Source organism: Sinosporangium album, from assembly GCF_900100605.1.
Classification (GTDB): domain Bacteria; phylum Actinomycetota; class Actinomycetes; order Streptosporangiales; family Streptosporangiaceae; genus Sinosporangium; species Sinosporangium album.
This window is the reverse complement of the sequence record NZ_FNCN01000001.1, coordinates 1-56,795: the sequence shown is the minus strand read 5'-3', so window position 1 is coordinate 56,795 and position 56,795 is coordinate 1. Positions and strand designations below refer to the sequence as shown.

The 56,795-nt window shown below is 71.0% G+C and carries 52 protein-coding genes and 1 pseudogene (1 of these 53 running past the window's edge); 27 read left to right on the top strand and 26 right to left on the bottom strand.

Annotation, left to right across the window (positions count from 1 at the left end; translation table 11 throughout):
* The 5 genes from BLQ73_RS00260 to BLQ73_RS00240 all read left to right on the top strand — a co-directional run.
* A protein-coding gene (locus tag BLQ73_RS00260; protein ID WP_093167007.1) for a hypothetical protein crosses the window boundary here: on the top strand, nt 1–732 show its 3' portion. 861 nt of this gene lie to the left of the window's left edge; the window shows 732 of its 1,593 coding nt (coding positions 862–1,593); its start codon lies beyond the left edge, outside the window; the stop codon is at nt 730–732.
* Nucleotides 729–2,072: a VWA domain-containing protein gene (locus BLQ73_RS00255; RefSeq protein ID WP_093167005.1), complete on the top strand. Its 1,344-nt coding sequence runs from the start codon at nt 729–731 to the stop codon at nt 2,070–2,072. Before BLQ73_RS00260 ends, BLQ73_RS00255 begins: the two co-directional genes overlap by 4 nt.
* Before the next feature lie 9 nt (nt 2,073–2,081).
* Entirely contained in the window at nt 2,082–3,197 is a 1,116-nt protein-coding gene (locus BLQ73_RS00250; RefSeq protein ID WP_093167003.1) for an ATP-binding protein, read from the top strand.
* A complete protein-coding gene (locus BLQ73_RS00245) occupies nt 3,194–6,034 on the top strand; it encodes a DUF5682 family protein (protein WP_093167001.1) in 2,841 nt (946 codons plus the stop codon). The genes BLQ73_RS00250 and BLQ73_RS00245 overlap by 4 nt, the downstream gene beginning before the upstream one ends.
* Nucleotides 6,035–6,099: 65 nt before the next feature.
* Entirely contained in the window at nt 6,100–6,495 is a 396-nt protein-coding gene (locus BLQ73_RS00240; protein WP_093166999.1) for a GNAT family N-acetyltransferase, read from the top strand.
* Nucleotides 6,496–6,718: 223 nt separating this feature from the next.
* Here the strand turns inward: BLQ73_RS00240 and BLQ73_RS30805 are convergent, their stop codons facing one another.
* The 7 genes from BLQ73_RS30805 to BLQ73_RS00210 all read right to left on the bottom strand — a co-directional run bounded on the left by BLQ73_RS30805 (nt 6,719) and on the right by BLQ73_RS00210 (nt 12,928).
* Nucleotides 6,719–7,177: a hypothetical protein gene (locus tag BLQ73_RS30805; protein ID WP_143020051.1), complete on the bottom strand. Its 459-nt coding sequence runs from the start codon at nt 7,175–7,177 to the stop codon at nt 6,719–6,721.
* Between the two features lie 18 nt (nt 7,178–7,195).
* Nucleotides 7,196–7,759, bottom strand: coding sequence for a class IV adenylate cyclase (gene cyaB, locus BLQ73_RS00235; RefSeq protein WP_176955192.1), 564 nt, complete (start codon nt 7,757–7,759; stop codon nt 7,196–7,198).
* 8 nt (nt 7,760–7,767) lie between these two features.
* Nucleotides 7,768–8,841, bottom strand: a complete 1,074-nt coding sequence (locus BLQ73_RS00230; RefSeq protein ID WP_093166995.1) for an aldo/keto reductase — start codon at nt 8,839–8,841, stop codon at nt 7,768–7,770.
* 18 nt (nt 8,842–8,859) lie between these two features.
* The gene (locus BLQ73_RS00225; RefSeq protein ID WP_218125559.1) at nt 8,860–11,010 is read right to left on the bottom strand and encodes a B12-binding domain-containing radical SAM protein; all 2,151 of its coding nucleotides are present in this window, start codon (nt 11,008–11,010) and stop codon (nt 8,860–8,862) included.
* 82 nt (nt 11,011–11,092) lie between these two features.
* The gene (locus BLQ73_RS00220) at nt 11,093–11,584 is read right to left on the bottom strand and encodes an ATP-binding protein (protein WP_093166993.1); all 492 of its coding nucleotides are present in this window, start codon (nt 11,582–11,584) and stop codon (nt 11,093–11,095) included.
* Nucleotides 11,581–11,985: a hypothetical protein gene (locus BLQ73_RS00215; protein ID WP_093166991.1), complete on the bottom strand. Its 405-nt coding sequence runs from the start codon at nt 11,983–11,985 to the stop codon at nt 11,581–11,583. The genes BLQ73_RS00220 and BLQ73_RS00215 overlap by 4 nt, the downstream gene beginning before the upstream one ends.
* A gap of 55 nt (nt 11,986–12,040) precedes the next feature.
* Entirely contained in the window at nt 12,041–12,928 is an 888-nt protein-coding gene (locus tag BLQ73_RS00210) for a hypothetical protein (RefSeq protein WP_218125558.1), read from the bottom strand.
* Nucleotides 12,929–13,186: 258 nt separating this feature from the next.
* On the opposite strand from BLQ73_RS00210, the gene BLQ73_RS00205 reads away from it, so the two are divergent.
* The gene (locus BLQ73_RS00205; RefSeq protein ID WP_245690635.1) at nt 13,187–13,621 is read left to right on the top strand and encodes a transposase; all 435 of its coding nucleotides are present in this window, start codon (nt 13,187–13,189) and stop codon (nt 13,619–13,621) included.
* Nucleotides 13,614–14,798 (top strand): RNA-guided endonuclease InsQ/TnpB family protein, encoded by a 1,185-nt coding sequence (locus BLQ73_RS00200; protein ID WP_245690633.1) that lies wholly within the window; start codon nt 13,614–13,616, stop codon nt 14,796–14,798. Before BLQ73_RS00205 ends, BLQ73_RS00200 begins: the two co-directional genes overlap by 8 nt.
* A gap of 32 nt (nt 14,799–14,830) precedes the next feature.
* Here BLQ73_RS00200 and BLQ73_RS00195 read toward each other — a convergent pair whose 3' ends face one another.
* Complete coding sequence (locus tag BLQ73_RS00195) at nt 14,831–15,073, bottom strand: helix-turn-helix domain-containing protein (RefSeq protein WP_093166988.1); 243 nt, start codon at nt 15,071–15,073, stop codon at nt 14,831–14,833.
* A gap of 193 nt (nt 15,074–15,266) precedes the next feature.
* On the opposite strand from BLQ73_RS00195, the gene BLQ73_RS31985 reads away from it, so the two are divergent.
* The 3 genes from BLQ73_RS31985 to BLQ73_RS00180 all read left to right on the top strand — a co-directional run bounded on the left by BLQ73_RS31985 (nt 15,267) and on the right by BLQ73_RS00180 (nt 17,442).
* Complete coding sequence (locus tag BLQ73_RS31985) at nt 15,267–15,923, top strand: hypothetical protein (protein ID WP_176955191.1); 657 nt, start codon at nt 15,267–15,269, stop codon at nt 15,921–15,923.
* Nucleotides 15,924–16,240: 317 nt separating this feature from the next.
* Nucleotides 16,241–16,972: an IclR family transcriptional regulator gene (locus BLQ73_RS00185; RefSeq protein WP_093166984.1), complete on the top strand. Its 732-nt coding sequence runs from the start codon at nt 16,241–16,243 to the stop codon at nt 16,970–16,972.
* 11 nt (nt 16,973–16,983) lie between these two features.
* Nucleotides 16,984–17,442, top strand: coding sequence for a nucleoside-diphosphate kinase (locus BLQ73_RS00180; protein ID WP_176955190.1), 459 nt, complete (start codon nt 16,984–16,986; stop codon nt 17,440–17,442).
* Nucleotides 17,443–17,482: 40 nt separating this feature from the next.
* On the opposite strand, the gene BLQ73_RS00175 is transcribed toward BLQ73_RS00180, so the two are convergent.
* The 14 genes from BLQ73_RS00175 to truD all read right to left on the bottom strand — a co-directional run bounded on the left by BLQ73_RS00175 (nt 17,483) and on the right by truD (nt 32,040).
* Complete coding sequence (locus BLQ73_RS00175; protein ID WP_093166980.1) at nt 17,483–18,136, bottom strand: 2OG-Fe(II) oxygenase; 654 nt, start codon at nt 18,134–18,136, stop codon at nt 17,483–17,485.
* Nucleotides 18,133–18,627, bottom strand: a complete 495-nt coding sequence (locus BLQ73_RS00170) for a hypothetical protein (RefSeq protein ID WP_093166978.1) — start codon at nt 18,625–18,627, stop codon at nt 18,133–18,135. The genes BLQ73_RS00175 and BLQ73_RS00170 overlap by 4 nt, the downstream gene beginning before the upstream one ends.
* A complete protein-coding gene (locus BLQ73_RS00165; RefSeq protein WP_093166976.1) occupies nt 18,624–19,697 on the bottom strand; it encodes a GNAT family N-acetyltransferase in 1,074 nt (357 codons plus the stop codon). Before BLQ73_RS00165 ends, BLQ73_RS00170 begins: the two co-directional genes overlap by 4 nt.
* On the bottom strand, nt 19,694–20,629 hold the full coding sequence (locus BLQ73_RS31980; RefSeq protein WP_093166974.1) for a tyrosine-protein phosphatase: 936 nt from the start codon (nt 20,627–20,629) through the stop codon (nt 19,694–19,696). The genes BLQ73_RS00165 and BLQ73_RS31980 overlap by 4 nt, the downstream gene beginning before the upstream one ends.
* Nucleotides 20,626–21,834, bottom strand: a complete 1,209-nt coding sequence (locus BLQ73_RS31975; protein WP_093166972.1) for a phosphoenolpyruvate carboxykinase (ATP) — start codon at nt 21,832–21,834, stop codon at nt 20,626–20,628. The genes BLQ73_RS31980 and BLQ73_RS31975 overlap by 4 nt, the downstream gene beginning before the upstream one ends.
* A 246-nt stretch (nt 21,835–22,080) precedes the next feature.
* Entirely contained in the window at nt 22,081–22,863 is a 783-nt protein-coding gene (locus BLQ73_RS00150) for a hypothetical protein (protein ID WP_093166970.1), read from the bottom strand.
* 91 nt (nt 22,864–22,954) lie between these two features.
* Nucleotides 22,955–24,196, bottom strand: coding sequence for a hypothetical protein (locus BLQ73_RS00145; protein WP_093166968.1), 1,242 nt, complete (start codon nt 24,194–24,196; stop codon nt 22,955–22,957).
* A 161-nt stretch (nt 24,197–24,357) separates the two neighbouring features.
* On the bottom strand, nt 24,358–25,494 hold the full coding sequence (locus BLQ73_RS00140) for a phosphoenolpyruvate carboxykinase (ATP) (protein WP_093166967.1): 1,137 nt from the start codon (nt 25,492–25,494) through the stop codon (nt 24,358–24,360).
* Nucleotide 25,495: 1 nt separating this feature from the next.
* Complete coding sequence (locus BLQ73_RS00135; protein WP_218125557.1) at nt 25,496–26,464, bottom strand: class I SAM-dependent methyltransferase; 969 nt, start codon at nt 26,462–26,464, stop codon at nt 25,496–25,498.
* Nucleotides 26,458–27,123, bottom strand: coding sequence for a 2OG-Fe(II) oxygenase (locus tag BLQ73_RS00130; RefSeq protein ID WP_093166965.1), 666 nt, complete (start codon nt 27,121–27,123; stop codon nt 26,458–26,460). Before BLQ73_RS00130 ends, BLQ73_RS00135 begins: the two co-directional genes overlap by 7 nt.
* On the bottom strand, nt 27,120–28,568 hold the full coding sequence (locus BLQ73_RS00125) for a hypothetical protein (RefSeq protein ID WP_093166963.1): 1,449 nt from the start codon (nt 28,566–28,568) through the stop codon (nt 27,120–27,122). The genes BLQ73_RS00130 and BLQ73_RS00125 overlap by 4 nt, the downstream gene beginning before the upstream one ends.
* Nucleotides 28,569–28,601: 33 nt before the next feature.
* Entirely contained in the window at nt 28,602–29,345 is a 744-nt protein-coding gene (locus BLQ73_RS00120; RefSeq protein ID WP_176955189.1) for a class I SAM-dependent methyltransferase, read from the bottom strand.
* Nucleotides 29,346–29,440: 95 nt separating this feature from the next.
* Nucleotides 29,441–30,766, bottom strand: coding sequence for an aspartate aminotransferase family protein (locus tag BLQ73_RS00115; RefSeq protein WP_093166960.1), 1,326 nt, complete (start codon nt 30,764–30,766; stop codon nt 29,441–29,443).
* The gene (gene truD, locus BLQ73_RS00110; RefSeq protein WP_218125556.1) at nt 30,763–32,040 is read right to left on the bottom strand and encodes a tRNA pseudouridine(13) synthase TruD; all 1,278 of its coding nucleotides are present in this window, start codon (nt 32,038–32,040) and stop codon (nt 30,763–30,765) included. Before truD ends, BLQ73_RS00115 begins: the two co-directional genes overlap by 4 nt.
* 461 nt (nt 32,041–32,501) lie before the next feature.
* On the opposite strand from truD, the gene BLQ73_RS00105 reads away from it, so the two are divergent.
* From BLQ73_RS00105 to BLQ73_RS00050, 12 genes are all read left to right on the top strand, one after another.
* Nucleotides 32,502–33,458 (top strand): hypothetical protein, encoded by a 957-nt coding sequence (locus BLQ73_RS00105; protein ID WP_218125555.1) that lies wholly within the window; start codon nt 32,502–32,504, stop codon nt 33,456–33,458.
* A complete protein-coding gene (locus BLQ73_RS00100; protein ID WP_093166956.1) occupies nt 33,455–33,991 on the top strand; it encodes a hypothetical protein in 537 nt (178 codons plus the stop codon). The genes BLQ73_RS00105 and BLQ73_RS00100 overlap by 4 nt, the downstream gene beginning before the upstream one ends.
* Nucleotides 33,981–35,000, top strand: coding sequence for an ABC transporter ATP-binding protein (locus BLQ73_RS00095; protein ID WP_093166953.1), 1,020 nt, complete (start codon nt 33,981–33,983; stop codon nt 34,998–35,000). Before BLQ73_RS00100 ends, BLQ73_RS00095 begins: the two co-directional genes overlap by 11 nt.
* The gene (locus tag BLQ73_RS00090) at nt 34,993–35,775 is read left to right on the top strand and encodes an ABC transporter permease (protein WP_093166951.1); all 783 of its coding nucleotides are present in this window, start codon (nt 34,993–34,995) and stop codon (nt 35,773–35,775) included. The genes BLQ73_RS00095 and BLQ73_RS00090 overlap by 8 nt, the downstream gene beginning before the upstream one ends.
* A 45-nt stretch (nt 35,776–35,820) precedes the next feature.
* Nucleotides 35,821–36,498 carry an HAD family hydrolase gene (locus BLQ73_RS00085; RefSeq protein WP_218125554.1) on the top strand — a complete coding sequence of 226 codons (678 nt, stop codon included), beginning with the start codon at nt 35,821–35,823 and terminating at the stop codon, nt 36,496–36,498.
* Nucleotides 36,499–36,578: 80 nt separating this feature from the next.
* On the top strand, nt 36,579–37,904 hold the full coding sequence (locus tag BLQ73_RS00080; RefSeq protein ID WP_093166949.1) for a B12-binding domain-containing radical SAM protein: 1,326 nt from the start codon (nt 36,579–36,581) through the stop codon (nt 37,902–37,904).
* The gene (locus BLQ73_RS00075; RefSeq protein WP_093166947.1) at nt 37,901–39,028 is read left to right on the top strand and encodes an aminotransferase class I/II-fold pyridoxal phosphate-dependent enzyme; all 1,128 of its coding nucleotides are present in this window, start codon (nt 37,901–37,903) and stop codon (nt 39,026–39,028) included. Before BLQ73_RS00080 ends, BLQ73_RS00075 begins: the two co-directional genes overlap by 4 nt.
* On the top strand, nt 39,025–39,741 hold the full coding sequence (locus tag BLQ73_RS00070; RefSeq protein WP_093166944.1) for a P-loop NTPase family protein: 717 nt from the start codon (nt 39,025–39,027) through the stop codon (nt 39,739–39,741). The genes BLQ73_RS00075 and BLQ73_RS00070 overlap by 4 nt, the downstream gene beginning before the upstream one ends.
* Entirely contained in the window at nt 39,738–40,895 is a 1,158-nt protein-coding gene (locus BLQ73_RS00065; RefSeq protein WP_093166942.1) for an acyl-CoA dehydrogenase family protein, read from the top strand. Before BLQ73_RS00070 ends, BLQ73_RS00065 begins: the two co-directional genes overlap by 4 nt.
* 36 nt (nt 40,896–40,931) lie before the next feature.
* A complete protein-coding gene (locus BLQ73_RS00060; RefSeq protein ID WP_093166939.1) occupies nt 40,932–41,372 on the top strand; it encodes a type II toxin-antitoxin system RatA family toxin in 441 nt (146 codons plus the stop codon).
* A complete protein-coding gene (locus BLQ73_RS00055; protein ID WP_093166937.1) occupies nt 41,369–42,385 on the top strand; it encodes an NAD-dependent epimerase/dehydratase family protein in 1,017 nt (338 codons plus the stop codon). The genes BLQ73_RS00060 and BLQ73_RS00055 overlap by 4 nt, the downstream gene beginning before the upstream one ends.
* Nucleotides 42,382–43,038: a flavin reductase family protein gene (locus BLQ73_RS00050; RefSeq protein ID WP_218125553.1), complete on the top strand. Its 657-nt coding sequence runs from the start codon at nt 42,382–42,384 to the stop codon at nt 43,036–43,038. Before BLQ73_RS00055 ends, BLQ73_RS00050 begins: the two co-directional genes overlap by 4 nt.
* Before the next feature lie 97 nt (nt 43,039–43,135).
* Here BLQ73_RS00050 and BLQ73_RS00045 read toward each other — a convergent pair whose 3' ends face one another.
* Nucleotides 43,136–43,681 carry a GrpB family protein gene (locus BLQ73_RS00045; protein ID WP_093166933.1) on the bottom strand — a complete coding sequence of 182 codons (546 nt, stop codon included), beginning with the start codon at nt 43,679–43,681 and terminating at the stop codon, nt 43,136–43,138.
* A 391-nt stretch (nt 43,682–44,072) separates the two neighbouring features.
* Here BLQ73_RS00045 and BLQ73_RS00040 point away from each other — a divergent pair, with 391 nt between their 5' ends.
* The 5 genes and pseudogenes from BLQ73_RS00040 (at nt 44,073) to BLQ73_RS00020 (ending at nt 49,956) form a co-directional block, all read left to right on the top strand.
* On the top strand, nt 44,073–45,602 hold the full coding sequence (locus BLQ73_RS00040; protein ID WP_143020047.1) for a hypothetical protein: 1,530 nt from the start codon (nt 44,073–44,075) through the stop codon (nt 45,600–45,602).
* 58 nt (nt 45,603–45,660) lie between these two features.
* Entirely contained in the window at nt 45,661–46,872 is a 1,212-nt protein-coding gene (locus BLQ73_RS00035; RefSeq protein ID WP_093166929.1) for a cysteine desulfurase-like protein, read from the top strand.
* 24 nt (nt 46,873–46,896) lie between these two features.
* A complete protein-coding gene (gene gntD / locus BLQ73_RS00030) occupies nt 46,897–47,937 on the top strand; it encodes a guanitoxin biosynthesis L-enduracididine beta-hydroxylase GntD (RefSeq protein ID WP_218125552.1) in 1,041 nt (346 codons plus the stop codon).
* 48 nt (nt 47,938–47,985) lie between these two features.
* Nucleotides 47,986–49,248, top strand: coding sequence for an IS701 family transposase (locus tag BLQ73_RS00025; protein ID WP_420819983.1), 1,263 nt, complete (start codon nt 47,986–47,988; stop codon nt 49,246–49,248).
* Nucleotides 49,185–49,956: pseudogene (locus BLQ73_RS00020) on the top strand (transposase). Before BLQ73_RS00025 ends, BLQ73_RS00020 begins: the two are co-directional and overlap by 64 nt.
* Nucleotides 49,957–50,142: 186 nt before the next feature.
* On the opposite strand, the gene BLQ73_RS00015 reads toward BLQ73_RS00020, so the two are convergent.
* The 3 genes from BLQ73_RS00015 to BLQ73_RS00005 all read right to left on the bottom strand — a co-directional run.
* Nucleotides 50,143–50,520, bottom strand: coding sequence for a hypothetical protein (locus BLQ73_RS00015; protein ID WP_093166927.1), 378 nt, complete (start codon nt 50,518–50,520; stop codon nt 50,143–50,145).
* Nucleotides 50,521–50,708: 188 nt separating this feature from the next.
* Nucleotides 50,709–56,438: a DNRLRE domain-containing protein gene (locus BLQ73_RS00010; protein WP_143020046.1), complete on the bottom strand. Its 5,730-nt coding sequence runs from the start codon at nt 56,436–56,438 to the stop codon at nt 50,709–50,711.
* A gap of 69 nt (nt 56,439–56,507) precedes the next feature.
* The coding region (locus BLQ73_RS00005) for a transposase (protein WP_176955188.1) at nt 56,508–56,795 on the bottom strand (288 nt) is incomplete at its 5' end.

Below are 56,795 nucleotides of genomic sequence, written 5' to 3'. Positions count from 1 at the left end.
GTGTCCGGTCGGCTGCTGATCCTCGGGGCCGATGTGCACGAGCATGGCACGGCGGTGCGGGTGCAGGTCCACGGCCTCCTCGACACCGGCGACGGCTCGCCGTACCGGCTGGTGCGCACGAGTGTGGCGGCGGCGAAGGTCGACACGATCGTGGGGCCCGCCGTGTGGCGGCTGTTCACCGGCCACCCGGTGCTGATGGGCGCTCTGGCCGAGCACCGCAGCGTGGAGATCGAAAGCATGGTGCTGCTCGGGGGCGGCGATCTGCTCTGGCGCGACGACCACGCCCGTCTGGGCGAGGCGGCCGACCCGTTCACGACGGCTCGCGTGGCGCTGGGCACGGCCGTCGCGCCGCCGGTGCCGCCTCTCGACAGGCATCCGGTGCGCATCGCCGAGCCTGTGCTCGTCGAGGGCTACACGACCGACGGCCACACGTTCGACCTCGGCGGCAACGCGCTCGCCGTGGACCTCGATCGGCTGCCGTCCTGCGGCCCGCTCACCCCGGAGCTGGTGGCCGCCTCCTCCGCCTGCCTCGGCCTGCTGCGGTGGGACGGCGGGCGCTGGCTGCTCCAGCCGATGGCGGTCCAGGCGACCGTGAAGCGCAAGCCGGTCGCGCTGCACACGGGCGACTGGGCGATGGGCCCCACCGACCCCAAGGTGGTGAAGGCCGAGGCCAAGGCCGGTGACGTTGTCGCCGTGCTACGAGAGCGAGCGGGACGGTTGTTGAGGCAATGAGCGGATCTCCGATCGAGGACGTCACGGCTCGGCCCTCCGAGGGTGACGCCCAGACGACATCAGACGCCAATCGGCGGCAGGTGCTTTACTGGCGGCTGCTGTCGCGGTTGTTCGGCGCGGACGAGCAGCCGGCGTTGGAGGCCGCGAGTGTGGCCGTGGTGGGCGACCTCGGGCTGCCGGAGGCGCTGCTGGATCCCGGGGTGTCGGTGGACACGCTGGTGCAGCGCTTCCCCGCGCTGGCCGACGAGCTGCAGGGTCTGCTGGCGGAGCGGGAGCACGCGCAGGGCGATGAGGTGCGGCGGGCGGCCCTGGTCTCGAAGCTGCTGCTCAATGTGTTCGCCACGGGCACGGGCGGCGTCACCGCGGGAGATCTGGCGCGGTGGAGGCAGGACGCCGGCTGGTTCGAGCGCGCGATGGGGTGTGAGCCGGGAGGGCTGCGCTCCAGCCCCGGCGGCGAGGAGACGGCGGGGGTGCTGGCCAACCTGGAGGCCGACCTCGTCAAGCGGATGCGCCTGCGTGAGGTGTTGGCCGACCCGGCACTGGCCAGGCAGTTGACGCCGAGCATGTCGCTCATCGAGCAGCTCCTGCGCGACAAGTCGAACCTGTCGGGGGTGGCGCTGGCCAATGCGAAGGCGCTGATCCGCAGGTTCGTCGACGAGGTCGCCGAGGTGCTGCGCACGCAGGTCGAGCGGACCAGTGTGGGGGTGATCGACAGGTCGGTGCCGCCCAAGCGTGTGTTCCGCAACCTCGACCTGGAACGGACGATCTGGAAGAACCTCACCAACTGGAGCCCCAGCGATCAGCGGCTCTATGTGGACCGGCTCTACTATCGCCAGACCGCCCGCCGCACGACACCCGCCAGGCTGATCGTGGTCGTGGACCAGTCGGGCTCCATGGTGGACGCGATGGTCAACTGCACCATCCTGGCGTCGATCTTCGCGGGCCTCCCCAAGGTGGACGTGCACCTGGTCGCCTACGACACCCGTGCGCTGGATCTGACCCCGTGGGTGCACGATCCGTTCGAGGTGCTGCTGCGTACAACTCTCGGAGGCGGCACGGACGGCACCGTGGCGATGGCCCTCGCGCGGCCGAAGATCGCCGACCCGCGCAACACGGTGATGGTGTGGATCTCCGACTTCTACGACAATCGCGCGCTGATCACGGACTTCGAGGCCGTGCACCGCTCGGGGGTGAAGTTCATCCCCGTCGGTTCGGTGAGCAGCTCCGGGCACCAGAGCGTCGACCCGTGGTTCCGCCAGAAACTCAAGGACCTGGGCACCCCGGTGATCTCAGGCCGCATTCAAAAGCTCGTGTTCGAACTGAAGAACTTTCTTACCTAGGAGATTTTGATGACTCAGGACATGCTGCGCGCGCCCGCCGAGGTGAAGTACGCCGAGGAGCTCGACTGGCTGGAGTCGATCGACGACGGCCCGAAGCCCTTCTCGTGGCGGCTGAGCCCCCGCATGGTGCGGCTGTTCGTGCTCGGCTCGGAACGGGCCGACGGGCTTGACCGAGAGATCCCGCAGAAGTGGTTCGGCGACCGCAGTTTCGTCGAACGCGCCATCGTGACCCTCGCCTCCGACCGGGGACTGCTGCTGATCGGAGATCCGGGCACGGGCAAGAGCTGGCTCGCCGAACTGCTCGCCGCCGCGATCTGCCGCAACTCGACCCTCGTCGTGCAGGGGACGGCGGGCACCACCGAGGACCACATCAAATATTCGTGGAACGTGTCCATGGTGATCGCCAAGGGGCAGTCGCGTGAGTCGATGATCCCCTCGCCCATCATGACGGCGATGGAGCAGGGCGTGATCGGCCGCTTCGAGGAATTGACCCGTTCGACCAGCGACGTGCAGGACGCCCTGATCTCCATTCTCTCGGAGAAATACGTGTCCATTCCTGAGCTCGACGAGGACAACATCGTGTTCGGGCGGCCCGGATTCTCCATCATCGCCACGGCCAACAGCCGCGACCGGGGCGTGAACGACCTGTCGTCCGCGCTGAAACGCCGGTTCAACTTCGTGCGGATCCCGGTGGTGACGAACAAGAAGAGCGAGGCGGAGATCGTCCGCTTCCGCACCGAGGAGCTGCTGCGCCGCCACAACATCGAGGTGGACCTGCCGCCCACGCTGCTGGACATCCTCCTGCAGAGCTTCGCCGACCTCCGCACCGCCGCCGCGTCGGCCGCGAGCGACGACGAGAGGCTCGAATCCGCGCTGTCCACGGCCGAGCAGATCGGCGTGCTCGAGGACGCCATCCTGCACAGCAACTTCTTCGGCGACCGCACCTTGCGCGCCGAGACGCTGGCGGGGTCGCTCGTCGGTTCGCTCGCCCGCCGCAGCCCCGAGGACCTCGCCATCTTGAACAAGTACTGGCACGGCGTGGTCGAGCCGCGCAGCAAGAAGGACGGCGGGGCCTGGAACGACTTCCTGGAGGGCGGTCGCCAGGCGATCGCCACGCTCTCATGAGCCCGTTCGGCGCCCTGCGCGAGCAGTTGCTCGACGCGGCCACCGCGTTCTCCGACGCGCCCGACACGCTGACGGACATCCTGTCGGGCCTGGTGGACGACGTCGACCGGGCGCTGGGCGAGCGGTTGGAGATCTTCCCGGTGTGCCACCACTCGCCGGCGTCGGCGGCGGCCATGGTGCGGCGGCTGCGCGAAAAGCAGCCCAAGGTCATCTACCTGGAGCTCTGCGAAGACCTGCGGCCGCTGCTGGGCGAGCTGCGCAACTGCCGGCTGCCCGTGGCGCTTCAAGCCTTCGCGACCGACCTTGACGGGTTTCCGCCGGGGGCGGGCCCCCTCAGCGTGGTCGCCCCCATCACGGAGGCGTCGGCCGAATACCAGGCCATCGCCTACGCGTTGGAGACGCCCGGTGTCGAGCTGGTGCTGGTCGACCGCTCCACGGACCACGTCTTCCAGTGGGAGCCCGACGGGACGTGCGAGGCTGAGGGCCGCCAGGAGGGCGGCGAGCACGGGGAGGAGACCGGTCTCCACGGCGACGCCGTAGGCATCGAGATCGGCGACCTGCGCCCCCGGTTCGCCGAGCTGGAGGAGCATCTGCTCCACCACGGCAAGGTGCGGCACTGGTCGGAGTGGTGGGACCAATACGTCGAGCAGCCGCTCATCGGCGCCGACTACGACACCTACCGCCAGGTCATGGTGCTGATCGGCAGCCTGTTCCGGCGCCTCACCCGGGCCGGACGCAGGCTGGCGGTGGACGAGGAGCGCGAGCGTTACATGTGGACCAGGATGCGCGAGCACCTGGCCGATTCGGGCGCCGATCCGGCCGACTGCCTCTACGTGTGCGGCGCGTTCCACGCCGCCAGCCGCGTCGAGCAGTTCGGGCTGGACTCCGAGGCGACCTACGACATCGCCCCGCGCACCGCCACACGCTGGCTCTACGGCCTCATCCCGTCCAGCCACTCGGCCATCGAGGCGCAGTTCGGGCTGGCCGCCGGTTCGGTGTCGGTCGCGGCGGCCACCTGGTCGAAGGCCGTCACGCGCGGCGGCCTCACCACGTTCACACTGGCGGGGCAGAAAGGCGCCAAGGCAGCCCCCAAGCGCCGTGCGGGGGCCGCGTCCACACCCCGGGCTTCCCAACCGCCGCCGTCCAAACCGCCCGCGTCTGCCGACGCGGCGGGCGCCACGGGCGGCGAGGCCGTGAACGACCGGTTGTCGGGGTTTCTCGCGACCCCTCCCGCGCTGGACGAGCTCGACGAGGCGGAGCTGCGCGGCTGGTGCGTCGACATCGTACGGCTGGCGCGCCGCAACGGTTACCTCGCCAGCACCGCGGACGCCATCGCCGTGTTCGAGACCTCGATCCTGCTCGCGGGCATGCGGGGCAGGGCGAGGCCCACGCCGTACGACTTCCAGGACGCGGCCGTCACCTGCATCGAGAAGGACACGGTCCCGGGGCGGCGCGACGTGCGCCGGCTGTGCGAGATCCTGCTCGGCGGCGACCGCGTCGGCGAAGTCGGCTACGAGGCGCTGCCGCCGCTCGCCCGCGATGCGTTCGACCGGCTTGAACCGCTGGGGCTGGACCTGTCGAAACGCACTGTGCAGCGCGCGCTGCTCGACCTCAACGCCGACCCCGGCCTTGTGCCCTGCTCCGACCTGCTGTGGAAGCTGCGCTATCTCCTCCCCGAGGACGCGGCGAGGCCGATCATGGGCGAGCGCGGGCTGGGGGAGCGGTCGAGGCAGGAGAGCTGGGATCTGGCCTTCGGCCGCTACCAGCGCGCCATCATCGAGCTCGGCTACGAAGGCGTCACCGTCGAGCAGGTGCTGGAGCAGCGGCTTCGCCGTACGGTCTGGAAGCCCGACGCCACCGCCGCGGTCGCCCTCGCGGCCGTCGAGGACGCCGTCGTCTTCCTCGGCGGCAGGCGTTTCGCCGACGAGCTCGGGGCGCGGGCCGTGGAGCTGCTGGCGGCCGAGCGCACCGTCGACGACGCGCCGGAGGTGCTGCGGCGGATCCGGCGGCTGCTGGCGCACTACCGCGCGGCCGAGCCGGAGCTTCCCGCCTGGTGCGGGTCGTTCGTGACGACCGGCTACGCCCACTACTGCACGCTGCTGCCGATCGCCTTCGCCAGCGACGACACGGGCGTGCGGCACGTGGCCGCCATGCTGGGGTTCCTGTTCGGCATGGAGAGCCTCGCCCTCTCCCTCGGGTGCGACCGGTTGCAGCTCGAACTCGCCGTCCGGCAGTCCGCCCCCGAGGCGCCCGCCAAGCTGGCCCTGCTGTGGGCTGCGCAGACGCAGCTCGGCCTGCTGCCCCTGGCCGAGCTGCGGGCGCGGTGCGACGGGCTGCTGGCCAACCCCCTGGTCGTGCCCTCGTTCCCCCTCTACATCGCCGGTTTCGTGCAGGCCATGGAGGCGGCTCCGGCCCTTTCCGGCTTCGTCGTCGAGGTCATCTCCAAAGCTTTCGGCAGCCTGCCCGACACCGTCCTGCTGCCGTGGCTGCCCAAGCTCATCACCACCCTTCGCCATCAGGCCGGCGACCTGATGCCGATGCTCGTCCGCGAGGCGGGCCGCCTGTTCCCCGGCAGCCTGCCGCAGCTCGACACCTGGGTGCCGCCCTGGTCGGACCAGCGCGCCCCCGCGTCACCGCATGCGGCTCCCGCCCCCGCGGGCCCGGTCACCGCGCTGCTGGCCGCGCATCCCTCGGCCTGCGACGCGGTCGCCGAGCTGCTCGGGTGTGAGGGGGAGTGGCGGGCACCCGTCGCCGGCGGACTCGCCCACCGTGAGGTGGCCGAGCTCCTGGCCCGGCATCCCGAAGCGCCCTTGGCCTTGGCGGGCCTCCTCACCTGACCCGCGACCCAGCCGGTGTCATCCGCCCGGATCGGGGGTCGCTCCGGGCGGCCTATAATCACGGCATGATGATCACGTACGAGTGGCGAGGCGATTTCGAGAACACAGCGGTCAACGCGCTGCACGCGGAGGGTTTCGACCACCGGGTCCTGGACATCGACTGGTCGGCGCAGGTCCAGCGGCACAGCCTCGGCTGGGTCTGCGCCCGGCGCGGCAGCGACCTCGTCGGCTTCGTCAACGTCGCCTGGGACGGTGGAGTCCACGCGTTCATCCTGGACACCGTGGTCAGGGGGGACCTCCGCCGCTCCGGGATCGGCGCCAGCCTGGTCGCCGCGGCCGTCCAAGGCGCCCGGGCGGCGCAATGCGAATGGCTGCACGTCGACTTCGACGATCACCTGCCGGCGTTCTACTTCGACGCCTGCGGCTTCAAGCCGACGAACGCAGGCCTCATCGCGCTCTGACCGGGCGCGGAGACGGCGGCGGGGACCCGCATGGCGGCCCCGGTTCAAAACAGCGCAGCCCCTGCGGCACAGGCCCTGGTCTGAGCCGCCCGCGCACTCACCGTGCCTCAACCGACACGCCGCGACGGCTATCCGAGACCTGGCCGAGCCCGGGGATTCTCGCGCGGCGTGCTCGACGCGGCGCTCGCGCACGCGGGCGACCCGTCCCGGGCCTGGCGTGGTTTCAGCCGTCGTTTCTTCGACTACTACAACCACGAACTGCTCCATGCAGGGCCGTCAGCTGCGTGCCTACAACGCTGACACCGAGCTGGCGCGCGACCTCGCTACCGGGCCCGCCCCTGTCGACCTCCGGCACGCCCGCGACATCACCCACGCGCCCGACGTCGGCACCCTGGAGGACGCCGCCTCGGCCGTCCTGGTCGTGGACGACAACGAGTTCCAGCAGACCTACACCAACCCTTCGGCCGTAGCGCCATGGGGACGGTGGGAGCAGTACGTGGGCCAAGGCGGTGTGTCCGACCCCGGCACGGCGGCGCTGCTCGCCGACGCGGCGCTCAAGCGCGCCGAGCGCGAGCGGGTGCAGCGAACCCGACAGATCAGTCTGGCGGCGGCACGCTGGATCCCAGTCCTGGACTACCGGGCTGGTGGTCGGATGCTCGCGCCCGGCGAGGGCGGCCTGCACGTGGTGCAGAGCGGCAGTTCAGACCGCCGGGTGGAGCCCCAGCGTCATGTGCGGGTATCCCGCGTTGATCCGCTCCCCGAGCTCGACGTCGAGGCTCTCGATGAACGCGGTGATGGCAGCGGTGGCCTGCTCAACACTGTCGGCTTCGCCCTTGAACTCGAACTCGACGAAGTTGCCGAGGTCGGCCACGGTATCGAAGGCCAGGGCGATGCTGTCGAGGTGCCACTCTTCGCGGGACTTATCCACGACGGTCAGCTCGGCGAAGTCCATGGCCGCGAGGGTGCGCCGGACGGCCTCGGCGTCGGAGATGGCGCTCTCGTACTCGTCGCAGTGGGTCTTGATCGGCTCCTCCAGCGGGTACCAGCGCTTGAAGTTCAGCGACGCGTGCCCCTCCTCCTGGCGGATGCGCAGCCATTCGGAGATGACTCCCCCCTTGAGGAAGTCCCGGTGCGGCGCGTTGTAGTACGTATCCACCTGACGAGAGGACTCCCCGGCCTTGGCACCGCGCGCGGCGAGCGTGGCCTTCAGATCGTCCACCGGGCTGAGAAGGCGGAACTTCTGCTCGACCTCGATGTACTGCACAAGCGCTCCTATCGGCTGGATATGGCGGGTGATTGATGCTGGCCAAGCATGACGCGAAGAGGCTCGGCGAGGTGCCTGATCTCGGCAAAATCCTCGGGACTCAGAGGCGGATCGAGCGATTGGACACTGCCTGTGATCTGGGCCGGGTTGCGGAAGCCTACGAGCGCTGCGGCGTTGGGGCTGGCGTGCAGGGCGTATTGCAGGGCGACTCGTGCGAGGTCGGCCGGCCGGTAGCCGAAGCGGCGGCCGAGCGGCACGAGTGCGTCGTGGACGGCGCGAAGGAAGGACCCAGTGAAGCGGATGTCAGCGTGCCGATGGTCTTCCTGGGGGAACGCTGGTGGGGCGCTTGAGCTGTAGGTGCCGAGAAGAAGCGCTTGGCCGAGGACCTGCTTCAGAAGAACGCCCACGCCGCGCTGTCTGGCGAACTCGAAGATGTCGGTCTCGTTCGCGGCGTACGCAGGGCTCATCAGGTTGTGGCGAACAGTGATCACGTCGGGCCGGATGCGTTCGAACAGGTGAAGGAAGCGTGCCGCCTCCTGACTCTGGGGGTGGCTCGGGTCGGTGGCCCATTCTGCGGCGAACGTGTGCGGGGCCCGCATTCCGGTGGCGTGAACCATGCGGTCGTCCTTGAGCTCGTCCAGTATTCCGACCGCCTCGTCCAGATACCGGTCCTCTGGGCCGAAGTTGGTGCTGTGCAGGAAGTAGATGTCGAGGTAGTCAGTGCCGAGGTTGTCGCAGGAGCTCTCGAACTGGCGCAGGAGCTGCTGGCCCTGGTATGGGTGAGCGGCTGTACCGGCGAAGTAGCCCACTTTGCTGGAGACCACGGCCTGTCCGCGGTCGATCTGGGCCAGCAGCCGTCCGAGCAGCCGCTCGGAGGCGCCCATGCCGTACACGTCGGCGGTGTCATACAGGGTGACCCCCAGCTCGTGCGCTCGCTCAAGGGCCGCATACGCCTCGTCCGGATCCACTCCGGCCCATCCGATGGGTACGCCCCGGTTGCTGGCCAGCCCACCGATCGTCCAGCAGCCAGCGCCGACAGCTGAGACGTGGCGGTTGAGCCCGTGTAGGTGACGCTGTTGCATGTGGTGTGGTTTCTCCTGTCAGGTTCCGCAGGGGTCTGCTGCGTTGATCAGCCGCCACCCGTCCGTGCCCGCCCAGCGGGCGTGCTCATGCTCTAGGACGAGGGCCTGGTCCTTCGGTAAGGCGCTGGCGACCTGCTCGACCACCACTCCCATGCGGGCGACGAGTGCGTCGGCCTGGCCGTCGAGCGTGTGGCGTAGGCGTATGCTCAGTTTCTCCGCGTCGGCCAGGGTCGCGGGGGTGTCGTCGATGGCCTGGATCATGTGTCCAAACACGGCGTAGGCGGCGTCTTTGAAGACCACGCGAGCCTGTCGTACGGCGCGTCGCGTGTTGCCGTCGAGGATCTTCTCCAGCGACTTGAGCGTGTAGTCCAGGGAGAAGTGCCGGTCCAGCCACAGCTGCGCCCATTCGCTGCACACGCCGATGCGAGGGTCGGCGAATCGGGCGTCCTGGCGGCCCATCGAGGGCCGGATGTCGCCGGTCAGGCCAGCTGCTTGGGCCTGTTTGGTGTAGGCCGCGCCGATCAGGCACTCCATGGAGACCAGCATGTAGGAGATGCCGCTGAAAAAGGGCCTACCCGTCAAAAGCCGGGCAACGAACTCGGGGTCGTGGACGCCTTCGGCGATCTCTTCAGGGGTCAGGTGCGGTGATGGCTTCAGCAGCAGATCCGTGCGTCCCTGGAAGGCATAGGTCGCCTTCAGCTCCTCGAAGGTCATGAGCTGGTCGAAGGTGATGTAGGTGTACCGGGTGGGCACGCCGAGCGCCGACAGGGTACGGATCGCCAGGGCGTTCTGCTCGCCGGTGGTCTCCTTGTTGAAGCGGTCCAGAATGGAGTCCACGCCCGACTCCACACCGAACAGGCAGCGGCGCAGACCGCGCTTGACCAGGGCCCGCCACATCACCGCGCGCTCCTCATGCCAGGCGGCATCTCGGTCGAGTCGAACCACCTGGTCGATGCGGCAGCTCGTCTCCCATTGGAATCCGGCACGGTGCAGCGTGCTGGCCATCTCCAGTGCCTGGGTCACCGAGTCGGGGTCGCGTCCGATGAACTCCTCGTCGACCAGGTACAGGGTGCGGGAGATACCCGGATAGCGGTCGAAGATGCGGCCCATCTGGTCGAGGATCCACGGGAAGGAGGCCGGCGCGGCACCCGACCATTGCCCTTTGTGCCCCCGTGGGCAGAAGGAGCAGAAGTTGGTGCAGCCGCGGGATCGTTCAAGTTGGGCGACACCGTGGTGGTCGAAGGTGGCGGGCAGGAGATCCAGTTCGGGGAGGGTGTCGTTCTGGGAGCGGCTGATCGGCTTGGCGTTGCGTCGTCGGCCGATGGTGAGGGTCCCGGTTCCTCGGGCGGCGCCGTTGTAGGCGATGCCATGGACTTGTTCCTGGGTGATGTCACCGTGCCAGTAGGCCAGCAGGTCAGCGATCGTGGTTTCTCCGGCTCCGCGGGCGATCAGCAGGTCCGGGTACTGGTCGAGGAGAAGGCTCTCATTGCGCACTGTCAGGCTGCCCCCGGCGATGATCACGGGTGGGTCGGGCAGGCCGTAGACGGTTTCGAGAAGCTGGATCATCAGGTCGTGCTGGCCGAACGTGGCTGAGATCCCCAGGATGTCGGGCGGGTCGTCGGCGATGTTGTGCAGCAGGTCGGGGAGGGTGAGGCCCAGTTGCATGTCGGCCAGCTTCACCTCGCCTAACAGGGTGGAACGGGCGGCTCGGGCCAGGTCGCTGATCCCGAGAGGGAAGCGCGGCAGCGGGAAGTACTCGGGGTGGTAGAGGGTGATCAGCAAGGTCTGCGGACGAGACAGCCGGTGCACCGCGTGCTCATCAAGGCGGGCTCCCGACAACCAGGCGTCGGGTGAGTCCAGGTGAAGATGACCGTTCGTCCAGGCGGGCCAGTCACGGCTGTCGTGCGGCTCGCCGGACAGGTCCGCGGCGAGCCAGTCTCCGCTCTGCTGCTGGACGAACACCAGGCGCCGGTCCAGGGTGCCGGTGACGCGGACCTGCGCGGCCTGGCCCTTGAAACCGCTCTCGAGATGCTTGCGCAGCTCGGCGGGGGAGATGAGGAGGTGCTCGACGTCGGTGTTGAGGTTGCACAACGGGGCAGGTGCGGCTAGCCGGAGCAGGAGGTTCAGCCGCTCGGCCGGGCTGTGGGCAGTGTTAGATCGCATGCTCATGATCACTCCGTAGGAGGGTGAGGTGGAGTCCGCGGTGAGAATCGAAGGGGATTCGGGCAGCGCCGAACCCTCAGGGTGCTGATCAGCCTGTGGGAAGCAGACGGGCGCTCAGGAGCAGCGTGATCGAGCGGATGATGCTGGCCAGATGCCTCTTGGCCGTTCGGGAAGGCTGCGATTTGGGCGCGTAGAGGCGCATGCGCGCCCAGACCCGCTTGCCGTCCAGCAGCAGATCGGTGCCCCAGTCGCTGGAAAGGCTCTCGACCAGGAACAGGCCCCGCCCGCTCTCGTCGGTGTCGAGGGAAGCCTGAATGCAGGGCCTTATGAGAGACCGGTCCTGCACCTCCAGATAGGCTTCGCCGTTCTCGGCCCACACCGTGACGCCGATGTCGTCTTCGCCCGCGTGGACGATCGCGTTGGTCACCAGCTCGGAGACCACCAGCCGCAGGTTCTCGATGGTGGTCACATCGAGACGATGACCCCAGGCGATCAACTCTTGGACGACGCAGTTGCGGATCATCGACAGGGTGGCCGGATCAGCGGGCAGCGTCCACGTCGTGGAGCCCTGGGTGCTCACCGTGTGTGCTCCCCGCCGCTGAACTGGCGGCCCAGCTCCTGTGCTTCGTCGTTACCGACGATGAGGAAGCCGCTGTGGGTGCTGCCGTCGTCGTAGTGGAATTGGATCTCCATCGTCCAGTGGCCGGCCTCGTCACGGATGACCTTGCCCTTGGCGGTCGCGTGACAGATCTGGGATGTGATCTTGCGCAAGGTGGAAGCGTCTGCGGCGGCGGACCAGGTGATGCCGCCGCCGGGAACCTGCAAGCGGTAGGTCAGCCAGTCCGAGCCAGCTTCGCCCGGAAGTCCGATGATGACGCCCATGCGGTTGTTCTGGGCGGAGTCAATGGCCACGTCGCCGAGCTGGGGCCAGGCCCGCTGCTCGGTGACGTCCTTGTCAGAGATGTCAGCAGGGCGTGTCATGCCCTGGACGGTAGATACGCGACAACCACCGAATATGAATCAGAGGAATATCGCGCTATCCGTCCAGGTGAAAGCGGTCGGACATGCGGCGAAGTTTCTCCCGCGTCCCCACGCGCTCCGCATACACCAGTGAGCGCAGCGTAGATCGTGCGATGGGGTGATTGCGGATCAGCTGCGGAGCCAGCCGCTCGGCGATCTCCAGCTCTTTGAGTGCCTTGTCGCGATTCCCGGTCCACAGCCACGCACGCGACAGGTCCAGATGGTGGTGTCCCTGCCGCGAGTTCGGCAAGGCAGCCACCACGCTGGGGTGAGTCCGGGCGTTGAGCGACAACGCTCGGGCCTGATCGCCTGTCTCCAACGCCACTGAGACGGCGTGGATGGCGACGTTGCCGCTGGAGAAGGTCAGCGAGTGCCTGTCGTAAAGCTTCGGGCCCATCTCCGCATCGACCCGCTCGGCAGCGGTTTGGGCGTGAGCGACGCGATCCATCGCCTCGTCCGGGGAGCCTGCGCGGGCCGCGGAGATGGCTCCGCGCAGGTGCAGGCTCCCCCAAGCCCGGACGGTCAGCCGATCGCCGCGATCGTAGTTGGGTTCGAGGTCTTTGAGGGCCTTGTTGGTCAGGGTGATGGCATCAGCCCAGTCCGCTGTGGCCCACATATCCCACACACGCATCCAGTCGGCCACGGCGGGCAGGACCGGGTCGCCGGACAGGCGAGCAGCCCAAGCTGCCCGCTCGCACGCCATTGCGACCAGTTCGGGGTCGCCCAGGGCGTGAGCGGCAGTGTGCGCGAACTTGCACATCACCGCGTACAGCGCGAAACCCTCTTCGCGTTCGTGTCCTTCGGAGATCTCCGCCAGGGTGCGGGCTTCGCGCAGCAGGTCCGGAAGTGAACGGAGGATGGCGACGCTGGCGGCGGCGTCTCGGAGCCGGTGCAGGCGGGTCATCTCTCCCCACAGCACTCCCGAGCGTCTCGGCGTGCCGTCGAAGACGGGCGTGAGATCGTACCGGCGCAGCTCTCGCATGATCGCGGAGGCAGCGATCTGCCATCAGATTCTTCCGAGGGGACCGTTGCCTTCAGGCGGCGGGGGAATCGGGAGCGGGAGGGCCGCCAAGGCCCGAGTGTGCCCTGACCTGTCCGGTCCGCGCGTCTGAGGTCTGCGGTCTTGGGCGTGTCGGATGTGCGGCGGCGTCATGATGACCGCGTGACCCGCCAGGTGCGCACCTCTCCGGGTGCTGCGTTCGACCTCGGCCACCGCGTGGTGCGGTGCCCGTGGTGCCGCCGCCCGGTCTTGGGCGGGCGGGTGAAGGCCCGCCTCCAGGAGCCGGTCCGCGCCGGGGACCGCGGGCACGGCCGGCGGGTCGCGGCGCTTGAGGTGGTGCCCGGCCGCATGCGTCCGCTGGTCAAGGCGAAGCCGGAGAACCCGCCGCCGTATGCGGTCGACCGGTTCGAAGGGTCCACCTCCCGCCACCCTCGCGTCGAGGTCCCGCATCCGCGTTCCCGACCGTCCGCACCGCGGCCGCGGCCGCGATCCTGCTCCGCTGCCGCTGCCGCTGCCGCTGCCGTGTCCGCGCGGGCGGTGCGGCGCCGCACCCGGACGCGGCACCGGCGCGTGCCCGGGGGCGGTGGCCGTGCGTAGGTCGTTCAAGTTCCTGATGCGCCCCACCGCCGGGCAGGCCGCCGCGCTGGCCGCGTGTCTGGAGGACCACCGGGAGCTGTACAACGCCGCGCTGGAGCACCGCCGCACCGCCTACCGCAAGGCGGGCACCACCGTCCGGTACGGCGACCAGTCGGCGGATTTGAAGCACATCCGCGCCGGCGACCCCGGCGGGCAGGGACGGTGGTCGTTCTCCTCCCAGCAGGCCACCCTGCGACGGCTGGACAAGGCGTTCAAGGCGTTCTTCGCCCGCGTCAAAGCAGGCCGTGCGCCCGGCTTCCCCCGCTTCAAAGGGCGCGGCCGGTTCGACACCGTGGAGTGGCCCAAAGACGGCGACGGTTGCCGGTGGGACTCCCAACCCGACCACCCCACCGCGACCTATGTGCGGCTTCAGGGTGTCGGGCATGTGCGGGTCCACCGGCACCGCCGCGTGTCCGGCACCGTCAAGACGATCGGCATCAAACGGGAGGGCTCCCGCTGGTACGTGCTCCTGTCGTGCGACGGCGTGCCCGCCGAACCGCTCCCGGCCACCGGTGCGGCGGTCGGCCTGGACATGGGGGTGGCCTCGCTGGTGACGACCAGCGGCGGCGAGCACCTGGACAACCCCCGCCACCTGGCCTCCTCCGCCGACCGCCTCACAGCCGCGCAGCAGGCCCTGGCCCGCAAGAAGCGCGGGTCCAAGCGCCGCCGCAAGCAGGTGGCGCGGATCGCCGCGCTGCACGCCAGGGTGCGGCGGCAGCGCCTGGACGGCGCGCACAAGGCCGCGAACGCGCTGGTCCGCGGCTACGACGTGATCGTGCACGAGGACCTGAAGATCGCGAACATGACCCGCAGCGCGTCCGGGACGGTCGAGGCGCCGGGTCGGAACGTCGCGGCCAAGTCCGGGCTGAACCGTTCGATTCTGGACGCGGGTTGGGGGGTGTTCCTGCAGGTCCTCGCGCACAAGGCTGAAAGCGCCGGTCGGGAGCTGATCGCAGTGGACCCCGCCGGCACCTCCCGCACCTGCGCCCGCTGCGGGCACCGCGCACGGGAGAACCGCACCACCCAGGCCGGGTTCGCGTGTACGGCGTGCGGGCATACCGCGCACGCCGACGTGAACGCGGCGGTCAACATCTTGAGGGCAGGGCTTGCCCTTCGCCGGGCTGCGCAAGCTGCTTAGCGAGAAGCCGCCTCCTTCAGGAGGCGGAGGAGTCACTGGTTCTCGGCTGGCGAGCCGGAGTAGGGGCGGTCGATCAGCTTGTTGGGGTGGATATGCAGTTCGGCGGCCAGTTGGTTGAGCAGGGCGACGCTGTCGAGCTCAACGCGGCCACGTTCCACCTTCGACACCCAGCCCTGCGTCCGGTTCATTGAGGCGGCGAGGTCGGCCTGGGTAATCCCCAGGGCAAGGCGTGCGCGCTTGACTCGGCGGCCGATCTCCTCAGCTTCCTCCAGCATCAGCTCACTCCACAGCCCGGTCGAGGGATTGATGATCCCAGGCTAGGCCCGCAGGGCGCACCCCTGCCTAGGGTTGCCCACATATCGGCTGTCGCTACCCGTGCCCCTGGCTTTGGCGATCAGGGCCCGCGCTGCCACGGGGGTGTCACCCCAGGGGCCGGATCGGTACGTCGATGGTCTAGATACGGACGCGTTGGGGGTTGGAGGCGTCACCGGGCCGGGGGGTGTGGTCGGTCGGCCGGGACAGGTCGCCTGGTTGGCCGAGGCGGGCTCGGGGCCGATCGACCGGCTCCGCGTGGACGTCTCCTGGGCCGCCGATGCGTCCGCCGGCGCCGCCGAAACCTGGATCGCACTTCTTGAGGAGCTCGGTTTCATCACCCTCGACCGAGCCGCGCGGACCTGGTCGGCCCTGCCGCTGTCGCTGGCGGTCCTGCCCGGTGCGGTGCACGCCATGCTGCTCACCGGGGGCCCGTCCCGCCCCCGAGTGCTGTCCGGGGGGCCGCTTCCGCGAACGGAGGCGGCGTCGGCGCGTGAGCGCGCCTCGCTGGTGGGAATCGCGGCGCTGTACGGCGGGAGCTTCCTGATGCCGGGTGAGGGGGTCATCGGGGTGAGGCGGCAGGGCAGGCCTTTCGCCGTCGTGGCCCGTCACCCTTTGGAGGCGTGTGAGGAGGGCCTGGTGAGTCCTCGCCTGCGCGGCGTGCTTGACGCGGCGCTCGCGCACGCGGGCGACCCGTCCCGGGTGATCGTGACTGACTGGTTCACCGCGGAGCGCAGTCCCCTGCTGATCGTTCAGCAGATAGCACCCAGTCGGGGGCGCGGGGCGGGGAGGCGGACAGTGTCCAGAAAATGATCACTGACCCCGCTTGTGTATCAACGGGGCTACTTTCCTTTCCGTACACTGGAAATCCTATTGTCAGGGATTTCGATGAGTGCCAACACTGTGACGTCCACAGTTTCGGTCGCTGGTTCCCGGCGGGGAGGTTGGCGATCGGTGCACTCAGAGTGGCTGCAAAACGGGGAGTAGGCGCGACGTACGATAAGGGGGGACGCAATGGTCAATCAGCTCAAGTTCGTCGATTTCTCCTGTTTACGGCTGTGCGCGGTGGCAATTATCGGTGCGGCCGGAAGAGTCCTCGCGTGAGGGGTCAGGTGCAAACCGGACAATCAATGCTTTCACGAGGTTTATCCATTCTTCGTTCGTTTCGAGCGGATGAGGTAGAACTCACCCTTTCCGAGATCGCACGCAGAACCGATCTGCCGAAGGCCACGGCCCACCGGCTGATCGGCGAACTCGTCGACGCGGGCATGTTGGAACGTGCCGAGCGTGGCCTGCGCCTCGGGCTCAACCTCTTCGCCCTGGGAACCCGTGTGCCGAGGCACCGGATCATGCGCGAGCTGGCGCTCCCGCATCTGAACCGGGTCCATGAGATCACTCGGCACACGGTGTTCCTGTTCCTCGCGGACGGGGGTGACGGGGCCATGGCGGAGAGCCGCGGGGCGGGCGGAAGCCGTACATCCGCGCTGAGGCCCGCGGAGATCGAGGCGTCCGCCACGGCCACGGCAAAGGTGTTCCGCGCCTACGGTCCGCCGCCGGATGCCGTCGACACCGGTTCGGGGGAGCGCTACGGGGTTCGCGGGCTGCGCAGGGGAGGGCGCAGACTGGCCCCCGAGGAGCTCGGCCGGGTGGTGGAACAGGGCTTCGCGGTCCACAGGGGACCGGAGGCCGTCGCCGTCGCGGTGCCCGTGGTGGACATCACCGGGAGCCCCGTCGCCGCTCTGGCAGCCGCGGGCATCCCGGACCGGCTGCATCTGCTCAAGACGGCCTCCCTCCTGCGGGCCGCCAGTGCCGAGTTGTCGCGCAACCTCAGGGCGACCCCCGGCCTGGTCCCCGTCCCGTGACGCTTGGGCGGGTGCGCGGTTTCCTGGCGTCGGTCCGGCGACGCCAGGCGCCAGGCGGGGACCTCCCGGATCTCTGCGACGCCGCCCGGGACACCCATGTGCTCGTCAAACCGGACGGTGTGAGCCGGGGCCTGGCCCCGGAAGTGGTACTCGCTCTGCGGCGGGCCGGGTTGGCGGTCGAACCCGTCGGCCGGCTCCATCTGACCCGTCGGCAGGCGGAACGCTGGTATCCGGAGAAACTCGACGAGCCGGATGGGCCGCTGACAATGGACTACCTGTGTGAGGGGCCCATGCTTCTCCTGGCGGTCGTGGGCGACGACGCGCTGCGCCGTACGCGTGGCGTGAAGAAGGAGGTGCGCCGCCGGTTCGGCACCGACGCGCGCCGCAACGTCGCCCACTGCCCGGAGACGATCGGCGAACGGGACCACGAGCGGGCCGTGTTCGGCCCGCTCGTGCGGCCCTGCCGCTGAGCCGCGCCCGGCGGGGCCCAAAAGGTCGGGCCGTGCCAGGTCAGGCCGTGATCTCCTGCGCGGCCTGGTGGAAGACGACCTGAGCGGACAGCCTCTCCAGGGCCTCACCGTCGCGCACACGCTCCACGGCGTGCCAGCTCCGGTCGCCGCGCACCAGCAGGACCCCGCTGTTGGCGGCCGGGGCGACACGCCGTACCACATCACCTTCGGACGAGGAGCCCAGCAGCAGCAGGTCACCGCCGCGGCCCGTCGGCCAGGACTCGTTGAAGTACAGGACATGGGTCACGATCTTCTCGGGTTTGTCGACATGCGGGTCGAGCCAGCAACTGGCCCCATAGCGCCACAGGTTCACTTCGATGGACGCGGTCTCGATCGGCAGGCCGGTGAGCGCCGCCACCGCGGCGCGGTAGGCGGGGCCGGTCACCTCGGCGACGAAGTGCCGCCAGGGGTCCGGCAGCGCGGGCTCCGGCGGCGCTTCGCCGCCGTCCATGGGATGCAGGCGGCGGTAGTACATGGCGTACGACTTGTCCACGCCCGTGCGGGACACCATGCGGAAGCCGTCCCTCGGGAACGTTCCGCGCAGCTCCGCCGCGTCGGCGGGACGGAACGTGTCGAGGACGTGGTGCCACCGGAACGGGGCGTCCTCGACGGTGGTGTGGTCGAACGAGATCAACGACGTGGTCGGCGTGGTCACGGCACCTCCCTGGTGGGCAGCAGCGGTTCGTGGGCGAGGGACGCCAAGGTCTTCCCGGCGTCCAGGACGAACTTCTCCAACTCCGGCGAGCCGACGGCGTAGCGGCAGTACTCACGCCGGATCCGGGCCACCGCCGCCTCGGCCGTCACCCCGCCCAGCACAACGTCGAGACATGCGATGGCGGCACCCGTGCGCCCGTGCCCGCCGAAGCAGGCCACCTCGACGGTGGCGCCGGTCCTCAGCTCGCCCGCGAGCTCGGTGACCCGCCTGATGAGCAGCCCCTCCTCCACAGGCGCTTCGAGGGTGGGCCAGAACACGAAGTACGGGACACGGGCGTCCGTCTCGCCGCGCCAGCGCTCGTCGAGGTAGAGCCCGTAGTCGGCCGGTTGCGCGTGAGGCGCGCGCAGGCGGCGCTCGGGGCTGTCCAGCGAGGTGCCCCAGACGTCGAAGTCACCGACCCGGTAGCGGGTCCGAAAGTGGCGGTCCTTCATGGCGTGGTGATGCCTTCCTTTCGCACCGGTACGGCGTCCGCCGCCGACGCGGCGGAGCCCGGGATCCAGTAGCCGGCCGTGTGGTACGCGTCCGGCCCGAAGGCCTCCTTGAACGTCGTCACCGACGTGCCGGGGTAGGTGTCGCCCATGTGGAGCGACCGCGCGCCGCGCGCGCAGGCGTCCTCGATCAGCAGGTACAGCAGGTACGTCGCGGCCTTGGTGCGCGCCGCCGGCGCCTTGTCCATGGCGGCCTGCCAGTAGACGACGTGCGGGCCGCGGTGCAAGGCGAGCAGCGCCGCGACAGGCTCCCCATGCTCCCCCGCCCGGCGCGCCAACCAGACGTGGCAGTCCGGCCCCAGATGCCGGGCGACGGCGGCGAACTTGCTCTGCGGGTTCTTCTCCCGCACCCGCCGCCGCACCTCGACGTCCGACTCGTCCGACTGCTCGGCCCAGCGGTCGATCGATAGCTCGAACAGCCGATAGAAGTCCGGGATGAGCCGTCCCGTCGCGTCCTGCTCGATGGTGAGCCCCGCCCGTTCGGCACGCCGGACCGCGTTGCGCACATTGGCGTGGAAACGGCGCCGCCACAGATGGTCGAGCCCCTCCCGCAGGTCCAGGACCTGCGTCATCCGCGGATTGCGGACGGCGTCCGGCGGCACCAGCCCGTCCCACAGCGCCGTCGAGGCGGGCGGCGGACGCAGATAGATCCGCCGCGCGGGCAGCGACGCCAGGTCGCGCAGTACGGCTCCCGCCCGCGCGGCGGTGACCGCCTCCGGCGCCGCGACGACCCCGCCGACGCCCCAGCCGACGGGCCACGACGCGTACTCGGCCGCGCGGCCGGTGCCGGAGCGCACCAGCGGGACGAGGATCTGTACGGCGTCGCCCCCGTTGTCGCCCCAGATGTAGAGGCGGCTCGCGTCCTGCCAGCCGTGCGTGCACACGGCGTCGCGCCAGGCGGGCGTCTGGCTCGGCAGCGCGTCCCGCGCCTCCTGGCCGAGCAGCCGCCGCCACACCTCATCCGGCACCGGCGTGCGGACATCGACGCCGTCCGGCGGCCCGTACTCGCTCACCGGGCGCCTCCCGGAGCCGCGCCGTCGACCGCGCCCCCGACCGCGCCCCCGACCGCGCCCCCGACGGGTTCGTCGAGGCGGCTGCCGACCGGGCCCGCGCCACCCACCGGGCCGTCGAGCTGGCCGCCGACTGTGCCACCGACGGGTTCGTCGTCGGCCGCGCCATCGACAGGCCCGGCGGGAACCGCCTGTACCGCCGCGCGGGACGGGGCGGACAGCAGGCCGCGCACGCGGGCCACGTCGGAAGGCGCCGCGCCCGCCCCGGCGAGCGCCGCCTCGGCGCCGCCGTACCGGTCGGCCACCTCGGCCAGCCAGCGCTCCATCGTCGCCGGGGAGGTGCGCAGCCGGGACAGGTAGTCCTCGCGGGTGTGCCCCCGGCGCAGCCACTTGTCCCGGAAGTGGTCGGCCTTGGCCACCAGGTCGGCCGCCCCGGCGGCGTAGTCGGCGGCGATCTCGCCCGCGGGGACGCCGGCCAGGGCCAGCAGCATGGCCACGACCACGCCGGTCCTGTCCTTGCCGAAGTGGCAGGCGACCAGGAAAGGGCGGTCGGCCGCCCCGGCGAGCGCCTGGAAGAGGCTATGCCAGCTTCCCGGGACGGAATCGGTGAGGATGCCGTGCAGGTAGTGCGTGCGGGCGGCGACGTCAGGCCGGCGGGCGGCGATGGCGTCGCGCGAGTAGCCGGTCAGCGGCGTGCGCTGCAGGCGCACCCCGTGCGCGAGGAGCGCGTGGGGCGGGCCGTACCGTTCGACCTCCTGCTCCGACCGGAGGTCCAGCACCGTGGCCAGCGCGTGGCGTTCGACCAGGACACGGGCCTCGCCGGCGGTGAAGGCCGTCACGTCAGCGGAGCGGTGCACGATACCGGCGCGCAGGCCTGTCGCCCGCAGGACGCGGTGGTTGACCCCGAGGGCGGGGTCCGGAGCGGAGCCCGTCACCGGGACCCGCCCGGGAGGGCCAGCGCGGCCGTGACCTCGCCCCAGAACCGGGTGAAGTCCGCGTTGGCGTCGGGGCCGTACTCGACGCGCACGCAGGGCAGCGCGTGCAGCGTGCCGAGCACCGCGGCGCGCACGTCGGGCTCGAAGCGTGGACGGGGGAGCAGGCCCAGGTGGTCGGTGAAGTGGCGCAGGTCGGGACCGCCGAGTACGGCCTCGCCGAGGACGCCGGCGACGTCGGTGACGTCGGTGACGCGTTCGATCCGCCAGCCGCGCCGGTCCCGGTCCGCGCGCGGCACGACGATGCCCGCCGGACGGGTGCCAGTGGCCACCTTGGCCCCGGTGAGGGCGGTGAACTCGTCCAGGTCGGCGAAGAGCCGTTTCCTTTCCCCGGGGTCGGCGCTCCAGACGGCGTCCGGCGACGCGTCGCGGGATTCCGGCCGGTGGCGGCGCAGCCGTGCCCGCAGGAAGGCGTCGCGGGCGGGATGGCCGGCGAGCAGGGCCGTGCCGATGCCGACGCGTTTCGGCCAGCCCCGCAGGACGGGCGGGGCCGCGCTGTGCTCCGCCCAGGCGACGACGGTGTCGTCGGACACGAAGTCCGCCCCGCACAAGGTCACCGCGAGGAACGCCAGCGATGACTTGCCGCGGTGTTTGGGGCCGAGCATCATCACCGAGGCGCCGCCGGACGCGACGGCCGACCCGTGCAGGAACACCGCTCCACGGCCGGTGAGCCGGCCGCCCAGGAGGGCGCCGAGGAGGCGGACCACGGCCCGCGCCGAGGGCAGGCCGGCGCCGGGCACCTGGACGGTCACCTCCTGGGCGCCGGGCACGGCCGTGATGATGAGAGGCTCGCAGTCGGGCTCGCCGTCCCGCACCAGCACAATGCGGTCGGGGGAGTGCGCAAGGACGGCGAACCGGGGACCTTCAGGGTGTAGGAGGAGCTGCGGTGCCGTACGCAACCGCTCCGGGTCGGGCAGCGCGCGGTCGTCGCGCGGCACGAGGGCGAGGCGCGGCGCTCCGGGGAACGGGGAGCCGGTCACCTCGAACAGGGGGGACACCAGTGCGGCGACGGTTTCCCGGAGACCGGGGAGCTCGCTGCGCACAGTCAGTTTCGCGGGTGGAAGGCTCAGCCCGAAGACCTCCGTCCCGGTCCGCCGCGGGACGGTACGGCGGCGGCCGGTCTCGGGCGGCAGGGGGGCGACAGCCATGGGCCTCCTTTTGGGCAGAGGGGGAAAGCGCGGGGGTTCGGCCGGAGTGGGCGCAAAGCGGTGCGCGGCCTGCCTGCCGGATGCGGCGGCGGCCGGATGGTGCGATCCTTCCCCGCCGGATACGCGTCGGGGAAGTGGGCTTCTCTCACAGTGGAACGGTGATTGGGGTGAAAGGGCGAATGGTCCACGAGGCGGAACGCCCGGAACGTCGGAACTTCGGAAGGGCACAGCGCGACGCCGCCGGTGTCAGGCGGTAGGTGCGCCCTCGGCCCGGGTGCTTTCGGTCAGGGGCGTGGTCACGATCGTGAGGAAGACGCAGACGGCCGCCGCGGTCCCCGCCGTACCCGCCTGAAGGCGGTCGGCCACGGCGAGTCCGATGGCCGCGAGCATGAGGGAGCACAGCATCGGCAGGCGGCGGCGCAGCCCTTCCAGCGCCGCCCTGCCGGCCGCGTGGGCGGTCGCGTCCGCTATCCGCGCCGACAGCCGGGTGTGGTGCCGCAGCAGAAGGCGCGTCAGCAGCGCGCCCGACGGGGAGGCGCGGGCATCCTGCTCGGTGGCGGTGCGCACGATCCTGCGCACCGCCCGGGCCGCATCGGCGTCCGCGCCGCCGAGCGCCGGGACCGCCGGAGGCGGCAGGACGCGGCACAGCGGCAGCAGGGCGGGCAGCAGAACCGGGTGGACGGCGCCGACGACCGCCAGCCGCGCGCAGCGGTCGGCGATGTGGCGTGCCGTGCGCGCACGCCGTACGGCTGCCGCCTCGCCGGGCGAGCGGGCCGCGACCTGCGACGCCTCAGCCCACCGGTCGGCGGCCGGGGCACAGCAGAGGGCCACGGTGAGGCCGAGTAGCGGCGGCAACGGCGAGGTGCCGGCCTGCGCGGTATACACCGCCGCTCCCGCGGCAGCCCCTAGCAGAGCGGCTGCCGCACCCAGCAGCGCCGCCGCGACCACCGTGGCAGTGCCCTGGTCCATCGAGCTTCGGTCCATGGCGTCCCGCGTCGCCGTGCCTCGGTCCACTCTGCGCAGGTTCACCGGGTGGCCTCCCGGTATGCGGGCCAGGACCGGCCACATATGCCGGTGTGGGAGCCCCAGTGGGCGAGTACCGTCGTGGCAGTGCTCCGGTTCACGGTGCGGCCTCCTGGTGTGCGGGTTGGGACAGGACCCGCACGTCGGCATGGGAGCGCCAGTGGGCGAGCACCGCCGCCAGCGGCGGGTCGGGGGGTGCGAGCAGCCGTACGGTCATCATGCCCCCCGTTCCGAGGCGGGTGCCGATCTCCAGGCGGGCGCTGACCCGGGCCGCCTCGATGCGGCGCCAGCCGTCCTCGTCCAGGTCGACCCCGCCGCGGAACTCGGCGGACAGCACGGTCCGCCAGCCGTGGGGCAGGGTGCGCGCCACGTCGTCGAGGCCGCACAGCCGTACGGTCTGGGGCAGATGGTCGGGCACCCGGTCGTCGGGGGCGAGGGCACCGAGGTGCACGTTCTCGGCGAGGTCGGTGAAGCCCAGGCGGTACGGCCACGCCGGCACGGTGACGAGGCCGCTGTGCGGCGGGTCGTCCGTGCCGCCGGGGAACCGCGCGGCTTCCCGTTCGACCTGCTCCAGATGCCTCCGGGTCGCGCGCCAGTGCCGTACGGCGGTCAGGTCGGCCGTCCCCAGCCGGTATACGCACGGAACGAGGATGAGCCCGGCCAGCAGCATGCCCACGGCCGTATCCGGCCGCTGGGCCGCGCCCAGCGCAGGGGACAGCGCAGCGGCCCCGGCCAGAACACCGGCGAGTACGGCGGCGACCCGCCCGCCCCGGCGCCGGGCTTCCCAGCCGGCACGTCCCATGGCCCGCGCCCCGCGGCCCCAAGGCCGCAACGCGAGGGCGAGGGCACCGGCCGTACACAACGCCGGGGCCACCGCGGCGGCGGGGGCGACGGCGGCGAGCCCGGCGCACACCGCGGCGGCGGTCAGCGCGCGGCTGCCGAGCCGCGCCAGGCCGACGGCCGCCAGGCCGGGCTTGGGCTCCCAGCGGATCGCGACGCCCGCCGCCGCGTACAGGTGCGGGCCGACGGCCTCCCAGGCATCCAGGGCGCCGTTCGGACCGCCCGGACCGCCCAGGCCGCCCAGGCCGTTCGGACCGCCCGGACCGCCCGGGGCGCCCGTGACGAGATGCTGCACGGATCGCAGCAGCCGGCTGCGGGCCTCCCGGTCTCGGGATCGGGCGGTGGGCGCCTCCGCCGCCTCACGCAGAGCCGCGCCTGCCCGGTACAGCAGCCAGCATCCGCCGAGCCAGCAGACCGCCGCCCCCGCCGAGCGGGCGGGCAGCAGAACGGCCGCCGCGCACGAAGCGCTCTGCAGGACGGCTCCGAGCAGAAGCCCCAACGGCCCCGCTAGCCCTGGCAGGGCACGGCCTCTGGGTGGCCGGTCCCCGGGGCTCCTGTCGTATGGGTGTTGTCCGGCCGCGGGTTCCGGTATGGCGTGGCCGTCGGGTGGTCGGCCGGCGGGGTTCCCGCCGTACGGGGGCCGTCCGGGCGTGGGACCCGTCATGGGGCTGTCGCCGGGTGGTCATGGTCGGCCGAGGGGGCTTCCGCCGTACCGGGCCCGTCCCCCAGGGCGGCGGCGAGGGCCTCCCCGGCCGGGTGCCTGAGGGGGTCCCAGGCGAGGGCGAGCGCGGTGACCTCGTGCCCGAGAGGGGGGAGGTGGGCGGGATCGCGAGGTGGGCGCTCCAGGCATCCGGCGTCGGAGGGCAGTAGGTGTTCGCGGACGGCCGCGAGGGCCTGCCGGTGGCCGAGCGCGTGGGCGGCCGGGCTGTCCCGGCGCGTGCCGTACAGCACGACGAGCCGCCCGAGCGGGGCGCAGTCGAGGGTGCGGGCGCCGAGGACGCCTTCGGCCTCCCGGGGGGTGAAGACGACCTTCGCGGGTGTGCGGGGGAGGTCGCCCACGCGTCGCCGGGCGTCGCCGTGGCGCAGCAGTACGGCGTCGCGCACCTGGTCGCCCAGGCCGAGCCCGTCGAGCGTGCCCCAGCGGAACCGCGGCAGCAGCCCGCTGGTGACGGCCCACCAGCCGCCCGGGCCGGGGACGAGGACGGTGCGGTCGCCGCTGAGGAACCCGCCGCCGGTCCGGGCGAGGTGCAGGGCGAGCGTGCTCTTGCCGGCGCCGGGGTCGCCGAGGAAGGCCACCGCCCGCCCTGCACCGTCGGTGGCGGCGGAGGCGTGTACGGTGACCCCGCCGCGGGCCGTGAGCTCGGCCGCCACCAGCGCGCGCAGCGCGATGTCGCCGACTTTCGCGCGGGTCGCCGCGCCTGTGCCGTCCTCGTGCAGGATCACCCACCGGCCCTCTCCGGGTGCCAGCGCGTGGCGCGGCAGGCCGGGCTCTGCCGCGTGGGGCGGGCGCCGGTCGCAGCGCACCCATGCCCCGTCCGGCGCGGGCCGGTAGTACTCCTCGCGCAGCCGCCGGAGCAGGCCGCCGGCGGCCTGCTCCAGCCGTTCGAGCCCGGCGGTGTGCCGCGCGGACCGGACGCGCAGCGGTACGCGGTCGTGAGCCGGCCAGGGGGACGGTCCGGACGTCGCGAGGCCGGCTTCGACCCGTACCGCCTCGGGGGCGTCCTCGGCGGTGTAGGTCCAGGTGACGGGCCCCCAGTCGGCTGTGGCGGCTCGGCCGGGGGGCGCTGCCGGCGCCATCTCAGGCCGGTCCGGCGCGTCGGGCCGTCACGAGCATGGGGAGCAGCCGTCCCGCGAGGTATTCCTCCCGGGCCGTGGTCAGCGTGCGTTCGATGAGGTCCACCGGCTTGTCGCCGTAGATGCCGGCGACGCTGCCCCGGAAGACGCGCACCACCTTCAGCCGGTCCCGCAGCAGCGCGACCGCCCAGTCGCGCAGGTCGCGGGTGGACACGTCGGTGAAGTCCGCCTCGTCGAGCTGCCGCAGCCGGTCCGGCAGCGGGGTGGTGAAGAAGACGTCGGGAGGGTGCACCTCGTGGAAGGCCGCGGACGGCCGCCGCCCCGCGGGCGCCAGGCTGACCTCCTCGGTGATGACGAGCGTTCCGCCGGGGCGCAGCAGTCGGGCGGCCTCGCGCAGCACCGCGCCGGGCCGGGGGAAGTGCGGCATGGAGCCGGTGACGGCGACGACGTCGAGCGAGGCGTCCGGCAGGGGCACGTGCGCGGCGTCGGCGCAGATCTCGGTCAGGTTCGTACGGTGCTGCGCCGCGCTGATGCGCCGGCTGACCTCGCAGTGCTCGGGTACGAGGTCGACGCCGTACACCGTGCGGACGGCGACGCCGCCGGAGGCCAGCGCGTCGGTCAGATAGCGCAGCGCGCCGCCGAACCCGCTGCCCAGTTCGCACAGGTCGATCGCGGCACGGGTCGCGGCGCAGGTGGTGGCGTGGGTCGTGGCGTGGGGCAGGGCGTCGCGGACGGCGGCGGCGACGAGGTCGCACCCCTGCGGGCCGAAATGGCCCATCTGGTCGAGCCCCAGCAGGCCTTTCGGACCGTTCTCCCCGGTGAACTCGACGATGGAGCGTTCGGTGCGCTCCCAGTCGTGCATGGCCGGAAACAGCCCCCGGTGGTAGTGGTACTGCACGTCCCGCTGGTCGGTCCGGCCGGTCTGCTCTGTACGGCCTGTACGGCCCTGCGCCTCCGCGGCCGGGGTCACCACGTGGTCCGATCCTTGGAGACGAAGTGCACCAGCAGCACGTGCCGCTGCTGCTCCGCCTCGGCGGCGACCGGCATCACCGTGTGCCAGGAGTGCGGGGAGGGGACGAGCAGCACCGAGTCGGTCAGACCGGGGAGTACCTCGGCCGCGACGTCGTCCGCGGACGGGGAGCGCAGGATGCGCAGCGCTCCGCTCCACGCCTCGCGCCAGCCCTCGTTGAAGTACCACGTCTGGGTGACGATCTTGTCGGCGCGGTCGGTGTGCGGGTCGATCCACGATCCGGCGCCGTAGCGTACGGCGCGCACCTCCAGGGTGCAGGCGTCGAGGTCTTGGCCGGTGGCCGCGGCGACCGCCGTACGGTAGGCGTCGCCGAGAAGGGAATCGACGAGGCCGCGCCACAGCGGCGTGAGCCCGCGCACGGTCTCCTCGTTCACCAGGCCGTCTTGGACGAGCGACAGGTTCCAGGTGCGGTAGCCCTTTCCGGCCGCGGTGCCCGCGGCCCGCTCGGTGAGCGTGAACCCCTCCGTGGGGAACTGCGCGGCGAGCGCCCGCCGCGTCGCGATCTGGGGGACGGAGTCCCTCACGAGGCCCCAGGCGAAGGGGGCGCCGGCCATGTCGGTGCGGGCGATGGCGTCCCAGTCGAGCACCGCGGTGGTCGTCATGACGCCTCTCCCGTCCCGTTCGGTGTGTCGTTGTGCGCGTCGGTGCGCGGGTCGATGTCGATGCGTGCTCCGAGGGCGGCCAGTTTGGCCGGCAGGTCCTCGTAGCCTCGTGCCAGATGCGTGACGCCGTGGACGCGCTGCGGGGTTTCGGTGCCCAGCGCGGCGAGGAGGAGGGTCGCGGCGGCTCTGAGGTCGGTCGCCACGAGCGGTCCCGCGGCCGGCCGCAGCGGGCCGGGGCGGATGAGGAGGTCGTTGCCGTCCCGCGTCAGCCGCGCACCCATGCCGCGCAGCCCGTCGGCGTAGCCGAAGCGGTCGCCCCACACGTCGTCGGTCAGCCGCGACGGCGCGTCGGCTCCCAGCAGCATCAGCGCGAACAGCGGGCCCGCGTCGCTGTAGACGTGGTGCGAGGAGGCCAGCACCCGGACGGCTCGGAGACGTTCGGCGGGCCGGACCCGCAGCCGCGGCCCGTCCCACTCCAGCGGCACGCCCATCTCGGACAGGAGGGCCAGCTCGGAGGCCAGCCCGGCCTTGAGCAGGTCCGGCCGCTCCACCACCAGCTCCACTTCGCGGCGCAGGTGGACCGCCCAGGCGATGAAGGTGACGACTTCCATCAGGTCGGACGGGAGGGTGATATCGGCGCCGCCGAGCGGGCCGCCGAGCCCCTCCACGGTGATCCGCCCGGGGGAGATCTCGATCTGCGCTCCCGCCTGCCCCAGCAGGCGCGCCAGCTCCAGCGCGTCCGGCTTGGGATATGGGTTGCGCAACACCGTCGTCCCGCGTGCGGTGACCGCGGCGAGCAGGGCCGTCTTGGTGGCCCCGGAGTAGTGGGGGCCGGTGGGCGTGCCGGTGGCGGGCTCCGTCCGGGCGTAGCCCGCGAGGTCGATCCACGTGCCTCGCAGCCCGCCCGGCCCGCATTTGGCGCGGAATCCGCCGGCGTCGGCCTCGCACACGGCGCCGAAACGCTCCAGCACCGACGCCACGTGGGACAGCGGCCGGGAGCCTTGCGCCCCGCCGCCGATCGCGCATCCGCCGTGGAGACCGGAGGTGACCTCTCCGCGTGCCGCCAGCAGTGCCGGCAGCAGGTAGATGCCGCCGTGTACGGCGGCGCTCCAGTGGGCGGGGATGTGGGTGCCGCTCAACCCGGACGCGTCGACCGTGACACGCGGCCCCCGGTCCTCGACCGCGGCGCCGAGGTGGCGCAGCACCGCGGAGAGCACCCTGCGGTCCTCGATCCGCGGCGCGTTGCCGATGTGCCAGGGGTGGTCGGACAGGCAGGCGGCGGCCAGGCACGGGACGAGGAGGTGCTTGAAGCCCCCCATCGTGAGCACGGGCCGCGGGACCGGCGGCCCGCCCAGGACGTCCCAGTAATCCGGCGGCGCGCCGGAGCGGCCCCCGTCAGGGTGCGTGCCCCGCGCGGCGGCGGGGGCGGATGGAGAGTTCAGCACGTGGCTGCTCCTCGGGTGGTCAGCCGGGCGGCATCACCCGGCGGGGTGTGCAAGCCCCCCCTCATGCGGGTCACCCGGGTGACCGAGGACCAGCACGAGGAACCACGGCTTGCGTGAGAGTTTGTCGAACCGTTCTCCGAACCGCTCCCGCTGGGCGGGTTCGGCCCGCGGCTCGTAGAGGTCGCGCAGCACGAGCCCGGCGTGGTGTACGTCGGCGATCATGCGGCCGAGGGGCCGCCGGTAGAACCGGACCACCGGGGTGGGCGGCCCGAAACTCGGCCACTCGTCGCGGAGTTCCTCCACGCGGAAGTAGTCGCCGCTGGGGGAGATCTCGAAGTCGTTCAGCGGATGGTGCGTGGACATCACCACGGTGCCGCCCGGCGCGAGGACGCGCCGGAACTCGGCCAGGGCCGGGACCCAGTCCTTGAGGTAGTGCAGCGTGAGGGAGGACACCACGACGTCGACCGACGCGTCGGGCAGGAAGTCGAACGGCTGCGCGATGTCGTGCACCCGCAGCTCCGCCCGGTCGCCCAGCCGCTCGTGGGCGAGGCCCACCAGGGTGGGGCTCGCGTCCACGGCGACGACCCGGGCTTCCTGGTCCACCAGCCACTGCGTCAGCCGTCCGCCCGCGCACCCGGCCTCGAGCACGCGCCGCCCCTCCAAAGGAGGGCACTTGCTCTGGACGGCGGGGCGGTCGAGCAAGGCGTTGTAGACGTTGTCCGCGCTGCCCTTGTCGTACTGAAGGGCGAAGTCCTCATAACTCGTGGGACAGTCCATGGTGTTTCCACTCCTCATCGCGCGCAGGGACGGCCGGGGCCGGACGCGGCCCGCCCGTGTCGGACCGGGCCGGGGCGGTGCGCTCGGCGGTCCCGTCACGGGACCCTCCGGGCCGGGGGCACCACCTCCCGGGAACCTATCGCGCCGTCGCGGACGTCAGCGCTGTTCCGCGCGGCGGAACGGAACTCGTCGGGAACGGCCGCGCATGTCGCGTCGAGGATGTCCAGCGCCTCCTCCACCTGGTCGTCGCCGGCGACCAGGGGCGGGACGAGGCGGATCACCTCCGGCCGGCCCAAGCAGGGGGAGACGATGAGGCCGCGCCGGGTGAGCTCCAGCAGCACATCGCCGGCCGCCCCCGCCGGGCCGAACTCCACACCCCACAGCAGGCCCCGCCCGCGCACCGCGGTGACCAGGCCGGGATGGCGGCGCTTGAGCCGCTCCAGGCCGCCGGCCAGGAGAGCGGCCAGACGCGTGCCCCGGGGCGCGAGCTCCTCCACCGCGCGCAGCGCGGCGGCCCCGGCCGCGGCGCCGAGGGGGTGGCCGGAGAACGTCGTCGTGTGCACGAACGGGTCCGCCGCCAGGGGCGCGTACAGCTCCTCGGTCGCCACCAGGGCGGACAGGGGCTGCACGCCGCCGCCGAGCGCCTTGCCGTACAGCACCGCGTCGGGCCGCAGGCCCAGCGAGACGCTGAGCGCCCGCTCGCCGCACCGGCGCAGACCCGTCTGGATCTCGTCGGCGATCAGGAAGGCGCCGTGCTTGCGGGCCGCGGCGGCCAGAGCGGTGAGGAAGGCCGGGTCGAGGGGCTTGACCCCGCCCTCGCCCTGGACGGGCTCGACGATCACGGCGGCGACGTCGCCGGGCTCGAACGCCCCGGGCACCGCCGCCGCGTCGGCGGGCAGGTGCGTCACGCCGCCCAGCAGCGGTTCGAGGGATCGGCGGTAGCGGTGGTTGGACGTGGCGGCGAGCGCCCCCATCGACTTGCCGTGGTAGGCGCCCTCCACGGCCACGACACGGCTGCGGCCGGTGGCGAGCCGCGCGAGCTTGAGAGCGGCCTCTACGGCGTCCGACCCGTTCAGGCCCAGCCACACGCGGGTCAACCGGCCGGGGTCGGCGTAGTCGGCCAGTCGGGCCGCGAAGTGTGCGGTGGTGCCGTTGGCGAGGACGCGGGTGGAGACGGCCATCGTCTCCAGTTCGGCGACGACCGCGCGCACCACATCGGGGTGGCGCCGGCCGAGCAGGGTGACGGCGTAGCTGCCGAAGTCCAGGGCGGACCGCCCGTCGGACAGGTCGACCCGGGCCCCGGCGCCGCCCGCCTCCACGGCGCCCGCTCCGTTCATGCCGTAGACGAGCGCCAGCCGCGGCGACAGGTGGGCGCGCACCTGCCCCAGGACGTCGCGCGCCGCGTCCCGCGCCCGCGTCATGCGATCGTGCTTCCTGCCGGTACGGCGGTCGCCCCGTCCTGCGGGTTCGCCCCGTCCTGAGAGGGCGCGGCGTCCTCCCGGGTCGCGGACTCGGCGCCGAACATCTGAAGGAACCACTGGTGGACCGCGGTGGTCGCGTATCCACCGGACGGCAGGAAGAACGAGATCGTGGCGGCGAAGCGGCCCGGGTGCAGCTCGTCGGGCCCGACCCCGGACACCGTGATGTGCGTCTGCAGCACCGTGGGGCGGGCGGCGGTGCTGCGCACGCACGAGCCGTCCGTCCAGCGGTAGCGCACGTAGTCGAGCTCGGGGCGGAGCGCCAGCAGGGCGGGCACCACGTCTCGGGCGGTGGCGAAGGCGTACGGTATGCCGTCGCGGTCCATGTGCGCCACCCGCGCGCCGCCGACCACCTCGGTGAGGAGGGCGCGCACCTGCGCGTTCCACGCGTACGAGGCGTCGGCGCACCGGTAGAACACCGGGACGCGCGGGTCCAGCAGCCGCCAGAACTCCTCGGCCGTCCCCTCGTGCACCAACGCGCGTGCGCCCTCGGCGGACCCCGAACGGCGCAGCAGCCGGAACGCGGCCTCCTCGTCTCCGGCGAGGAGGGCCCGGCCGATCAGGTGGGTCTGCTTGGGGCCGCCGGGCACCCCGAAGCGCTGCGTGTCGTAATAGTTGACGAAGAAGTGCTGGTGCCGCCCCGGACCCTCGTCGAGGGCCGCGGCGGCGGCCTCGTCGAGACCCCGCACCACGAGCTGGAAGTGGTTGCCGTCCAGGACCCCCGTCCGCAGCGCGGCGGTGCCCGTCGCGTGCGCGCTGACCCGCCAGATCCGGTCTCCGCCGGGTGACCGGCCGGCGGCGTTGGCGCGTTCGAGGTCCCGGTCGGAGAGCAGGCCGCGCACCGAGATGTACTGCTCGGTGACGCCGTCCTCGTCCTTGAGCCCGGCCGCCGCCGTGTCCTGCGCCGCGACGCCGAGCGCCGCGGCGAGGCCTCCCAGCGCCTCATGGGTGGTCACGCCGTTCTTCCACAGGCGCAGATAAGTGTGCGTCGAGGCGGCGCGGGACGCCGTCGGGAGCCCGAGCACCTCGGTGACACGGAAGTCCTCGGGCCGGACTTTGAGCAGCGGCATGGGCATCGGGCTCTCTCCGAGGTCGGGGGCGGCCGGCGGGGAGGACGAGCGGGCCGCGCGGCCGGGACCGGGGCTGCTCCCCGCGCGGCAGCCACCGCCGCGGTTCAGGTGGATGCGCCCTGCGCGCTCGAGAAGCAGCTTCTCCATATGACCGCCGCCCGCTGCCTTTGGCTTTGCCGTACCCGCACGGTGGGCCCGACCGCCCGGCGCACGGGCCGGACGGGCGCCTCCGCCGGTCACGACCGGAACGACGACCACTGAAGTGAGATCACATGGATGAAATTCATCGGTTGTCAGGTGATGACTCAATGGCGTCGGACCGTGGCGGTGGTCATGGATGAAGTTGTAGCCCTATCCCTGACTAGGAGAAAAGCGCTGTTCCATGTGCCGAAACATTTCCTGGCCCTCCCTTGCCGGGCCATCGGCGGCCTGCCTACCGTGGCTAAGCTGTCCCGGCCGGGCGGGCTTCTCGACTCCGCCGGGCCGTTCATTTCCAGCCACACGCCGAGAGGCCCCCGCCTGTCATGGAGAATTCCTCAGTCCAGGCTCTTGCTCCGGAACGGAATGTCCTGGAGAGACGTCTCGCGGAATTTATGGACCAACGCGGTTTGAAAATCGACGCCGTGCTCGGAGAAACCGATCAGGGGCTCGGCAGTCCGGTGCTCGCCGTGGCCTCGGGGTCGGTGCTGGCCGGTTTCGGCAACCATCGCAGCGACCTCGACCTGCTGGTCCTGGTGGACAACGACAGGCTCACCAGGTTCCCCGTGCAGTCGCACGAGCACGGCACGCTGATCGATGTGAACGTGCGCCAGGCCGCCAAGGTGCGCGGGCACGCCGCCTGGCTGCGCGACGGTGCCTGGCCGTCGGCCGAGTCGGTCACCCAGGACGCCTGGAACCATCGCCGCCGCACTCTGAAGACGACGACGCGGCTGGCGCTGGGCCTGCCGTTGGCCGCCGCCGAGCCGTGGGACTCCTGGCAGGCCGGCTTGGGGGAGCCCTGGCTGGCGCGGGTCGTGGAGCAGTGGTGGACCGTGGAGGCGCACCGCCTGGCCCGCGCCGTACGGCTGCTGCGCCGGGACCGGCCCATGGTCGCCGCGACGCGGGGCCGCGAAGCGGTCGTGGCGGCGCTGAACGCCCGAGCCGCGGCCGGCGGACAGCTCTACTTCACCGAGAAGTGGGTCGGGGAGAAGCTCAGGGTCCTCGGTGACGAGGCCGGCCTCGCCGTACTCCGCGAGGTGCTCGCGCCGCCGCTGCGGCCGGACGACCGGGTGGCGCGCTGCCTGCGGCTGGTCGACGAACTGGTCCCCGTGGAGAGGCCGCTGCACTCGGTCCTGCGCTGGGCCACCGGTGTGGGAACGGCGACGTTGGACGACCGTACGGTCGTGGACCGGTGGCAGCTCCGCGCGCTGGAGGTGCGGCGCACCGACCTGCCGGAGAGCGGCGCCGAAGACGTCCTGTGGTCCGGGCCTCCAGACGTCGATCCCCCCGAGGACATCCACCGGCTGTTCGTGCACGACATGCTGTGGCTCGGCGTCGCGGAGCCGGATGCGGAGGTGACCGGATGACGGCGGCACCCGCGCACGAGCCTCTGCCGGACCTGCGCCGCCTGATGGCGTTCCGGGCGCACGGCGCGGTGCGCCTGCTGCTGAAGTGCCGCGCCGCGCTGGAGGACATCGAGGGCGCGGTCTCGGCCGGGCAGCCCGAGGTCGCGGTTCTCATGGCCTACGACCTGGTGCAGCTCTCCCTGTCCGTGCGGGGGCTGCGCACCGTGGGCGAGCTGTCCTGCGCCGCCGAGCAGCCGACTTTCGACCCCTTCGCCGGGGTGCCGGCGATGGAGGTGGAGGACGGGCTGCGGCTCGCCGCCGCCGGCGCGGAGGCCGTCGGGTCGGCCGACGGCGGCGCCGCGTGGCTCGACCGGCTCCGCGACCACCTGGCCGCCACGGAGAGGCGGCTCGGCTACTCCGCGCCGCTGCCCGAGGTCCGCACCGGCAAAGGCCTGATGAAGGGGTTCAAACTGGCCCGCGACTGGTCGTCGCACATGCGGCGGCTGGGGCTCCCGGACGTGATGCCGAGCCGCTGGACACAACGTGACGACTGAGCCCGGTCCCGGTCGGGGGTCGGACGCGGGACAAGGCGCGAGGCAGGACGGGGAACCGGACCCGTACGGCGGCGTGCCCGCCCTGGCGCTGGACGGCGTCACCAAGCGGTACGGCGCGGTGACCGCGCTCAGAGAGGTGGACCTGCGGATCGAGCCGGGCGAGATCGTGGGGCTGCTCGGGCACAACGGAGCGGGCAAGACCACGCTCATGTCCATCGTGGCGGGGCTGCTCCGCCCCGACGCCGGCAGCGTCCGCGTCATGGGCGTGAACCCGGTGACGGCCCCGCACGCCGCACGCCGCCTGCTCGGCCTGGCCCCGCAGGAACTCGGCGTCTACCCGCCCCTGACCGTCCACCAGAACCTGCTGTTCTTCGCCGAACTCGCCGGCCTGCGCGGCAGGACGGCCGGCCGCCGCATCGAGGAGATCGCCGAGCCCCTCGGCCTGACGGCTCTGCTCGGCCGCCGGGTGGCGCACCTGTCGGGCGGCGAGCAGCGCCGCGTGCACACCGGCATGGCGCTCCTGCACCGGCCGCCGCTGCTGCTGCTGGACGAGCCCACCGCCGGCGTGGACGTGCAGACCCGTCAACAACTGCTGGAACTGGTCCGCGACATGGCCGCCAAGGGCACCGCGGTCTGCTACTCCACCCACTACCTGCCGGAGGTGGAGGCCCTCGACGGGTCGGTCGCCATCGTGAGCGGCGGGCGGATGGTCGCGCGGGGCCCCCTCAAGAAACTGGTGCGCCAGTACGGCGACAGCGCGGTCGAGCTCACCTTCGCCGGTCCGCCGCCCGACATCCCCCTGCCCTGGCCCTCGTCGACGGACGGCCGGGTGCTGCGGGTGGCGGTGGAGCAGCCGCATCTGGCCGCGCCGAGGGTGCTGGAGACGCTGGGCGGTTCGGCGGGGGAACTCGTCAACCTGCGCATCGTCCATCCGAGCCTGGAGAGCGTCTTCCTGCGGGTCACGGGACGACGGTACGACGCGGACGCCGAGGGGGACGCCGATGCGTGAGGGTACGGCGGGCCGGATCGCCGCGCTGATCCGGCACGACCTGCGGCTGCAGATGCGCGACCCGGCTCCGCTGCTGGTGCGTACCGTCATGCCGCTGCTGCTCATGGGATTCATGCAGCCGCTGTTCCGCACCGCCTTGCAGGCCGAGAACGTCGAAGGGGCCACCGGCGCGGAGCAGGCTGTGCCGGGCATGGCGGTGATGTTCACCTTCTTCCTGGTGAACCTCGTGGGCTTCGGGGTGTTCCGGGAGCACGGGTGGAAGACGTGGGACCGGCTCCGGGCGGGCCTCGCCCGGCCCGGCGAGATCGTGGCCGGCCGCGTCGCCGTCCCGCTGGGCGTGGCGATGCTGCAACTGGCGGTCGTCTTCGCGGCCGGAGGCTGGCTGTACAACCTGCGGGTGCGCGGCTCGTGGCCCGCGCTCGTCGTGGTCGGCGCGGCGCTCGCGCTGTGCGTGGTGCTGTTCGGCATGGCCCTGGTCGCGCTCTGCCGTACCGTCGCGCAGCTCGCGGTGTTCGCCAACCTCGCGGCGCTGCTGTTCGCCGGGCTGGGAGGAGCGCTGACGCCGCTGTCGATGCTGCCGGACTGGGCGAGCCCGCTCGCCCCGGCGGTGCCGACCTACTGGGCGATGCGCGGCTTCACCACCGTGGTCCTGGACGGCGGCGGCCTGGCGGCGGTGCTGACGCCCGTGGCCGTCCTGCTCGCCTTCTCCCTGGGCTTCGCCGTACTGACCTTGGCGTTCTTCAGGCTCGAACATCGCAAGATCTCGTGGTCGTGATGGCGGGGAGGGGAGGAGACGGTGGATGGATTCGTAGGTGCGCCGGTGAGCGCTGACACCGCGGGAGCGGCCACGCTGGTGGTGTTCGACTGCTTCGGAACACTCGTCACCGAGCGGCGGCCCATGCCGGAGCCGCCGGAGTTCACCAGATGGGTCGTGGACACCCTGGCGGTCGACCCCCGCCTGGCCGGAGAGGTCGTGGAGAGCGTGTTCACCACGCTCTACGAGGCGGTCCTCGACAAGTCGGCACTTCAGCCGGCGACGCTCGGCCTGGTGGACAAGGCGCTGCGCGAACGCGGCGTGGCGCGCCCGCAGGAGGACCTCCACCGGGCCCTGTGGTTCGCGCTCGGCTGCGCCGACGGCGACCGGTACGAGCTGTGCGGGCCGGCGGCCCAGGCCGCGACCCGGGTGGCCGGCGCCGGCCGGACGGTCCGGCTCATGTCCAACTGCTATCTGCCGGGGACGCTCATGAGGCGGCTCCTGCGGGGCCTCGGCGCGCCCGAGGTGTTCGACCGCGAGCTCTTCACCGCGGACGGCGGGCCGAAGAAACCCGACGCGCGGGCCTTCGAACTGATCGGCTCCGGTCCCTTCCAGCGCAGGATCATGGTCGGGGACTCCCCGGACAACGACATCGCCCCGGCGCGTCGCCTCGGCTGGGACACCGTCCAGGTCGATCCGCGCCGTCCCGACTTCTCCGAGCTCTACGCCTTGCTAGGGATGTGAGGGCCCGTGGACGTCCCCCTCCGCATCACCCGTTCCGCCTCTCCCGCCGCGCCGTTTCCCAGGATTCCAAGGAGCCTCGGATGAAAGTGCTGGTCGTCTGGCCGCCACACGTGCCCAGCTACTTCAACGCCGGTCACCACACCCCCCTCTACATGACGGCCGGATACCTGCGCGCGCAGCCGTACGTGGAACGGGTCGACGTGCGGGACGCCGGCGTGCTGAATACGCACTGGAAGGCGATCGGCGACCTGCTGTACCAAGGCCGCTACGACGTGATCGCGATGATGAACGACTTCGACGCCGTCGATGGCTTCGAACGGTTCACGGCCTACGCCCGGGAGCTGTCGCCGGACAGCCGACTGATCACCTTCGGCCGTCTCAGCAGCATGAACCCCGGTTTCTTCCAACGCTACGGACTGGACGCGATCGTGCAGTCCGGCGACTACGAACCGGGCGTCGCGCACTACCTGGCGTCGCTGGCCGCCGGCACGCCGCACACCGCGCTGCCCGGCGTCGCCGTACGGCACGGCGAACGCTGGGTGCCGCCCGCGCGCGAGGGCGACGCCCTGCCCAGCGCCGAGTGGGTGCTCCCGGACGTGCGGGAGATCCCGTACGAGCACTACGACCGCCTGTACGCCCGGGACGAGGACAAGTTCTGCGGCATCCCCTTCCGCAGGGAACTCGTGGTGCCGGCGGCCCGAGGCTGCCCCGTCGGCTGCGAGTTCTGCGAGGTCCACGAGATCTTCGGGCTGCGCGAGCGCCGGCTGTCCGTCGACGCCACCGTGGCGTACATCGAGGAGAGCACGCGGGCGCTGCCGTTCGAGTACGTGGCCTTCTACGCGCCCACCTTCACGCTCGACAAGCGATGGGTCCGGGAGCTGTGCAACCGCTTCCTGGCCGGTCCGGTCTCACCGCGCTGGAAGTGCGCCACGACGGTCCACCACCTCGACGCCGACCTGGTCGAGCTGATGGGCGCGGCGGGCTGCGTGCGCATCTCGGTCGGCCTGGAGACCCTCGAACCGGACGGCCACGGGGCGCTGCCCCGGACCAAGCGCATCCACGAGGAGCGGTTCCGTGACCTTGCCGAGCAGTGCGCCAAGGCCGGCATCGAACTCAACGCCTTCGTCATCGTCGGGCTGCCCGGCACCGGAGCGGAAGGCGCCCGGCGCACCCGCACCCTGGTCGGCGAGGTCGGCGCCCGCTTCCGGCCGACGATGTACACGCGGCTGCACGACATGAAACCCACGATGACGCCGCTGGAGGTCAGCCGCTACAACCGCCACCTGATCGCCGAACCCGGCGGGGCGGACGACGACGGGCTCTATGAGTTCCTCTTCGGCAGGGAGACCCGGGTCACGTCCGTATACGAGCGCATCCCGTCGGTCGCCGACCGGAGCGCGGAATGACGGCGCACCCGGTCCTGCCGGCCTCCACCCCCGCGGCGGACACGCCGTTCGCCACCCGGCGGGAGGTGTGGGGGCTGCCGTGGGAGCCGCGGCGGCAGCGCGCGGGCGTGCTCAACCTCAAAAGCTGCGAGCTGCGCCACCCCGCCGCCGAGGAACTCGTCCTCGCGGCGGCGCGCCGGCTGACAGCGGCCGACCTGCTCCACTACCCCTACCAGCAGGCGCTGCGGGCGGACCTCGCCGACTACCACGGCGCCGACCCCGACCGCATCCTGCTCACCGCGGGGTCCGACTCGGCGGTCGGCCTGATCGTCGACGCCCTGGCGTCCGAAGGCCGAGGACTGATCCTGCACGAGCCGGCGTTCGAGAGCTGGCGCTACTACGCGGCGCTCCGGGGCGTGCCCGTCTCGGGCTGCCCCGGCCTCGACCCCGACCTCACCGGCGTGGACCTGGACGCCCTCCACTCCCGGATGGCGGCCCACCCGCCGGCGGTCGTGGTGGTGACCAACCCGGCCAGCCCGGCCGGGCTGGCCGTGCCGCCGGAGCAGATCCTGGAGACGGCCGACCACGCGCGGCGCGGCGGCCACCTCCTCGTGGTCGACGAGTGCTACGGCGCCTTCACCGGCATCACCCACGTCCCGCTGGTCGCCTCGTCGCCGCACCTGCTGGTCGTCCGCTCCTACTCGAAGACCTTCGGGCTCGCCGGGGCGCGCATCGCGTCCGTCTTCGCCTCGCCCGCCCTCGTGTCGTACCTGTCCCGCTTCCGCCCGGACAGCACGGTCTCGTCCGTCGCGCTCGCGCTGCTGCGCGCCGTCTTGGCCGACCGGGACCGCTTCACCGAAGTCTGGAACGACGTCCGCGCGATCCGCTCCGCCTTCGTGGCGCAGGTCCTCGCCGGACATCCCCGGTGGCGCGCGCTCGACCCCGGCGGCAACTTCGTGACCTTCACGACGGGTGACCGCCGCGCCCCCGGGCTGGTCGCCCGCCACCTCGACCGGCGCGGCGTCCGCATCCGCTCCCTGGACGGCGTCGCGGGCCTTGAGGGCTGCCTACGCGTGTCCCTGGCGGACGCCGCCACGATGCGCGAGGTCGCCGCGCTGATGAACGAGCCGGCGGCCCTGTCATGAGCGGGCGGCGCGCTGCGGACGTACGGCCGCCGCGCCGGATCGCCGTCCTGGGCAGCCCCGGCAGCGGCAAGTCCACCTTCTGCCACACCCTCGCGGCGCTGACGGGTCTGCCCCTGATCCACCTCGACGACGTCTACTGGGGGCCTCAGTGGCGCAGGACGCCCGACGCGGAGTGGGCCAACGTGGTGGAGCGGCTCGCCGCCGCGCCGCACTGGATCATCGACGGCAACTTCGCGGGCACCGTACGGCAGCGCGTCGAGCGAGCCGACGTCGTCGTGCTGTTCGACCGGCATCCGTGGCTGTGCGCCGCCGCGCTGGTGCGGCGCTCCCTGCGGCTGCGCCGGGACGCCCTCCTCGGACGTGCGCCCCGGGAGTATGTGCCGAGGGGGCTCGCCGGCCACGACCCGCCAGTGCGCAGCCTCACCGCCCTCCTGCGCAAGGCCGCCGGCTTCCGCGGCCGTGAACTCCGCACCATGGGCGCCCTGCTGGCGGGGGCGTCCGTCCCCGTCCTGCGCTGCCGCAGCCGCCGCGACCAGACCAGGGTGCTGCGGCTGCTGTCCGCGGAGGCGCCCGCCGTATCCGCCGACCCCTTCCCGCCGGGCCCCGGAGTCGTCTGCGCGTGCGCCCGGCGGCGCGAGCGCGCCGGGGCGCGGAGCCGAACGGCGCCGCATGCCGGGAGCCGCCGTCCCGCCGCCCAGGAGAGAAACGTATGACGCGAGAAACACCCGCAGAGCACGAACAGGCGCACCACCACAGGGAACTGCTCGACTCCGGCTGGCGCACCCCGTGGACACCCGCGCCGCCGGAACGGGGAACCCGCGGCGCCGACCGCATCCGGCAGGTCGCCGCCTCCGGCTTCGCCGAACTGGCCATCCCGCGGGAGTTCGGCGGGGCCGGGGCCGGTCTGGTGGAGGTGGCGTCGGCGCAGCGCGCCCTCGCCGCGCGCGACCCGTCCGTCGCGATCGCGGTGAACATGCACTCCTTCACCGTGGGGCTGATGGCCGACTACTGGCGCCGGCACCGGGACACGAGCTGGATGCTCCTGGAGGGGATCGCGGGGTCGCACGCCCTGGTCGCGTCGGCCTTCGCCGAGCCGGGCGGCAGCCCCAACTTCATGAGCAGCCGCTCCTCGGCGATCGAGACGGACAAGGGCTACCGGGTGTCCGGCACGAAATACCCCTGCTCCCTGGCCTCCACCGCCACACTGGTGTGCCTGACCGCGCGGGTCGACGCCACCGACGAGACCATCCTCGCCCTGTGCCCCGCCGCCTCGCCCGGGCTCACCGTGGAGGGCGACTGGCCGTCGCTGGGCATGGCCGCCTCCGACACGGCCAAGCTGGTGCTCCGCGACGTGGAGCTCGACGACCGCCTGGTCTTCCACCGGGGCCCGGCCGACGTCATCGACGACACCGTGGTCTCCGGGATGGTGTGGTTCGCGGTGCTGCTGAGCGCCACCTACCACGGCGTCCTGAGCTCCTTGCTGGACCTGGCCTACCAGCAGGTGGCCAAGTCCGGGCAGTACGGCGTGCGGGTGGCGCTGCTGGGCCGGGCCACCAGGGAGCTGCTGACGCTCGGCGGCGCGTGCCGCCAACTCGGCCGCGACTTCGAGGAGGGCCTCGTGGCGGGGCGCGCGGCTCTCGCAACCGCGGTCGGGCTGCGCGCCACGCTCAGCGAGGTGCGGGACCGCGTCGTGTCGGCCGTCACCCCGGTGGTGGGCAGCCGCCTCTACACCCGCGACCACCCGGCCGCCGGCCTCCTGGTCGACAGCCTGGCCGCGCACCACCACCCGCCGAGCCTGCTCGTCTGCGACCAGGTGGTCGGAGACCACTGCGCCGGACGGGAGATCAGCTTCGATCCCGTGCCCTGAGACCTGAGATGAGTCCCTGACGAAAGAGAGTCGGCAATGCCCTATGTCGAGGTGAAACTGCGGATCGCGGCCCCGGTCGAAGAGGCGTGGCGGGCCGTGACCCGCTTGGAGGACTACGCGGACTACATGGACAACGTCGAGTCCGTGACCGTACGCGGCGAGTCGGGGGGCAAACGCGTCAGCGAGTGGTCCGTGCTGCTCAAAGGCTCGGTGCTGGAGTGGGTCGAGGAGGACGAGCTCGACGAGACGACACGCACGATGCGGTTCGACCAGATCGCCGGGGACCTGGACCAGTTCTGCGGCTACTGGCGGGTGGACCCGCTGGAGGACGGAGCATCCCTCGTCACCTTCAGCGTGGACTTCGAGATCGGCATTCCACTGCTGGCCGACATGCTCAACCCGGTCGCCACCAAGGCGCTGCGGGAGAACTCCGAGCAGATGCTCCGCGCGATCGAGAAGCGGCTCGTGGTCTCGTGAAACCGCCGGCACGCGTCCTCGTCACCGGGGCCACCGGAGCCGTCGGGGGAGCCGTCCTGCGCACACTGGCGGTCGCCGGGCACGACGCGTACGGCGTGAGCAGCCGGGGCGGCTCCTCGCCCCGGCAGCTCGCCTGGCGGATCGGCGCGGAGGAACCGCCCGCCGAGCTGCGCGGCCCGTGGGACGCGCTCGTCCACTGCGCCGCCGACACCCGCTGGAACCTCACGGCCGAACAGGCCGACGAGGCGAACGTGGCCCCCCTGCGCGCCCTGCTCGCGTGGGTGGGCGAGGAGACGCACGTCATCCACATGTCGTCGTCCTACGCCGTCGGCCTCACCGGCAGCGTCGAGCCCACGTCGCCCCGGGCATACCGCAACACCTACGAATGGTCCAAGGCGGTGGCGGAGCGGCTGCTCACCGCCGGACGCTCCTCGGCGGACGTCGTGCGCTTCCCGATAGTGGTGGGCACGCGGTCCGACGGCTTCCTCGACCGCTACAGCGGCTTCTTCTGGCTGCCCTCCTCCATGTGCACGGGGGCCATCCCCGCGCTGGTCGCCGAGGAGAAGGCATATCTCGACATCGTCAGCACCGACGACGTCGCCGGGCACGTCGCCGCACTGGTCGCCGGCGGCCGGCCGCCGGCGCCGAGGCTGTCGGTGCTGGGCGGCGGCCAGACCGCCCTCCACGTCCGGGACCTGTTCGACGTCGTGCTGAGCGCCCTCAACGACTGGCGCGCGGAGGCCGGGGTGCCGGCGCTGGAGCAGCTTCCCTATCTGACGCCCGAGCAGTGGAACAGGTTCTATCTGCCGTTCGCGCGGGAGCACCTGGACCGCGCCCAGTTGCTCCGCGTCACCGCCTTCCAGGCATACCAGGGCTACCTGTCGGTCACCGAACCGTTCGAGGTCACCCACGACGTGGAGGACGTCACCTCGACCGTCTACCGGTCGGTCAGGCGCTGGGCGGAACTCCACTCCACGACGGCCCGCCGCGTCCCCCGGCCCTGGCGGCCGTGAGTCTCCCGGGGGAGGCCGTACGGCGGACGCCGCACGCGGGCCGTGCGCAGGAGGACCCTGGGCGTCCGGGCCGTGGGCAGGAGGAGCCCGGGCGTCTGGATCGTGCGCAGGTCGACCCTGGGCGTCTGGATCGTGCGCAGGTCGACCTGCGGGACGCGTTCCGTGCGGCCATGGCCCGCGTGTGCACGCCCGTCTGCGTCGCCACCACCCTCGACCGGGGACGCCCGCACGGCACCACCGTCAGCGCCTTCACGTCGCTGTCGATGAGCCCGCCGATGGTCCTCATGGCGCTCGACCGTGGCTCCGACCTGCTGGCGCTCATCCGGCGGACGGGCCGCCTCGGCCTCAACATACTGGCCGGCGGGCAGTCCGACCTGGCCCTGTGCTTCGCGCGCAAGGGCGCGGACAAGTTCGCCGACGCCGAGTGGTCCGCCGAGTCGGGGGCGGCGCGCCTCGCCGGGGCCGCGGCCTGGGTGGGCTGCGCCGTCTCGGACCTGATCGACGGAGGGGACCACGTCATCGTCCTCGGAACGGTGCTCCGCGCGGAGGCCGCCGACGCCGCGCCGCTCACCTACCACGCCCGCACCTTCGGGACCCACTGCCCGAACGCCGACTGCCTGAACGCCGCCTGCGCCTGCTCGCGCGGCGTGTGAGAGGCGGGGGCCGGCGTTTCGCGCGTCCCAGAGAGGCCGCCCGGGCAACGGACCGGGAACGGGCCCGGAACGGGGATGGAACGGGGCTGCCCGCCGGTCAGGAGTCGCCGGGGCCGGGCGCCCAACCGGTGTCCTGAGCCCAGGCGTCGGCGCGCCGGATGAGGTCCCAGATGCAGGTCTCCTTGGCCTCGCCGTACGCCTTGCGGTCGTCCGCGAACACGGCGGCGGCGCGGCGCTTGACCGCCGCGTATTCGGCCGCGGCGGCGGGGTGGCCCCTGAGGTAGTCGCGGAACAGCAAAGAGAACTGCTGGGAGAAGCTGCCCTCCCGCCGCACGTGTATATGCGTCCTGCGCCGCCCGGGCGCTTCGCGGAAATAGCGCTTGGTGCGGTCGGGATTGGTGTCGCGGTAGACGAATCCCAGGCCCTCAAGCGGCGCGGTGAACGCGGCCGGCGGGTCGAAGGAGCCCACCGAGATCTGCACGTCGATCACGGGCTTGGCGGCCAGGCCCGGCACCGAGGTCGACCCGATGTGGTCGATGCGCACCGCGACGTCGCCGAGCGCCCGGCGCAATCCGGCGCCCAGGTCGGCGAACATCACCGGCCACGCCGGGTCGTAGTCCACGATGACCACTCGGTCTCCCATGGCTCCGATTCTTCCGCAGCCGGCGCGTCCCCCCGCGCCCGGCACGCCCAGAGGCGCCGCCCCGGCGGCGGGCGCGTATTCCCGCGACCGTCGCCCAGACGGTGGAACCGGAAAGAAAAACGGCGTGGAATCCACCGCTTCGACCCCGCCGGGCCGGCCGAACCCGGCAGATGTTCCGCCGCCGCGCCCACCGGAATTCCCGATCTCCGGCGGCAGCGTAACGCGGGTTTCGCCGAGCCGAATATCGGAATGGTTGAACGTGCTCCTGAAGCTGTTCCGTGCGATGAAACGGCATATGGACAGTGCCTGTGCGCCGAAATACGGTCGGCCAGCGTTCACATCGGCCTCGTGATTCCTCTCAGACTTTCTTTCGGAGAAAGGGACAGGTGTGATGTCCGGTTCCAGCGTGGTCGGCGGCGTCCCGCCCGCCCGGCCTCCCTCCGGCGCGGAGCCGTCCCGCCCGGAGCCGCCCCGAACGGGGCTGCCCGGCACGGAGCTGTCCGGCACGGAGCTGTCCGGCACGGAGCCGTCCCGCCCGGAGTTACCCGGCACGGAGCTGTCCGGCCGTGTGAACGCGTTGATCCGCGAGCGCTTCGCGGGCCGCCGCTGCGTGGTCCTCAGCACCGCCGCGTCCCACATCGCCCCCGTGGTCGAGGCCCTCGTCGAGGCGGGCGCCGCGGGGGTGCTGGCCGGTGTCGCCGACCACGCGACGGGTGAGCGGTTCGGCCCCGGGGTGACCGTGCACCACATACCGGTGACCGCGACCAGCAGGGACGGGCTGGCGGCGGCCTTCACCCGGGCGCTCGCCGAGCCGCCGCCCGGCCTGGTCGCGGCACTGGACCGGTTCGACCCGGAGCGGCGGGCACTCGTGCTCGACACGCGGGACCTGCCCGGCGACCGGCTCGCGGGCCGGCAGCGGTACGGCCACAGGCGCCCGGAGTGGGCCGCGTTCGAAGACAAGACCCTGGTCGACCGCGTGTGGCGGGCGGCCGGCATCCCCTCCTCGCCGTCGTCGGTGCTGCCGCCCCGCCCGGAGGCGCTGCTGCCCGAGGCCGCCAGGCTCGACGCCGGCCACGGAACGGTGTGGGCGGCCGACACCCGCAGCGGCATCCACACGGCGGCCGAGGGCACGCGGTGGATCCGCGGTGAGGCCGAGGGGCGCCGGGCGCTGCCGTTCTTCGCCGGCCGCTGCTCCCTGGTCAGGGTCATGCCGTTCGTCGAGGGGCTGCCATGCTCGGTGCACGGCCTGGTGCTGCCCCGCGGGATCGCCGTGCTCCGACCACTCGAACTGATCGTGCTCCGCGACCAGGAGCACCGTTTCATCTTCGCGGGCACCTCCACCTACTGGGACTGCCCGCCCGATGCCGCCCACCGCATCCGGGAGGCCGCCCGGGCGGTGGGCGCCGCGCTGCGCTCCCTGTGCGACTACCGCGGCGGGTTCACCGTCGACGGCGTGCTGTCGGCGGACGGTTTCGCGCCCACGGAGGTCAACGCCCGCCTGGGCTCGGGGCTCAACCTGGACGCCACCCGGCCGGATCTGCGGCTGGACCTGCTCAACCGGCTGCTACGCGAGGGCGACGCCGCCTTGCTGTGCCCGGAGCAGGTGGAGGCCGAGATGCTCGCCGCCCTGGAGTCCGTGCGCGCCGCCAACGTGAAGATCCCGCTCCCGAGCCGGCCCGCCACGTACGGCGCCGCCAGCCTCGCCTGGCACGCCGGCCGGTGGCGGCCGGCCGCCGGCGACGAGCCGCCGGCGGCCGTCCTGTCCACCGAACGCTCCTCCGTCGGCGACATCATGCGCCTGCGCCCGATCTCGCCGGCGCTGCGAGGCGCTCCCATGTCCGCCGCGGCGGTCGCCGCCTTCCGGCTCGGCCAGGAGGTGCTGCGGGCTCCGGTGCCGCGCCTCACGGCGCCGCGCTGGTGATCCACCGACGGTGTCCGCCCCGCGGTCCGTTCACCTCAAGCCTCCACGGGAGCCAGCCATGCACACTCGGCCAGACGCCGGAGCCGCCTCCGCCCGCGCCGCGGGCCCGCTCGCGACCTCGCTGCGCGGACGTTTCCCGGGGCTGCGCGACTCCTGGGCCAGGCTGGACGGCGCCGCCGGGTCTCAGGCGCTCGACAGCGTCATCGGCGCCGTCGCCGACTATCTGGCGGGCGGCGTGAACGCCAACACCGAGGGGCTGTTCGCGGCGAGCGTCGCGACGGACGCCCTCATCGCCAGGACCCGCGGGCTGCTCGGCACGTTCCTCGGAGCCGACCCGGCCGGTTTCGTGTTCGGCGCCAACATGACCTCGCTGGCCGCCGCGTTCGCGCGTTCCCTGGCCCGCACCCTGAAGCCCGGCGACGAGATCGTCTGCACGCGGCTCGACCACGACGCGAACGTGGCCCCCTGGCTCGCGGTCGCCCGGGACACGGGGGCCCGGGTCGTCTTCGCGGACTTCGACCCCGTGTCGGGGCGCCTTCCGGTCGGCAACGTCGCCGCCCTGCTGAACGACCGCACCCGCCTGGTGGCCTTCACGGGCGCCTCCAACGCCCTCGGCACGATCCCCGACGTCGCCGCGATCAGCGCCGCGGCGCGCGCCGCGGGCGCGCTGGCGCTGCTGGACGCCGTCCACCTGGTGCCGCACAGCCCGGTCGACATCGCTGCGTGGGGGTGCGACGTGGTGTTCACCTCGGCCCACAAATGGTACGGACCACACCTCGGCATCCTGTGGGCGAGACCCGAGCTGCTCGCGGAGCTGGACCCCTACCAGGTGCGGCCGGCGTCCGACGAGGTCCCCCACCGCTGGCAGACCGGGACGCTGCCGCTGGAATCCGTCGCCGGCGTCGCGGCGGCGGCCCAGTTCCTGCTGGACGCCGGGATGGGGGAGCTGGCCGAGCGGGAGCGGGCCGTCTTCGCGCCCCTGCTCTCCGGACTGACCGCGATGCCTCACGTCACCGTGTACGGACCGTCCGGCCTCGCGGACCGCACCCCGACCGTCGCGTTCACCGTGGCGGGCCGACACCCCGACGAGGTCGCCCGGGCACTGGCCGACCGGCGGATCGCGGTGTGGAGCGGAAGCTTCTACGCGCACGAGGCCATGGCGGTGCTGGGCCTCGACCGCGCCGGCGGTGCCGTACGGGCCGGCGTCTCCTGCTACACGGAGCCCGACGACGTCGAACGACTGCTGATCGCGGTCTCCGACCTGCGCTGACCCGACACGGAGAGGTGGCCACAGATGCTGACGACGCTGCGCGTTTCGCCGGAGGAAAGGCAAGCGATAGCCCGTCTGCTGACCGACGTTCAGAGGACCTACGCCGCGGCCGACCAGCCGGCGTTCCTCGGCGACGCCGGGCTGATCGCCCACGACCTGCCGCACCGGCTGAGAACGGCCCTGCACACCTTCCGCACCCCGCAGAGCGCCGCCCGGCCGCCCCGGCGGTCCGGAGCCGCCGCGCTGCTGATCGCCGGCAACGAGATCGACGAGCACGGCATCGGCCCCACCCCCGCCCACTGGCGCGGCAAGAGCCGTACGGAGGCGCTGCGCCGTACGGAGTTCCTGCTGGTGCTCTACAGCTCGCTGCTGGGCGACGTCTACGGATGGGCCACCCAGCAGGACGGCGACCTGGTGCACGACATCCTGCCCATCGCCGGGCAGGAGGACGCGCAGCTCGGGTCCGGCAGCAGCACCCCGCTGATGTGGCACACCGAAGAGGCGTTCCACCCGCACCGCGCCGACTACGTCGGACTGCTGTGCCTGCGCAACCCCGACCGGGTGGGCACCACAGTCGGCACCGTCGATCTAACGGCGCTGGCCGCGGAGGACGTCGAGCGCGCGTTCGAGCCGCGCTTCTACATCCGCCCCGACACCTCCCACCTTCCGGAGTACAACTCCTCCTCCGACCTGGAGCGCACGCGGTCGTTCGACCGCATCCGGCGCATGGACGCCGACCCGGACCCGATCCCCATCCTCTTCGGCGACCGGTCGGACCCCTTCCTCCGCATCGACCCCGCCTACATGTACACGGCGCCCGGCGACGACAAGGCCGAGGGCACACTGCACCGCGTGATGGCCTGCATCGAGAAAAGCCTGGTCGACGTACGGCTGGAGCCCGGCATGTGCTGCTTCATCGACAACTACCGCGCGGTCCACGGCCGAGCCCGCTTCCGGGCGCGCTACGACGGGACCGACCGCTGGCTGAAGCGCGTGAGCATCACCCGCGACCTCCGCCGCTCCGCCGGCGAACGCATGGGCCCCGGATCGCGCCTGATGGCCTAGTGCTACAGCCAGGCTTCGTGATCTATAGTGTGAGGCGTGGCCGATAGTGTGACCTCTGACGATTTGCAGGCGTGGGCGGCAGGGCTGGACGCGCTGTTCGCGCGGGTGGCGGGCCGGTTCGGGCGGGTGGAGCCGCGCAGGCAGGCGCGGGCGTATGTGACGGGACTGCTGGCCCCGGTGGAGCGGAAGAACGGCTGGCAGCTGGCGGAGGCGGCCGGGGACTCCGCGCCGGACCGGATGCAGCGGCTGCTGAACAGCGCCCGCTGGGACGCCCGCCAGGTACGGGCCGACCTGCGGGCCTATGTGGTGGACAACCTCGGCCACCGCGACTCGGTGCTGATCGTGGACGAGACCGGGTTCCTGAAGAAGGGCACCGGATCGGCCGGGGTGCAGCGCCAGTACTCCGGCACGGCGGGCCGGACGGAGAACTGCCAGCTCGGGGTGTTCCTCGCCTACGCCTCCCCGCTCGGGCGGGCGCTGATCGACGCCGAGCTGTACCTGCCGAAGTCGTGGCTGGGGGACCGGCCCCGCTGCCGCAAGGCCGGCGTCCCCGACGAGGCGGGGTTCGCGACCAAGCCGGAGCTCGCGCGGCAGATGCTGGCGCGGGCCCTGGAGGCGGGGCCGCCGGTCGGGTGGGTGACGGCGGACGAGGCGTACGGCATGGACTCCAAGTTCCGGGCTTTTCTGGAGCAGCGCGGGGTGGGCTATGTGGTGGCCGTGCCGAAAAGCCAGGTCGTGGCCGCCGGGGCGGGGTGCGGGGGTTCCCGGGCCGACACCCTGGTGGCCGGCGCCCCGCCCGAGGCGTGGAAGCGCCTGTCCTGCGGAGACGGCGCCAAGGGGCCCAGGCTGTACGACTGGGCGCTGGCCACCGTGCACGCCGGGGCCGAGCCCGGCTGCCGGCGGTGGCTGCTGGCCCGCCGCAGCCTCGCCCCGAACGGGAGGGGCGAGCTTGAGATCGCCTACTACCTGTGCCACGGGCCGGCGGGCACGACCGTCGAGGAGCTGGTCCGCGTGGCGGGGGCCCGCTGGGCGATCGAGGAGTGCTTCGCCTCGGCCAAGAACGAGACCGGGCTGGACCACTACCAGGTCCGGCGGTTCGACGCCTGGCACCGCCACATCACCCTGGCGATGCTCGCCCACGCCTACCTGGCCGTCACCGCGGCGCACGCCCCAAAAGCGCAAGAGGCCTGGTCCGCCTCACACTCGCGGAGACCCCCTCTGTGTCAGGCTCAAGCGGGACGCTTCGAGTGCTTTTCTACCGTGCCGCCGTCGATTTGTCTTCCCGAACCCTTAACCACGTCGCCGGTCTGATCCGCCGGCACCGCAAGGCCGTCGGAACCGTCCGGCGCCGCCTCAATCCGGGGCGGCAGGCGCCGCTTGTGCTGGTCCACCTGCGCAAAGGAGAGACGTTCCGCGAGCTCGGGGGCGGTTTCGGGATCTCACTCACGACCGCGTGGCGGTACGTGCAGGAGGCGGTGGCGCTGCTGTCCGCGCGGTCCCCGGAACTCGGGCAGGCGTTGAGAAGGGCGGAGAGGGACGGGCTGCTCTACCTGGTCCTGGACGGGACGCTCATCCGGACGGACCGGGTGAGGGCCGATCGGCCGTACTTCTCCGGTGAAGCACCGCGCGCATGGGATGAACGTGCAGGTCGTAGCTTCGCCGGAAGGGGCTGTCCTGTGGACGTCGGGGGCGCTGCCCGGCAGTGTCCACGACCTGGTCGCCGCCCGGGCGTGGGGCATCCTCCGCCGTCTGGAGCAGGCGGGGATGACGGTGCTTGCGGACAAGGCCTACCAGGGAGCGGGAGGGCCCGTCGTCACGCCTTACAAGGGGAAGGGCAAGCTCGAGTCCCAGAAGCGGGCCAACCGGTCGCACGCACGCCTGCGCGGCCCGGGGGAACGCGCGAACGCGCAGCTCAAGTGCTGGCGTATCCTCCGCAGGCTCCGCTGCAGCCCGAGCAAGGCCGGACACATGTGCAAGGCGATCGCAGTTCTACAGCACTACGAGGTCGCCCGAGGATGAAAAGGGTTCACTCTAGCGGGGGACCTGTCCGGAACCTTCGAGGCACCTCAATGCGCCATGTCGAGGGCAGGCTCATCCGTGAGCACCGGTCGAACGACCCTGCCATCGGCTACAACCGGACATGTAAGCGAATCGTCCAAAAACTCACGCATGTCGCTGCTCGTAGCCACACGGACCTGCGTCCTGTCAGGTCAGACCACCCACCAAAGCCACGGTGTGCCGACGATCACCTCGACATTCCCAGACCGCGTCTTTGCTGTTGTGGACTGCCACATGAAGCCCGAAGCGGTGCTGGGGGCATTCAGGCCACACTATCCAAAGAACCTCCATCAGACAGTCTTGCAATCCCTCGGCGACCGAACTCAAAGCCTCAACTTCATTGCCGGCCGACAGCGGAGTGCCGCCACTCCAAAACCTGCCGTCCTCCAGCCCGACAAACATGTCACCGCGCGGACCGGCTCTGACGATGCAGAACTCATGCTTCGCCCGCACATCGGGATCGAGATCCCGTATGGCCACCGAAAGAGCGACCTCAAGACCCTGCTTCACGTCATCACCATCCATGACATCTCCTCCCTGCGCCATGCCGAACGGCCGCAGAATCCGGTTCGTATTACGTCAGAGTGGGCCGATGTGTACACCGGCCCACCCTTGGCTACGCGTGCGATCGATCAACTAGAGCGGCTGAGCATCGCCTCAAGCACTCAGTGCATTAGACCAGGAATTCGCCTGGGAGTAGGCTCCCTGAGCGGTCAGCTATTTCGAGTGAAGCTTCCATAGCCGAACAGGCGCGCCCTCCTCCCTCCTTGAAGGATCAAGTTACCAGAGAACTCGATGCGGATCCGTGAAAATGGAGACATGTGGCAGGTGAGGAAGTTGAAGATGCCGCACGCGTAGTAACCTCGCGCATGCCTGCCTCCAGGAAGGCCCCACGACCCGTGGAAAGTATATGTCCCGGGCTCGTCGTGGCCGTAGTAAGCGGGCCCGACCACGTGCTTGCCGTTGATGGAAATCGAGTAATAGAGAGAAACGCGATAGGCGGATCTCGCCACGCCCCGCAATTTGACGCCCCAAGCGAGTGAGCACCGGTTTCTGCCGTCGCACCAGCGCTGTGCATGAACACAGCCCGCTGTATTGCATTGGGGGCGGTGGTCGATTATCCACTTCCCATTGAGATCGAACTTGTTAACCGGATCGCCAGCAGCGTAGTCGTATGCGTTGGCGCTGCCTCCGGGGACCGGATCAACCTGAAGGAACCTACCCGTGGCTGGGTTGTACAACCGCACGCCCATCTGAATGAGGCCTGCCATCGCCTCCGCCGACCTCTGGGAACCGCCGAGCCACCCGTAGCGCCGGGCACCGGTCGTATCACCGCTGCGAGGCACGCCATACTCGGTCTGTTCGAAGTAGGCGTTGACGCCGCTGCCCAACCTTTCAGCGGTGGCCACCACATCGTTGTGAGGATTGGTGAGGTGAAGCGTTAGCGTACCGTTGTTCGTGAGAGTGGCGGCGAGCCCCCCGAAAGCGGTGACGTTACGCGTCCAGGTGCCGTTCGCCTCACCGATCCATGCAGGCGAATCACTGCTGCCGACATAGTGATTGGTGATCGTCCCCGAGGCGTGCTGCCCGCTCACCGTGGCCGACGTGGGACGCCCCAGCGGGTCGAGAGTGAAGGTCTTGGTCGTGGACTCCTGAGTGAGGCTCGCCACCATGTCATTGGCGAAGTAGCCGACTCCGAGCTGCGCCCCGGTTGTGTGCGAGCCGGGCACCGTGGTCGTGCGGCCGAAGTTGTCGTACGCATATCCCGCGTCGACGATGCGGTCGGCGGAATCGAAGGCGGACGACCTCGTCACTGGAGTGGTCGTAGTGGAACAGCTTCCGCCGGCGGCACCCGGGTAGGTGATGAGACCGGTGCGATTGGAGTTTACGTCGAAGGCGTACGTCCGAATGGTGCAGGTCCCGGCATGAGTGTCGGCGACCTTCGTCAACCGGCCAGCACCGTCGTAGGTGAATGATTGGCCACCCGTCGGACCGGTTTGCTCAGAGATCCGACCGGTCACGTCATAGCGGATCGTGTAGTCGAGCCAGGTGGTGGTGTTTCGGATGTAGGTCAACTTTGCCTGCTGTCCGACCGAGTCGTAGCGTGTGGAGGCGGTCAGACCTCCGGGGTAGACCTGGGTCGTCAACTGTCCGTTGGCATCGTAGGAGCCGAAGAATACATGGGTGTCGGCCGAGAGGCTGGTCGGCAGACCGCGGCGTTCAGCCCGTCCGTCGGCATCATTGCCGTCATAGCCGTAGCTGGTCGTGCCAACCCCGTCGGAAAGCGAGGCAACTCTGCCTGCTGCATCATAAGTGGTCGTGGCCGTGGTCCCGGTGGCATTCGTCTGGGTCGTCACACGCCCGAGGGCGTCGTGGACTGTGGTGATCGACTGACCGCCCGCCGTCACTCCCGACTGCTGGCCCGTCGCCGGATCGTAGGTGTAGGTCACAGTCGGCAAGGAGGTTCCGCCGGCCGCCACCGGGGATACCGCCACGTCCTTTGTGACCTGGCGTCCGGCTACATCAATGGTGGTGGTGGTGGTGCGCACTGCGGTGCCATTGTCCTCGACAGACTGCGCTGTCTGACCGTAGTAGTCGTAAGTGACCGTTGTGACGGGGAGAGCTTTGCCCGTCGGTTGGGCAGCAGGACCCGTTCGACATAGTTTCCCGGCCCACTGCGGCGTGTTTCCGCAGGCCGCCACACCGTTGGGTCCCACAGAGTAGTAGGAGGACACTGTAGTCCCAGCGTCGGAACCACTTGATGCAGGCATCCGCTGCTCAACCTCGCGGGCAGCGCTGTCGTATCGAGTTCTGCGGACGATGTCTGGGCCGCCCGGCACGATCTCCTTCTCGCTGGTGGCCTGGTAAAGCTCCCAGCCGCTGGGGTCACCCGGCACGATCGCGTCATAGCCGGTCTTCACAGTCTGAGTGTCGGTTGCTCCGGCGGCGGCCGATCCATCCAGAACTATGGGCTTTGTGGTGGTCGTGGTAACGAGTCCCGCGTCTACGCGATCGGCCGGAGCGCCTTCGTCATAGGTATGCTCGGTCAGCAGGCGAGCGGAGAAGACGACGCGTCCGGAGACCAGGGTGATCCGGCGTGCTGGCCCGATCTCTCTGATCACGTTGCCTTTGCTGTTGTAAGTGGTGACCTTGGCGAGCGCATTGGCTCTCTCCGCCGACGAGGCCATGCCGGACACGACGGCGTCGGTGTCGAGGGTCGGCGCAAGCGCCTGAGCCCGATTGCCTGGCGACAGTTCCCACACGGTGTTGCCGGTGTTGTCATAGCGGGTGGTCGAGATCTGCCAGGCACCGGCGCCGTAGGCAGCGGTGTTGACCCCTCTGCCGTTGACGTCTAGATACGTCAGCGAGGCATACGGGTAATCCGCAGCACTTGGCGTATAGATACCCGAACTGTTGCGCGCAGGCACTCGGGATGGGGGGAACACCGCTGCGCCGATGCGCGGCAGACCGGCGCTCTGCGCCCATGTGGATGTTGCGGCACTGGTCAAGTCGATCGGAGCGCCACTGCCTCCGATAGGCAGGTCGTAGGCGACTGCCTCGATGAGTTCGCCCTGCGGGCTGGTGCGACTCACATGGGCGATTCGGCCCGCGCTGTCGTATGCGATAGTCCACGGCACAAGGCCGGGAGGGGCGACCTGAGAGATTCGGCCTTGCCCGTTGTAGTAGTACGTCGTCGTCAGATTCGTGCGCGGATCTGAGACAGCGCGCAAATGACCGGTCGAGTCATAGCGGTATGTCGCCATTACTGTGGTCTTCACAGTGGAGTTAACCGGATCGAATGCGGTATAAGAGACTGAGGCCACCTGGCCTAAGAAGTCGCCCCACCCTGAGCCAACTCCTGTGGCGGTCGTCGCCGATGCATAGGCAACCTGCATGCTCTGGCAACCCGCGGCCGGTGATGGGGAGCAACTTACGCCAGAGGGAACAGGTGCCAAAATTCGCGTGACACGCCCCTGCCCGTCGTGCTGGTAGGTGATTGTATTATTCGCACCCGGCTCATCGATCGAGGTCATGTTCCACACATTCCCGATCAGGCCGAAAACGGTCTTAACCCCGTCTCTGCTGGTGTGTGTGAATTGCGTGGCGCTGTCTCTCACAACAACCGACCCGTCGATGGCCTCGCCGGTTCCCTTGAATGTGCCGTCGGGTTGCACCGTATAGGCTAGTTGAGCGCCATCAGGGCCGGTGAAGAGTACAAACCCGTTAGCCGACTTATCACTGAATTTCATCGCTGAAACATCGGAAGATCCCACCGGAAGGGAATCGGTCCATCCTGGCCCGAAGACTCCCGAGGCTGCCGGGGACAGAGTGGTGTGCCCCCGGCCAACCGACAGCTCAGAGGTGGATGCATCCACAGCGGAAATCGAGTAGTCGCCGGTGAGCAATGACACGCTGCCGGGGCCAAGTCCGTGCGTTGCATAGGAAGCGCCGAACGCGGTGCGTTCAAGAGTGAATCGCACCCCCTTGGAGCATTGCTCGTCCGTCGCGTTGAAACACGCGCGGATCTCGACCGGACCGTCTCCGCGGGTGGAGAGGGTAGTCGCCGAATCCCATGTGAGGTCGGCGAAGTCCTTGCTGGTATCGGAACGTGTCTGCGGCCAACCCGAGATTGCTCCCGGGGTACCGGGTACGGTCACATGCGCGGCGGGAATGTCCGTCCACACACCACCGGCACTTAGATCGGAACGGTATTGATACCGTACGGTGGCGTAGACCGGTTTCGCATGGGAGGCCAACGTGACCGCCGCCTGGGTACGGTCACCCGAGTCGGGCTTCACTACCTCACCCACTCCGACACCGAAGGCGTAGGTGGCATCGGCAGACGAGGTGCCGGAAACGCTGTTCGCCCGCACCGTTAGGGTGTGCCACCCTTCGGCCGGATCAATACTGGCCGTCGCCGGGTCGCCGACCACTGTGGCAGCTTGGGGTACATCATCGATTCGCCAGGTGTATCCAGTCACGTTAGCCGACGGCGAGTCGAAGGTACAGTCGACCGGTGCCGCATGCTTAGCAGTCCAAGCCCCCGCAGGATAGGTCGCGCAGGACACGACCGGCGGCTGCGGGACACTGATGTCGACGCTGAACGTCTGCCAAGCGGAGTAGGGCGAATGTGTCGTGCCGTCAAAGGCCCGTACACGCCAGCTGATCTGCTGGCCGTCCGCCAAGGTCACCGCAGGAATGGTCGCCTTGGCCTCGCCCCCGGAAGCGACATTAGCCACCGTGCCCGTCCAGATCGTCGCTCCTCCCCGTTGCACTTCGAACTCGCCGGTCAACATGTTGCCGTCGTCATCTTTGAGCTGGGCGAGCAGACTCGGAGTAAGTGAGTTGGTACGATCGCCCAGCCCGGGGCTGACCGCCAGCGTCCCCACGGTTGGCGGCACGGTGTAGGTCACCGCCAGCTTCGGGGGAGAGTTGAACTCAACCGTCTCCTCAGACGAGGTGTAAACCCAGTAGCTGGGATTCCCACCCTCAGTGGGAGCTCGAAGCACCAGGCCATGATTGGCGGTACCCGTTGCCCATTTCTGAACGATGGCAGTGACGTCCCAGTTCATGTAGCCCGAGCCGCATGTTCCCGGCGTGTAGCCCTGTGAGCCCTCCCTGGACAACACCGCATCGGTTGTGGTGTTGGTGGGCTGAGTGGCCCAGTCGATCATGTTGGCATCCCACGCGCCGGTCACGCGTCGCACCTGGATGCCATCGCCCACGTTGGTGCCACAGGTAGGGGCGTCGACGTTGCGCAGCGTCAACTTGGCCGCAGCGATCGTGGTTGGCAAGCCAGCGGTGTCAAATTTCAGGTAGGCGCGGGCCCGTTGGTTGCCGATGTCGGTGCCGACTCTCATATAAGGGCCTGTAGGAGCGCTCCCATAGATGCTATCGACTTCGGTATCAGCGTTGATCGGCAGCACAACTGTGGGGTCAACGGTCACTGGGTAGTGTGTGGCCGGATCGGACAGGAAGTCGGCGTCCGGTTTGAGGACCAGCGTCGTTCGATCTCCCTCACCGATGAACTCATGCGCGATCGCCCCAGGCTTCCCACGCTCCCCACGCCGACTGTGGTAACCGGCCTTCCCCGGAGTGGCCGCGCTCCACATGACCGGCTTGCTGCCACGAGCACGGATCTTGCCGGATTTGCCAGTCAAATCAAGGCGCCCCTTGATTCTACCGATCTGTAGACCCTTGGTGCTGATTGGGATCTTGAACTCCACCGGCCCCTGAGGTCTCGAACGCAGAACAATGTCGTACCGCATGCCGATCGAGGATGTGGTCACCACCAGATCGACCCCTGTTCCTCCGGCGTCGGCGAAGGTCGCGACATTGTCTTTGACCACCGGCTTGGGCAGCTCGGTGGACCACGACAGCGCAAGTTCCTCCCCCGGACCGCGCGCCAGTCGGGCGAAGGGTCCACTTCCCCCCGCCGACACTTCGACGTCCGCCGGTCACGTCCAGCGGAGTGGTGTAAGAGCTGATCTCCGCGTGATCCTTCCAGCAGGTTAAGCGGTAAGCGTCTGCGGGAGCGGATACTGAGCGGCCGTGTCGCCGCCGACAACCCGCAGGCGGGCCTTGGCCAGGATGTCCAGCCCCATGTAGCGCCGCCCCTCGATCCACTCGTCGGTCTGCTCGGCCAGAACCGCACCCACCAGACGCACGACCGCAGCACGGTCCGGGAAGATGCCCACCACATCGGTGCGGCGCCTGATCTCCTTGTTCAGCCGCTCCTGAGGATTGTTGGACCAGATCTGCCGCCAGGTCTCACGGGGAAAAGCGGCGAACGCCAACAG

What these genes read in the sequence shown, in the direction of transcription:
- BLQ73_RS00255 (WP_093167005.1), top strand. Translation starts at nt 729, where the DNA reads ATGAGCGGATCTCCGATCGAGGACGTCACGGCTCGGCCCTCCGAGGGT.
- BLQ73_RS00250 (WP_093167003.1), top strand. Translation starts at nt 2,082, where the DNA reads ATGACTCAGGACATGCTGCGCGCGCCCGCCGAGGTGAAGTACGCCGAG.
- BLQ73_RS00245 (WP_093167001.1), top strand. Translation starts at nt 3,194, where the DNA reads ATGAGCCCGTTCGGCGCCCTGCGCGAGCAGTTGCTCGACGCGGCCACC.
- BLQ73_RS00240 (WP_093166999.1), top strand. Translation starts at nt 6,100, where the DNA reads ATGATGATCACGTACGAGTGGCGAGGCGATTTCGAGAACACAGCGGTC.
- BLQ73_RS00230 (WP_093166995.1), bottom strand. Translation starts at nt 8,841, where the DNA reads ATGCAACAGCGTCACCTACACGGGCTCAACCGCCACGTCTCAGCTGTC.
- BLQ73_RS00225 (WP_218125559.1), bottom strand. Translation starts at nt 11,010, where the DNA reads ATGAGCATGCGATCTAACACTGCCCACAGCCCGGCCGAGCGGCTGAAC.
- BLQ73_RS00215 (WP_093166991.1), bottom strand. Translation starts at nt 11,985, where the DNA reads ATGACACGCCCTGCTGACATCTCTGACAAGGACGTCACCGAGCAGCGG.
- BLQ73_RS00210 (WP_218125558.1), bottom strand. Translation starts at nt 12,928, where the DNA reads ATGACCCGCCTGCACCGGCTCCGAGACGCCGCCGCCAGCGTCGCCATC.
- BLQ73_RS00195 (WP_093166988.1), bottom strand. Translation starts at nt 15,073, where the DNA reads ATGCTGGAGGAAGCTGAGGAGATCGGCCGCCGAGTCAAGCGCGCACGC.
- BLQ73_RS00185 (WP_093166984.1), top strand. Translation starts at nt 16,241, where the DNA reads ATGCTTTCACGAGGTTTATCCATTCTTCGTTCGTTTCGAGCGGATGAG.
- BLQ73_RS00170 (WP_093166978.1), bottom strand. Translation starts at nt 18,627, where the DNA reads ATGAAGGACCGCCACTTTCGGACCCGCTACCGGGTCGGTGACTTCGAC.
- BLQ73_RS31975 (WP_093166972.1), bottom strand. Translation starts at nt 21,834, where the DNA reads ATGGCTGTCGCCCCCCTGCCGCCCGAGACCGGCCGCCGCCGTACCGTC.
- BLQ73_RS00140 (WP_093166967.1), bottom strand. Translation starts at nt 25,494, where the DNA reads ATGGCGCCGGCAGCGCCCCCCGGCCGAGCCGCCACAGCCGACTGGGGG.
- BLQ73_RS00130 (WP_093166965.1), bottom strand. Translation starts at nt 27,123, where the DNA reads ATGACGACCACCGCGGTGCTCGACTGGGACGCCATCGCCCGCACCGAC.
- BLQ73_RS00120 (WP_176955189.1), bottom strand. Translation starts at nt 29,345, where the DNA reads ATGGACTGTCCCACGAGTTATGAGGACTTCGCCCTTCAGTACGACAAG.
- BLQ73_RS00115 (WP_093166960.1), bottom strand. Translation starts at nt 30,766, where the DNA reads ATGACGCGGGCGCGGGACGCGGCGCGCGACGTCCTGGGGCAGGTGCGC.
- truD (WP_218125556.1), bottom strand. Translation starts at nt 32,040, where the DNA reads ATGGAGAAGCTGCTTCTCGAGCGCGCAGGGCGCATCCACCTGAACCGC.
- BLQ73_RS00100 (WP_093166956.1), top strand. Translation starts at nt 33,455, where the DNA reads ATGACGGCGGCACCCGCGCACGAGCCTCTGCCGGACCTGCGCCGCCTG.
- BLQ73_RS00090 (WP_093166951.1), top strand. Translation starts at nt 34,993, where the DNA reads ATGCGTGAGGGTACGGCGGGCCGGATCGCCGCGCTGATCCGGCACGAC.
- BLQ73_RS00080 (WP_093166949.1), top strand. Translation starts at nt 36,579, where the DNA reads ATGAAAGTGCTGGTCGTCTGGCCGCCACACGTGCCCAGCTACTTCAAC.
- BLQ73_RS00075 (WP_093166947.1), top strand. Translation starts at nt 37,901, where the DNA reads ATGACGGCGCACCCGGTCCTGCCGGCCTCCACCCCCGCGGCGGACACG.
- BLQ73_RS00070 (WP_093166944.1), top strand. Translation starts at nt 39,025, where the DNA reads ATGAGCGGGCGGCGCGCTGCGGACGTACGGCCGCCGCGCCGGATCGCC.
- BLQ73_RS00065 (WP_093166942.1), top strand. Translation starts at nt 39,738, where the DNA reads ATGACGCGAGAAACACCCGCAGAGCACGAACAGGCGCACCACCACAGG.
- BLQ73_RS00060 (WP_093166939.1), top strand. Translation starts at nt 40,932, where the DNA reads ATGCCCTATGTCGAGGTGAAACTGCGGATCGCGGCCCCGGTCGAAGAG.
- BLQ73_RS00045 (WP_093166933.1), bottom strand. Translation starts at nt 43,681, where the DNA reads ATGGGAGACCGAGTGGTCATCGTGGACTACGACCCGGCGTGGCCGGTG.
- BLQ73_RS00040 (WP_143020047.1), top strand. Translation starts at nt 44,073, where the DNA reads ATGTCCGGTTCCAGCGTGGTCGGCGGCGTCCCGCCCGCCCGGCCTCCC.
- BLQ73_RS00035 (WP_093166929.1), top strand. Translation starts at nt 45,661, where the DNA reads ATGCACACTCGGCCAGACGCCGGAGCCGCCTCCGCCCGCGCCGCGGGC.
- gntD (WP_218125552.1), top strand. Translation starts at nt 46,897, where the DNA reads ATGCTGACGACGCTGCGCGTTTCGCCGGAGGAAAGGCAAGCGATAGCC.
- BLQ73_RS00015 (WP_093166927.1), bottom strand. Translation starts at nt 50,520, where the DNA reads ATGGATGGTGATGACGTGAAGCAGGGTCTTGAGGTCGCTCTTTCGGTG.